Here is a 57671-nt window from a genome sequence, read left to right as displayed (position 1 = left end):
CGGGAATAAGTATTGAAGAATTAAAGCAGCTTGAAGATTAGAAATTTTTCAAGTTTAAAGTTTGGTTAGTTATTACGCCAAAAACCTTGACTTCAAAAGAATGTATTTAAGCTTTTTTCGATGGGAAACTATAATTTTCTGGAATAAATGGGTTAGTTATGAAAATTGTAGGCCAATTTCGAAAAAAGTAGTTTCATTTATTGAAGATTGGTGATAAAATAAAAAGGCAGTTTTGGCGATTTTTAAGATAATAATTATTAGGAGGTGTACCTAAGATGGCATATTTTATAACTGAAGCATGTATCAGTTGTGGCGCGTGTGAACCAGAGTGCCCTGTTTCCTGTATTTCAGCAGGTGATAGCAGTTATGTAATTGATGAAAGTGCTTGCATAGAATGCGGAGCTTGTGCAAATGTTTGTCCTGTAGATGCTCCTAAGCAAAAATAATATTAGTAAATGGGGAGTCTAGTGGGGTTTGGCCTTAAACTGGCTCCTTTTTTGCTGCGCATATCAATGCACTTAGCATTATTGATTTTTTAATATCGTTTTGGGTGGCTGATTTTGTTTTGAATATTAAATTAATGGAAAATGAAAATATAGATGACCTGCAATATAAGGGTTTGAAGATTATACAGAAAGATAAAGCCTTTCGTTTTGGGCTTGATGCAGTGCTGCTTGCAAATTTCGCTGATGTAAAAAAAGGAAATTCCGTTATTGATTTAGGTACCGGTACTGGAATTATTTCCATACTTCTAGCTGGGAAGACCGAGGCAAAATCTATAGTTGGTCTTGAGATTCAGGAAGACATTGCAGAAATGGCAGATAGAAGTGTAAAGATGAATTGCCTTGAAGATCGTGTCAAGATAGTATGCGGTGATATAAAAGAAAGTGTTGGACGCTTTGGAGCATCAAGTTTTGATGTTGTTGTATCAAATCCTCCGTACATGAATCAGGGTGGAGGCCTTATAAATATTAGAGATACCAAGGCTATAGCCAGACATGAAATATTGTGTTCTTTGGAGGATGTTGTAAAGTCTGCTTCAAAGCTTTTAGTATCAGGCGGACAGTTCGCAATGGTTCATAGGCCTGACAGACTTGCAGATATAATCTGGTTTATGAGGAAATATACAATTGAGCCGAAGTACATAAGATTTGTACATCCAACTCCTTACAAAAAGCCAAACCTCATTTTGATTAAAGGCTCGAGGCAGGGACGTCCTCAATTGAAAATGATGGATCCGCTCTATGTCTATGATGGAAACGGAAATTACTCAAAAGAAATTAATGAAATATATTGTAGAGAGGTAACCGAAATTGAATAACAAAGGAATGCTGTACCTTGTTGCAACCCCTATAGGAAATCTTGAAGATATAACATTTAGGGCCATAAGAACTCTTAGGGAAGTTGACTTTATTGCAGCAGAGGATACGAGGCAAACTATCAAGCTTTTAAATCATTTTGAAATTAAAAAAAGTCTTGTAAGCTATTATGAGCATAACAAGAAGGAAAAAGGAAATTACCTTATAAACCAGCTCCTGGAAGGAAAAAATATTGCACTGGTATCAGATGCAGGTACTCCTGGAATATCAGATCCCGGTGAAGACCTTGTAAAGCTTTGTATTGAAAACGATATCAAAGTTACAATGATACCTGGACCAGTTGCCGCAGTTACAGGTTTGGTGATTTCGGGACTTCCTGCAGGTCGGTTTGCGTTCGAAGGTTTTTTGCCAATGAACAAAAGAGCGAGGAAAGAGAGACTTGCTTCACTTAAAAATGAGGTAAGAACTATAGTCTTTTATGAAGCTCCTCATAAGCTGATACATACATTAAAGGATTTGTATGATGCGTTTGGTAACAGGAAGATAGTTTTTGCCCGTGAACTTACCAAAAGGTTTGAGGAAATTATAAGGTGCGACCTGGAAAGTGCAATAGAAAAATACGACAATGAATCTCCGAAAGGAGAATTTGTTCTGATGGTCGAAGGTATTAGTGAAGAGGTTGTGTTTGAAAGCCGGAAAAAAGACTGGAATACTATGAGTCTTGAAGAACATATGAAATTATACATAAGCGAAGGACTTGATAAGAAGGATGCCATGAAGAAAGTTGCGGAGGATAGAGGAATAAGCAAACGAGAAGTATATAATGGACTATTGTAAAATACTATTTAGGAATGATCAAAATATAACTTTAGCTATTTCGGAGCTTTTAAAAAATTAAATCATGTTTTTTTCGACAAAAATGAACAAAATAAAAGGAGTTTGTTCGTAAACAAACCCCGTTTATTTAAGAAATTATTATTTCTTTAATTCTCTCATGCAGTCAGGGCAGATGTTTTTGCCTTTGTAAACAGCAACATCCTTTGCATTGCCACAGAAAATACAAGCTGGTTCATACTTCTTAAGAATTATAGTAGCGCCGTCTACATAAATCTCAAGAGCGTCCTTTTCAGCAATGTCTAAAGTCCTTCTTAACTCGATAGGCAGTACAACCCTTCCTAATTCATCAACTTTTCTTACAATACCAGTAGATTTCATCATTGAATCCTCCTTCAAATATTACAGTATTCGACAAACTTTGCATTTTTATAGTACCATAAATGCCAATAATAGTCAACACGTAATTTAAAAAATTTCAAAAAAATGCAGTAATAATTTGTGGTTAAATTGTAATTTAATACTACATGTTTTAACATAAAACTGATACAATAGGCTTACGAGAAGGAAGATAGCAATCTGTAATTAATTCGATATAGACACTGTAAATTACATAGTATTACATTAACTACCGTTTCAATCCCAAGAATTAACTGGCAAAGCTAAATATCTATGGGTAATCAAACTGATTCCAAAAAAGGATTTTGAATTTAGGTTAACTTAAAATAGCAACAAAATGTTGCTGGGACGAAAAACCATAATGGTAAAGTATCTAACAAAATAGTTTATATTTGTGATAATATGAAAAAACTATATTTGATTTAACGGTCAGTATTATAGAATATAAATATTCGGAGCCTCATATAAATTATTTAGGGTATGTACTAAACAATATGGGGTTTTTGTTTTGCTTAATTATATTTGGTTTGGAATGCTGGTTTTTGGTATTATTGTTGGAATTATAAATGGAAGAGTTGATGCAGTTACACAGGCTGTAGTAGATTCTTCAAAAAATGCCATAGACCTTAGTATAGGTTTGCTGGGGATAATGTGCCTTTGGACAGGGTTAATGGGAGTGGCTGAAAAGAGCGGAATGATTAGAATACTTTCAAGAACTGTACGGCCTGTTCTAAAATTCTTATTTCCTGGTATCCCCAAAGACCATCCTGCATCAGGCGCTGTAGTTATGAATCTTGTTGCAAATTTTTTAGGGCTTGGTAATGCGGCTACTCCTTTAGGGTTAAAAGCTATGGGTGACTTACAAAAGCTTAATAAAAATAAAGAAACTGCAACAAATGAAATGAGCATGTTTCTTGTCTTGAATACGGCGTGTATACAATTTATTCCGGCCACGGTTATAGCAGTTCGTTCAGCAGCAGGTTCAAACAATCCGGCCGAAATAATAGGTACTATATGGGTTGCTACTATTTGTGCATCTATTGCAGGCATAATCACAGTAAAGGTTTTCTCTTTCTTCCGAAGAGAGAAAGTGAGGTAGTATATGGACATAATAACTAACCCTTCATCATATGCAATTCCGACAATTTTTCTTGTTATATTGGCAGCAGGCATGTATAAGGAAATTAAAGTTTACGATGTCTTTGTGGAAGGAGCAAAGGAAGGAATTAGTACTGTACTAAGAATTATCCCTCCACTTGTTGGCCTTATGGTGGCAATAGGAGTGTTTCGTGCATCAGGGGCACTGGACTTGATCGTGTTTGCTGTAAAGCCTGTTACCAACCTTCTGAGAATACCTTCGGAAACCGTTCCCCTCGTATTTTTAAGGCCCATATCAGGGAGTGCATCTTTGGCATTAGTTTCCGATCTCCTGAAAACTTATGGACCTGACTCGTTTATAGGAAGGCTTGCTTCAACACTTATGGGATCCACGGAGACTATTTTTTACACTCTGGCTGTGTATTTTGGCTCTGTAGGCATAAAAAATATAAGATTTACTCTTGTTGCTGCTCTGGTAGCTGATCTTGTTAGTGTTATCACAGCTGTTTGGATTTGTACTGTTGTGTTTGGAGGGTAGATACACGGGTCTATTTCGGTCAAATAAGGCTACATTGTGAAATTATAGCCGAAGTTATATTTTTAGCACTTCTAGTTTCAAATCTTCTATAATATTAATAATGCACTTCCTCTGTTTTAAGTCTTTTAACAGAATTTATCGTAAATTTCTTGAAAAATGGACAGTATATATGTATATTAGTATTAATGGAAACAATGGAGCAGTTTATCTTGCTAAGGAATAGCTGAAGTTGCATTTTCAGTATTCCTAATTATGATTTGGCCTTAAATTTAAACGGTTTACATAAGCTTAAGCCGTAAATAGTGTGAATATTATAAGGGAGGATATAGATGATGGGAAATAAAACTTATTACATTACAACGCCTATTTATTACCCAAGCGATAAATTACATATCGGACATTCATATACAACTGTTGCTGCTGATGCAGTGGCGAGGTACAAAAGGTTAAAGGGCTATGATGTAATGTTCCTTACAGGGACTGATGAGCATGGGCAGAAGATCCAACGAAAAGCAGAGGCTAAGGGAGTTACTCCAAAGCAATATGTGGATGAAATAGTTGATGGAATTAAAGATCTGTGGAAACTTATGAAGATAACCAACGACAGATTTATAAGGACTACGGATAAAAACCATGAGGAAGCTGTTCAGAAAATATTCAAAAAGCTTTATGACCAGGGCGATATTTACAAGAGCGAATACGAAGGATGGTATTGTACTCCTTGTGAATCGTTCTGGACAAAGACCCAGTTGGTTGATGGCAAGTGCCCGGACTGTGGAAGAGAAGTGGAGCTTACCAAAGAAGAAAGCTATTTCTTTCGGTTGTCGAAGTATCAGGACAGGTTAATAAAATTTATAGAGGAAAATCCTGAATTTATTCAGCCGGTTTCAAGGCAGAATGAGATGCTCAATAACTTTTTAAGACCCGGCCTTGAAGACTTATGTGTGTCGAGGACAACATTCAACTGGGGAGTGCCTGTTACATTTGATGAAAAACATGTTGTTTATGTGTGGATAGATGCGCTTTCAAATTATATCACTGCTTTGGGATTTATGTCTGAAGATGAGCAGGCGTATAAGAAATATTGGCCTGCTGATGTGCATCTGGTAGGTAAGGAAATTGTCAGGTTCCATACAATTATCTGGCCTGCAATGTTAATGGCTCTGGGTGAACCTCTTCCAAAGCAGATTTACGGTCATGGCTGGCTCCTTTTGGAAGGCGGCAAGATGTCAAAATCTAAGGGAAATGTTGTAGATCCTGTAGTTTTAGTTGAAAAATACGGACTTGATGCTATAAGATACTTCCTTTTAAGAGAAGTTCCTTTTGGATCGGATGGAGTATTCTCTAACGAGGCACTAATAAACAGAATTAATTCGGATCTTGCCAACGATTTGGGAAATTTGGTAAGCAGAACTGTTGCAATGATAGATAAGTATTTCGATGGTGTAATGCCAGATGAAAGACTAGAAGGCGACTTTGATCAGGATCTGAAAAAGGTTGTTATGGAGACTCCTCCTAAGGTTGAGCAGCTGTTGGATAAATTACAGTTCAGTTCGGCTCTGACTGAAATCTGGAAGGTTATATCCAGAACCAATAAATATATTGATGAGACAATGCCATGGGCGTTGGCTAAAGATGAGGCAAACAAGCCAAGACTTGCAGGTGTAATGTACAATCTTGCAGAGAGCTTAAGGATTGTATCTATTCTATTACAGCCGTTTATGCCTGAAACACCTGAAAAGATATGGAATCAATTGGGGCTTACCGATAAGAAGACTATCGATTGGGACAGTACACAAAATTGGGGAGTGTACCCGGCAGGAACGAAGGTAAATAAAGGTGATGTTATTTTCCCAAGAATAGATATCAAAAAGGAAATGGAAGAGCTTGAAAAGCTTACAGTTCAACAACCCGAAAAGAAAGATCAAAAGGATGCAGTAAAGCAAAAGGAAGAAAAGGCAAGTCCGGATGGATTTATTTCTATTGAGGATTTTGCAAAGATTGACTTAAGAGTGGCGAAGGTATTAGAAGCTGAGAAGGTCGAAGGTGCCGACAAGCTGCTTAAACTGAAGTTGGAGATGGGAGAAGAGATAAGACAGGTAGTGTCCGGAATTGCAAAGCACTACTCACCTGATGAATTGATAGGTAAATTTGTTATTCTTGTTGCAAACTTAAAGCCTGTCAAGTTAAAAGGTATAGAATCCCAGGGGATGATACTTGCAGCTTTAGATAAGGCAATTGAAAGTGGGGCAAAAGTCAGATAGTAAGGAAGAGAAAAATTATGCTTTTTGATACACATGCACATTATGATGATGAAAAATTTATAGAGGATAGGTTCGATGTTATAGAGAAGGCTCATAGCAGTGGGGTGTCATATATTATCAATGCCTCTACCGATATAAAATCGTGTAAGGAGAGTCTTGCATTTGCCCAAAAGTATGAATATGTTTATGCGGCAGTGGGCATACATCCGCATGAGCTTGATGGTGTTGATGACAGCACTTTGGCTAAGCTTTTGGAGTTTGCGAAAGAAGACAAGGTTGTTGCTATCGGAGAAATCGGACTTGACTATTATTATGACACAGCTCCCCGTGAAATACAGCAGCATTGGTTTTCACAGCAAATTGATCTTGCCAGAGAATTACGGCTACCAATAATAGTTCATGACAGGGATGCACATCAGGATTCTGTAGATATAATCAAGGCGCAAAAGGCAAGTGAGGTTGGAGGAGTTTTTCACTGTTACTCAGGAAGTGTAGAAATGGCAAAAGAATTGATTAACTGCAATTTTTACATATCCGTGGGCGGTTCACTGACGTTTAAAAATGCAAAGAAATTGGTTGAAGTGGTCAGGTGCATCCCTATGGAAAGGCTCTTGATTGAAACGGATTGTCCATATCTTACTCCTGAACCTCATAGGGGCAAAAGAAATGATTCGAGTTACGTAAGGTTTGTTGCAGAAAAAGTAGCTGAAATAAGGCAAATGGACTTTGAAGAAGTAGCAGAGGCTACACTTAGGAACGCCAAAGAGCTATTTAAAATAAAAGCTCCGGGGTATTGAGCGAAGCCGCTTTTGAACATTTCATTTCACTCCAGGATGCGAAATAAAGTAGTACAGCGTTTTACATAAATGATTATCACAAAATTATTTCCGGGTCATATACTGATAATGAACGTTATAGAAATCAGTACCGGAGGTAATTTTTTTATGGAAAAAAATAAAATTAAAAAAGAAATGGAAATGGCTGCACCTCAAAAAGTTGAAAACGTGGAGACAGGGCCAGTTAAACAAGTGCCGAATGTACAACAGGTACAGCCAGCACAGCAAGTACAGGCGACAAAGCAGGTACAGCCAATGCAGCAGATGCCGCAAATGATGCCCGAAATGAATCAAATGATGCAAATGCCACAAATGAATCAGATGCCACAGATGAACCAGATGCCACAGATGATGCAAATGCCGGAAATGAACCAGCAGATGCCGCAAATGATGCCAATGAACCAGATGCCACAGATGATGCAGATGCCGGAAATGAATCAGATGCCGCAAATGATGCCGGAAATGAACGCTGCACCTTATATGCCACAGGTTCAACCAATGCAATACATGCCACAAATGATGCAGGTGCCAGTAGTGTGCTGCCCGTACTTAATGAATATGCAATGCCCATTGATGCAGTGTACTGAATGTCCTGCAATGGCACAAGGAATGGCAAATACGTATAATATGTATGCTCCAATGAATAACACAAATATGGTGAGTCCATATAATATGAGTCCTAACAAGGGAAGTCAATATTAAGAAGACAGGCAGGTAAAGAGATTTACCTGCCTGAGTTTTTAAGTTGGGAAATGAATAAATAGTATTATATGTGTATAATATATTAACTATAGAGTTAAAAGATGGGCATTTAAGTTATAGTTTCCCAGTGAATTTGACAAAGAAACCAATTTAACTTAAAATATCCATAAGTCCCTTTAATATTTTGGACAGGAGGAGTCGGATGATATTACCACTTGCGAAAAATATTCAAAGGTATTTTTCAACAAAGAGAATAGCAGTTGCACTGTTGGCAATTGCAGCGACAGTATTATTGGGGGTATTTACTTTTTCAGCTTTTAGTACAAACGTAATAATCGATAACAATGGAACTCAAATTACTGTTAAAACAATGAGAAATACCGTGAAAGATGTGCTTACGCAAAGCGGCATAGAAGTCAGCGATTTTGATTATGTTAGTTTACCACTTGACATGAGATTGATCAGAAATAAAACAACTAGAATACATATAAAATCTGCAGTACCGATAAATGTTTTCGCTGATGGGAAAGAAACTACTGTAATGACAAGTAAGAATACTGTTAAGGAAGCTTTGCAAGCCAGTACTGTCGGATTAGGCGTTCAGGATAGGATAGAAGGCGTAAATCCTAATGACAAGGTTTATAAGAATATGAAAGTAAAAGTTGTCAGGGTAAGGCAGGAAAAGGTAAGTCAAAATGAAATCATACCTTATGGAGTTCAGAAGAAAGCTAACAGTTCGATGGACCGGGGTGTGGAAGAAGTAATAAGTAAGGGTAAGAATGGCGTATGTGAAAAGACATATATGGTAGTCTATGAAGACAACAAGGAAATTAAGAGACAACTTTTAACCAATACTATTGTTTCAGAGCCTGAAAAGGAAGTCGTTGAGTATGGGACTATAGCAACTTATACGGCATCAAGAGGAGATACAATCAGGTACAAAAAGATACTTGAAATGTCTGCGACAGCTTATACTGCATCTTATAGGGATACAAAGAAGCATCCGGGTGATGCTGGATTTGGAATTACTTATACAGGTTTAAGGGTAAAAAGAGGAATTGTAGCAGTTGATCCAAAGGTTATACCTTTAGGAACAAGGCTGTATATTGAAGGAATAGGAAATACTCCTGATTATGGATATGCAGTTGCCGCAGATATCGGAAGTGCAATAAAGGGAAACAAAATTGACCTGTACATGGACGGACAGAAAGTAGTTGATAATTGGGGACGCAAAAAGGTAAAGGTGTATATCCTTTACTAGAAGACTGATATCTCTAATTAACTTCTAAAGTTAGAGCAGGCATAGAATATTTAAAGTGTTTTTGGACATTAGAATTTTGTAATGGTAAAAAGCACTGGTAAATGAAGTATAGTTTGGTTATAATATTTGAAAGGGACTTATATTGAGCCGGGATTATTTGTCCCGGCTATTTTTATTTAGCTTCCTTAAGTGATTTTTATTTTGAATTTGGAGTTGTGACAATGGGATTAAATACAAAAGAGTTAATTAAAAAATATGGAATTAAATTGACAAAATCTCTAGGCCAAAACTTCCTTACTGATGATAAGGTAGTTACTCGTATTGTGGATACTGCTGAGATTACTTATGATGACCTTGTTATGGAAATAGGACCCGGAATAGGAAGTATGACCGGGGAGCTTGCGTCTAGAGCAGGAAAGGTTGTAGCTGTAGAAATAGATAAATACCTTATTCCGGCGCTAAAGGAGAATCTGAAAGAGTTTTCAAACCTTGAGATAATTAATGAAGATATTATGAAGGTCAATGTAAAAGATATAACCGTTAATGGGCAGAATATGAGAGTAAAAGTAGCGGCAAATTTGCCTTATTATATAACTACACCTATTATAATGAAGCTATTGGAAGAAGAAAACGACATTGAACTAATGGTCTTTATGGTGCAGAAAGAGGTTGCACAAAGAATGGTTGCAAAACCGGGTGGCAAAGATTATGGAGCCTTGTCTGTAGCAGTTCAGTATTATGCGCAACCTGAAAAGGTTTTTGATGTACCTCCCCACTGCTTTGTTCCGCAGCCGGAAGTTGATTCAACTATTGTAAAACTAAAAAAGAACAAAATGCCGCCAGTAGATTTAAAGGATAAAGATATGTTTTTCAAGGTTGTAAAGGCATCTTTTGGACAAAGAAGAAAAACGTTATTGAATGCACTAACCAATTTTGGGGGATTTAACAAGTCAAAAGAGGAAATACGGGAAATATTAATTAAGTTGAATATTAATGAAAATGCTAGAGGAGAGACTCTTTCAATAGAGCAGTTTGCAAGTTTGTCTAACCAATTTTGTTAAAGAAAATATTTATTGTAAAAACATGGGGAGTTTAGCTCCAGGGATTCCGGAACACTTACTATGTAAATTTCTTAGGTAGAATAAACCGCTTATATGCTTTTAAAAAGCATAAACGGTTTATTTTTTTGTGCATATCAACATATATATAGATAGATGAGTGCTAAAGGGCGTAAAAATATTTATTTTTAAAATTAATAAAATGAGTAGATCAAACATTGTGTAGAACTGGGGGGAAAGAAATGGATAACAAGTTTAGGTATCAAAAGAGTTTTTTAATATTTGATGAGGAAGATAGCGGTTTTGGTACAGAGCAAAGACCTTCGGGTCACGTAAAAGTTGAGATAAGGGATGGCAGAGGGAAACTTTTCTGCCAGGTGAGTAATCTTACCGAGGATAAGGGAAAAGTTGAGTATAAACTTTTCGTTATAATGTCTGATGATTCACTTGCAGTCCCTGTGCTTGCAGGAAATATTGAGTTGAAAAGAAACAAAGGTGAATTGGAGTGGGGCTTTGATCCTTATGATGTTGATAAAACAGGAATAGCATTCGATAGATTTAATGTAGTTGCTATACTGGCTGATTATGAAGATAGTCAGAATAATTCTGTAGTTTGTCCTCTCGCAGCATATAAGGGCAGTAAAGTTGAATGGAGGCGGAAATTAAATAAGGTTTTAAAAGAAGAAAAATCTGCAAAAGAAATCCTAAATCAAAACCCGAAGGATGACGATATAATTAATAAGGATAAATGTGTGAAAGCAGAAAATGAAAGTAATAAAAAGGAAGTAGACAATAAAATTAGTAAGCATGATGAATTGTGTCAAAATGTAGCTGAAAATGGTGAGATCAACAAGGAAAACGAGTTTGTAACTGCACAAGAACCTGTTGTCACAGTTGATAACGGGATTGTATCCAAAAAAGATAACGATATTAAGATTGAAAAACCTGCTGAGTCTGCAGAAAAGAATAAAAAGAGTAATGCCATAGAGCCAAAAGTGGACAAATTGATTCAAAATCAAGAAAACGCTAAAAGCTATTCTTCTTTTGACGGAAGTAAACTTTTTGGCATGTATTCAGGGGATGGTAAAGATAATAACAGCTTTAATACAAATTGCATGAACTGTATGTTTTTTAACAACAAGAGTACCCAAAAGCCTGATATAAAGGAGTTTGGTTATGAGGAATTATCCAAGCAATTTGATTTGACTTTTGAAAGATATTCTCCTTTTTCAGTTAAGAGAACAGATTACAATTGGTGGAAGGTTGCTAGCCCAGTTCATTTAAATAATATATTGTATACGTTTGGAATAAAAATTCCTGTTCTGTTTAATCCTTTGGTACTGATGGCTCACTATAAATACAAGCATTTAATAGTGGGGATATATCAAGATGAGAAAAGAGAAAGGGATTATGTTGTTTGTGGGATTCCCGGAGTGTATTGGGTGGACGAAAAACCTTTCGGAAATGCCTGTAGGTGGGCTCAGGTAGAAGGCAATACCCCAGTATATGGAGCATTTGGATATTGGATTGTTTATATAAACCCAAAGACTGGCAAAATTCTTGCAATAGAGGAATAGCTACTAATATAAACGAAAGACGAGGAGATAGTTTATGGCTATTGAATGGAGAAAAAGCTATGAAATAGGAGTGGAAAAGATAGACTCGCAGCATAAAGAATTGTTCATAAAAATTAATAACCTTCTTGAAGCATGCAGCACGCACAAAGGGAAGGAAGAGGTGTTGAGTACCATTGATTTTCTGGGAGATTATGTGATAACGCACTTTTCTGATGAGGAAAAGCTCCAGAAAGATAATGAGTATCCAGATTACAAAGACCATAAGTCAGCCCATGAACGATTTGTAAAGGATTATGAAAAACTCAAGGAAAAACTAGATGAAGAAGGTATAAGCTTAAATTTTGTTATGACAGTAAACAAGGTCGTGGTTGATTGGCTTGTTAAACATATAGCGAGCGCTGATAGAGCGTTTGGAACTTTCTTAAAGTCTAAAGTGTAGAGGATTTTGACATAAGACGTAGGAAGCAAATTGCTTCTTAAATTAAAGGAGGTTTCCCTATGAATGTTTGTAAGAACTGCGGAACTGAGTTTCATGATGCCTTTGAAAGGTGCCCCGACTGCAATGCAGGCATATGTGATTTACCTGAAGAAAAGTTGGTACATCTGACAAACGTTTCAAATGAGTTGGAATGTTCATTTGTATTGGGCTTATTGAAGCAGGCTGGTATTATGGCGGTTAAGAAAGCAGTGGGAATGGACGAGACTGTTGGATTTACTCTTGAGGGAATAGAAATACTGGTAGTCGAAGAAGATTTTGAAGTAGCCTACCAATTGCTTAATTCAGGGGTTGATGAAAAGGCTCTGGAAGATGAGGAGTTAGAAAGTGAAATTGAATTGACTGAACGTGAAACTGAAACATAAGTAGGACATTAATGAAGGGGTTGACTCATTCCTTGGTCAACTCCTTTTTAGTACAATTTTTTAGAATAAAACTATAGATAGCGACTTGACATGGGGAATATAAAAATATAGTATAGAGTTATCATAGAGTGTTACACTTAGTTATATAGATAGAAAGTATATGGGATATAGAGGTGAATAATTATGAATGCAAATCTGGACAAGAATGAGCTGATGAGGATTGTTAGTAAGGTTACCAGTAATGCTGATGAAGTTAAAATTGCTACATTAAGCGATGAACTTACAATTTCTCAGGTAGTTAAGTTTTTTGAGAAACAGGGAAAATCCTTTACAAAGACAATGATTCAAAACTATGTAAGGGTCGGAGTGCTGCCGCCACCAATAGGGAAGAGGTATTACACCAGAAATCACTTAATTCTTTTGACACTTATAGACAATTTAAAGAGTGTTTATTCTCTGGAAGAAATAAAAATGATATTAAGTCCTGTGCGCAATGATCCCGACATTTTTGAAGACGACGTGATAAAAACAATGGATATATACAAGGGTTATGTTGAAATGAGAAAAGAGGTTTTAGCACGTTGGGAGGACTCCGTTCCAAAACTTTTTGACAGGGTGGAAAAGCTTGTTAATGAGGAAGGCGTGAGGGAAGAGGATAAAAGTGCTGCCACCCAGTTTATGATAATTTTGACTGTTATGGCAGAATCCATAGCCATGAAGGATCTGGTCAATGAAGTGATTAAAGAGTATTACAACAAATAGACAGTACTTGGCACAGCAGGTATTGGATTAAATATAGGTGAAATATATTACCAAATAAATAAGTGTGATATAATTGTATAAAATAAGTAAAAAGGGGAGTGACAAATTTGCAAAATTATAATGACTATAATTATGACAATGCCATAGACAGAAAGAGTGCTCTTGCATCACAAATGGCAAGAGTATTTGGCTGGATGTTTATCGGGTTGATGGTTACTGGGTTAACTGCATTATTTACAGCTACGAGTCCAGCAATGCTAAGAATTATATATACAGGTAGATTTACTATTTTTGGTCTTATGATTCTTGAACTGGTTTTTGTATGGTTCATATCAAGTAGAGCTATGAAGATGGAATATGGAGTAGCAGCTGCCGCATTTATATTGTATTCGATACTTAATGGGTTAACGTTGTCTTCTATATTCTTTGCGTATACATTTAAATCAATAGCTTTGGCATTTTTTATGTCAGCAGGCTTTTTCGGATTTATGAGTGTATACGGTATGATAACAAAAACCGATTTAACTTCTTTAGGTTCTTTGTTTATCATGGGGTTGGTCGGGCTAATTATAGTTTCGATAGTTAATATTTTCCTTCATAATCCTACTTTATATTGGATAATATCTTTTGTTGGTGTAGCTATTTTTCTAGGACTTACAGCATATGATAGTCAGAAAATCAAGGACATCAGTATACGTTTTACCGGTACTGAGAAGGAAAGAAATGTAGCTATAGTTGGAGCACTTATCCTGTATCTCGATTTTATCAATTTGTTCCTATATATATTAAGGATATTGGGTAAAAGAAAGTAATAAATCTTATCATAAAATTTAAATGAACTGATTTTAAAACTAAAATCCGGCATATCTAAAAAGGTTACCGGATTTTTCCTAACTTATGAATTTGTAAACTATGATTGAGATTTATAAACTAGAATTGTAAAGCTTGTGGGGGGTATTTGTATGAATTATTTTAGGAAATTTTCATTTGGTGTTGCAGTTCTTTTACTGTCAGTAACAGTTTTTCAAAATCCAATAAAAACTTATGCTGCAACAACTGTTACTATTGATCCTAATACGACTTACCAAACTGTGGAAGGCTGGGGAGCAAGCATATGCTGGTGGGGAAACCAGATTGGCAGTTGGTCTGCTTCGAATAGAAACAATTTGATTGAGAAGATTGTTAGCCCGACTGATGGACTTGGTTATAATATATTCAGATACAATATTGGTGGTGGTGACGATCCCAGCCATAATCACATGAGAGATTATGGTGAAATAGAAGGATATCAAAATGCATCCGGTACGTGGAATTGGAATGCAGATGCTACCCAAAGAGCTGTGTTGAGTAGGTTGGTAGAAAGAGGAAAGTATTATGAATCTGATATGATCCTTGAAGCTTTTTCAAACTCTCCACCATATTGGATGACAAAAAGCGGATGTGCTTCCGGAAGTACTGATGGTAAAGATAACCTGAAAGATGACTATTATGATGATTTTGCTGAGTATCTTACTGGGGTTGTAAAACATTTCAAGGACGAATGGGGTATCACATTCAGAACATTAGAACCCATGAATGAACCTTATGTTAACTGGTGGAAGGCTAGTGGTTCACAGGAAGGTTGTTCCTTTTCCTATAGTAATCAGCAAAAACTTATAAAAGAAGTGGGTGCAAAATTAGTATCCAAGGGACTGACCGGAACAAAAGTGAGTGCTGCTGATGAAAACAGTATTGACACGGCGTATTTAGGACTCTCAACTTATGATGCAACTACACTTTCGTACATGTCTCAGGCAAATACACATTCTTATAGTGGAAGTAAAAGAACTCAATACAGAGACCTAGCAAAATCAAAGGGATTAAGGATCTGGCAGTCGGAATCAGGACCGTTAAGTTTTTCAGGAAACATGGATGATTCTTGTATCATGATGTCAAAGCGTATTGTTTCAGACTTGAAAGATATGCAGTGTGTTGCATGGCTTGACTGGCAGATAATAGATGGGGGAAATTGGGGAAGTATATATGTAGACAATTCTGCTCAGACGTTTACACTTACTGAAAAATTCTATATGCATTCAAATTATAGCAGATTTATCAGACCCGGTTATAAAATCATAGGTGCTGATAATGCAAATACAGTTGCTGCAATAAGTCCTGATAAAAAGAAGCTTGTTATAGTAGCTACAAATGACAGTACATCCTCAAGTAGCAGTTTTACATTTAACCTGTCCAAAATTGCAAATGTAAATAGTTCAGTTGAGGTGTACAGAACATCTTCGAGTCTGAGCTTGGCAAAAAGCAACATTACAGCATCAAACAATAGTATTTCAGATACATTGCCAGCCTATTCGATAAATACATACGTTATAACTCTTGGTGACAGTGCTACTCCTACCCCTTCACCTACAGGGCTTAGTAATTATGTATATGGGGATTTGAATGGCGATACACTTGTCAATTCAATTGATTTTGCTTGGTTGAGAAACTACTTGCTGGGCTATACCAGTGTATTTTCATATGAAAACGGTAAAAAGGCAGCTGATGTAAACAATAACGGCACTGTTGATTCAATTGACTTTGCTATTTTAAGAAGCTATTTATTGGGTATTATAAAATCTCTTCCTTTAGCAAATTAAAGGTATTAGAGAATGTGGGGGGGCATTTGTATGAAAAGAAGAGTTTCCTTATCTTTGATTTCAGCAGTTTTGTGTTTAACAATTGGTTTGAATTTTTATTTTAACGTATCTTGCCAGCTTTCAACCAAAGCTGCTTCGTTTGCAAATGGTGCCGATGTAAGCTGGTTACGGCAGATGGAGGCTCAAGGTTATAAGTTTTATGACGATAATGGTGTACAAAAGGATTGCCTTCAGATTTTAAAGGAGCATGGAATCAATTCAATCCGGCTGAGAGTATGGGTAAATCCATCCAATGATCCTTACAGTGGTCATTGCAGTAAATCTGAAGTAGTTGAAATGGCTAAACGGTGTAAAAATATGGGGTTTAGAATCATGATCGATTTTCACTATAGCGATACATGGGCAGATCCTGCAAACCAGAAAAAACCCTCAGAATGGTCAAGTCATGGCACTGAGCAATTACTCAGCGACATATACAGTCATACATATGATGTCTTGAATACTTTGAAATCCAGTGGAGTGACACCTGAGTGGGTACAGGTGGGAAACGAAACTAATAACGGAATGTTATGGGAGGATGGAAAAGCATCATATAACATGAAAAACTTTGCACAGATGATAAGCAGTGGGTATGATGCTGTTAAGGCTGTATTTCCTAATACAAAGGTTATTGTGCATTTATCAAATGCATATGATAACAGTTTGTTTAGATGGATGTTTGATGGGCTTAAAAATAATAATGCAAAATATGATGTTATTGGTATGTCCCTCTATCCTAACACTGATAACTGGTCTGCTTTGAGCAGCCAGTGCCTTTCAAATATGAACGACATGGTATCTAGATACGGCAAAGAAGTTATGATCTGTGAAGTTGGATTGGATTATGCTGCCGAAAGTGTTGCCAAGGAATTGATTATAGACTTGCTGAATAAAGTCAACTCTGTTTCAGGTGGAAAAGGACTTGGGGTATTTTATTGGGAGCCTGAATGCTATAATTGGGCTGGCTATATGAAAGGTGCATGGAATAGCAATGGAAGGCCTTCAATTGCAATGGATGCATTTTTAAGCAATAACTGCGGTTTGCCAACGGGAACACCAACACCGACTAGATCAACACCGACACCAACACCTGTGATTTCTACTCCTACGCCTTCAACCACCGGGCCTAATAATTATGTATATGGGGATTTAAATGGTGACACACTTGTCAATTCAATTGATTTCGCTTTGTTGAGAAACTACTTACTTGGCTATACCAGTGTGTTTTCATATGAAAACGGTAAAAGGGCAGCTGACGTAAACAATAATGGAAATGTTGATTCCATTGACTTTGCTATATTAAGAAGTTATTTATTGGGCATTATAAAATCTCTTCCTGTACCAAGGTAAATGATGATGTGCTTCAACGTAACGATAGTTTCAACAATTTAATTTAACTAAATACAAATTTAAGTTGATTTATATTTCCAGCATTGCTAAACCAGCAGCTGGATTTCTTTGTTAAGGAGTTATTATTTGTATTAGACAAAAAAATGAGCTTTGATATAATTGTATTATCAGATCTTTGGAGGAAAGGGTTAAAAGTCATGGAAAGAGCGCTGCAAACACTTCGTAGATACTTTGGATATTCGTCATTTCGTCAAGGTCAGGAGAAAATCATTGAAAGCATTATGAATGGTTTCGACTCACTGGGGATAATGCCTACCGGCGGGGGAAAATCCCTTTGCTATCAGATACCTGCGCTGCTGATGGATGGAACTACTATTGTTATATCTCCTCTCATTTCGCTTATGAAAGATCAGGTTGAAGCATTGAATAATCTTGGGATTTCTTCGGCATTTATCAACAGCTCTCTGGAGTGGAGGGAGTTGGAGCATCAATTGCGGCTTGCCCGTAAGGGTGAGTTTAAGCTTTTATATGTTGCACCGGAAAGGCTTGAATCCGAAAGGTTTATAAATATGCTGGAAAGTATAACTGTATCTATGGTTGCTATTGATGAGGCGCACTGTGTATCCCAATGGGGACATGATTTCCGGCCCAGCTATCTGAAACTGGCTCAGTTTTTGAAACAGTTGCCGAATAGACCTGTTGTAACTGCATTTACAGCAACAGCTACCGAGCGGGTAAAACAGGATATTATAAAGCTATTGGAGCTTAAAACGCCAAAGGTCTTTGTTACGGGATTTGACCGCAGCAATTTGTTTTTCTCGGTGAGAAAAGGCGCCAATAAATTGGATTATGTAGTAAAATATCTTGAATCTCATAATAATGAGGCGGGAATTATATATGCAGCTACCCGAAAAGAAGTGGACAGGCTGTATGAGGTTCTGCATAGGAGAGGTATACCAGTAGGGAAATATCATGCTGGTATGACGGATGAGGAAAGAAACAGAAACCAGGATGACTTTACCTATGACAGGATACGTGTAATAGTTGCAACCAACGCTTTTGGAATGGGTATCGATAAGTCTAATGTCAGGTTTGTAATTCATTTCAATATGCCGAAAAACATGGAGTCGTACTATCAGGAAGTGGGACGTGCAGGCAGAGATGGCGATGAGGCAGAATGTGTACTTTTATATGGTGCACAGGATACGCATATTCAAAGGTTCCTTTTGGATGATAGTCAGCTGCCGCCGGAAAGGAAGCGGCATGAGTATGCAAAATTGCAAATGATGGTGGATTACTGCCATACTACAAAGTGTCTTAGAAAGTACATTTTAGAATACTTTGGAGAAACGGTAGCTTCAGATAATTGTGGTAAATGCGAAAGTTGCATTAGTGACAGTAATCTTTCAGATGTTACTCTAGAGGCACAAAAGATATTTTCATGTATTAAGCGAATGGGTGAACAGTACGGAGCGCAACTGGTTTCGAGTGTGCTGAAAGGGTCAAACTTAAAAAAAATCAGGCAGCTAAAGTTTGATAAGCTTTCGACCTATGGAATAATGAGGGAGTACACTGTTGAAATGTTGACAGATATGATGAACAGGCTGGCAGCAGATGGGTATCTTTTTGTTACGAAAGGTCAATATCCCGTTGTTAAGCTTAATCAAAAGGCTTATGATGTTTTGCAGGGTAATGAAAAGGTATTTCTTAAAGTGGATGGAATTCAGAAGACTTTATCAGTTGCTAAGAATGAAGGATTTGAAGTTGTGGATAAAGACGAAAAATATGAAAAGTATCCACAGGCAGAAAAGACTTTACGAGGAGAAAAAGCTGCAAAAACTGAAAAGATTGAGGAAAAGATAGATCAGGAACTTTTTGATAAGTTACGAAACCTTCGCAGGATGCTGGCTGAAAAACAGAATTTGCCCCCCTATATTATCTTTCACGATACCACACTTAAGGAAATGTGCAGGCATCTTCCCCAAGACAGGGATACTATGCTTGATATAAGTGGCGTTGGTGAAACCAAGTTCGATATGTATGGAGAGATATTTATTGAGGCAATACAAAAATACATTGCTGAGAGGAATTACAGCAATTCAACCGATGTAGAGGTAGAGAATCAAAAAAAAATGCACGAACGCAAGATTGCAGGGGTTTTGCTTCGAGATGAGCAATGGAGCGTACCTAAGGTAGTTGTTAATGGCATTGAGTATTCGTGGAATGAATTTGGGCAGAAACTCCTTGAGTGGGAAGGGTTGAAGTTTATAATTGAGGTGATTGGAGAGCGGGAAGGGGACTAACGATTGGGCAATTTAACTAGTCCACGCTCACCTATAAACCCTTCAATATTCCTTAATAAAAGTAAATTCGTTAAGTTGCTATTTAGCTGTTTTCACATAGGTTGCTTTTTGATACCTGCCACTTTTTTGGGGCAGTGCAATGGGAGATATCAAAATTGTTGTTTTGGTTCAAAAAAACTTATATAAAAGATAAAATTTTTACTTGTGAGCTTCAAATTATACAAGCATAGAAATAATATTTGAACTATTCCTAAGTTAAATAGCAATTGTATTTTGTGGATTAATATACTATATTAATAGTAAGTAAATTATAATAATTAGGAAAAATAATTTTTAGGGGAGAATATCATGAGGAGACAATTTAGAAATATACTTTGTATTTTAGTAAGCACAATTGTTTGTATTCTTTCAGGTTGTTCAGTGACTGAGAAACCCGACACACCTGACACTGAAAAAAAAGTACCTCAAGGTGCAATTGAGTTAAAGCTTATGATAGGAAATGATAAACAATGGATATTTGATGAGGTTCAGAAAATTCTTGATCAAAAGGCTGTAAAAGTAAACGGTAAATCAATTTATATATCAACAGAAAAAGCAGGGACCGGCGAAGCGATGGAGAAAGTAATAACCAAGGGAGCGGATTATGTCGGTTGGATGCCTGCTTCAAGTACTCACATATTATGGGCTAATGAACGTTGGTATGCTAATGGAAATACCAAACCTATTGTTGACGAAGACTATACAACTGTTTTTTTGTCACCTACCGTTATTGCAATGCAGGAATCATTAGCTAAAATTATGGGCTATCCCAACAAAAAAATCGGATGGCAGGACATATATGCCTTGTCCACGGCAGCTGACGGATGGGGAATGTATGGGAAGGCGATTTTAAACCCTGTTAGATTTGCTCATACACATCCTGCAAAATCTAATTCCGGGTTAAATGCTCTGATAGCTGCAGAATACGCCTTCAGCGGCAAGAAGAAAGGCCTTTCCATAGACGATGTAAAAACTAACAGCAGCAAACTCAAGCAATTGGAGCAGACAATTGTTCATTATGGTGAAAGTACATCCCTTTTGCAGAAAAAGATTGTGGAAAAGGGTCCGTCATTTATCCAGTATGCAGTTTTGTACGAGTATATGGTGGCAAGTATGAACGTTAATTCTCCAGGGAAGGATAAACTCGTTGCCATTTACCCAAGTGAAGGTACAATATGGGGAGATGTTTGCTTTACAAAAGTTTTATCTGATAATATTACAGAAGATCAGAGCAAAGCGCTTGATGAAGTGAAAAAGATACTTCTTTCTAAAGATCTGCAGACAAAAGGAATGAATGAGTACTTCTTCAGACCTGCAGATTCTAGCATTCCGCTCTCAAACGCCATATCTGTGCAAAATGGGGTTAATCCGAGTGAGCCTCAGACTACGCTTGAGTTACCGGGTATTGATGTAATAAACGGAATACTCAATGACTGGCAGACAAATATGAAGAAGAGAGCAAATGTGCTTTTTGTAATAGATACCTCAGGAAGTATGTCCGGCGAGCCTATTGATAATGCCAGATCGGCAATCCAGAACCTTTTCAACAAGGAAGCACAGGAAAAGAATTATACAAGTATTGATGATGAGGATACTATAAGCTTGATGACTTTTAATACCGATGTAAGTGATGTCTATACAGTTAAAGGTAAGGATATAAGTGAAATGAGCGTAGTTATCGACAGCCTTTCTGCAAGTGGGAATACTCACCTGTACGATGCAGTTGATAAGGCGATTACCGAGCATCAGGCACTTAAACAGTCGGAGAGTGAAAAGAAAATTGATATAATAGTAGTGTTGTCAGATGGCGCAGATACCAACAGTCAAATTCAGTTTAGTCAGCTGGAGAGTATGCTTAAACAAAAAGAAGGAAATCTTCCGGTAATAATTACAATTGGCTATGGGAATGTTGATAAAGATGTTTTAGAGTCGATATCCGATAAAACCGGAGGAAAGTATTACGAAGGCAACCCAGATACTATTAAAAAGGTTTTTGAAGAAATAAAGACATTTTTCTAATAAAAGCTTCAGGGCGTAATAAAAATAATTGTAGAGGTATGAAACGATGGATAAAAGAAATATAAACCGATTTTCAAGGGCAATATTCAGCACTCCTAACGCGGTAATTATTGGCGCTACAGTTATATTATCGGCTATTTTCTCTAAAGCGGGGAGATTAGCTATTCCAGTTATAGTAATGGGTGTGATTTTACTGTTTTTTTCAGTTTTATATAGCCTTATTTTTAAAAGTAGCTCAGATTTTGATGAAAACAGCATGGATCTGAAGGAACTTAGTAAGGTTAGGGATAATTTGACACCGGTTATTAGAAATATTGTTCAGGTATTAACAAGCCTGAAGAAAAAATCACAGGATAATGTTAAATTTGTGATTATATCAAGGTTTATGGAAGAGATTGTGAACTTCGAAGAGATAATACCTGAAATTGTAAAGAGCTATAGAAAGGGTGCGGAGTTTCTACATGGCAGAGATGGCAGAATAAACTCAGAAATAAGGACTCTTCAGGATAAATTGAGGAATGCTACAGGAGATAACGCAAAAGCTATGTACCAAAAAGCCCTTGATGAGAAGCAGCAGACTTTAGACGAAATGATGGGCATTAAAGGCAATTTGGATGAATGTGAATCCAAGCTTCATTTTATCTTAAGCGCACTGCAGAGAATAGAGACTATTATTGAGTCGTCGGAATTGAAAGAGAAAATGAGTGAAGAAGATACTCAAGACCTCAATCAGAATGTAGAAGCATTTTCCGAAAGCATAAAAGATATATCAAAATTAATGGAGTTGTGAGGATAAAATTTGGGGGTGAGCTGAATTGAAAAATAAAATTATATTCTTTGCTATTGCGATTGTTTCTATTGCTGTAGCAGCGTTTATCCTCTTCTCGGGAGGCGGAAAGGCTGGAATAGATGTAGTCAGTGACAAGAAAATTACTTTAAATATTATAGGTATGACGGGAACCGGAACTGAATTTTTAAATAATGCCCGGGATGAGTTCATTGCAAAGAACCCGAATATAGAGATTAATTATATCGGGCTCGGAACTTTTGAAGCTGTTGATTATGTTGTTGAAGGAAAAAATGATGTTGATGCATGGATAAGTGCCGATGAAACGGGTACTGAAATGCTTAAATACAATTACTCCAATGAACATAACGGAGAAGACATAGTGTTGGAATCTACTCCTATTGTTGCATCACCTCTTGTTATTGTTGGGTGGGAGGAAAGAATGAATAAACTGGGGAATGTATCTATATCTTCCCTATATGATATTGTTTCACAGGGTAAGACGTGGGAAGCAGTTGGAGGAAAACCGGATTGGGGGTTTGTGAAATTTTCCCATACAGATCCCATTGAATCTAACTCTGGTGCACAGTTTGTTACACTGCTGATTCATGATTATTATAGCAGAAATGGTGGGACAAAGAAAAATTTAGCTGTTGAAGATGTAGCAAATGAAAGCCTTAAACAATATATGAAGGTATTTGAAAAGAATACCGAGAAGCAGGAAGATGGTTCGGGTAAATTTATGCAATCTCTTGTTACCTACGGACCAAGCAGGTATGATATGGGTGCAATTTATGAATACTATGCGCTTGCCAATATTAAAAATGCGCAAGGGCGATGGGGAAACCTCAAAATTGTATACCCACAACCTACGATATGGAGTAACAGACCATTTATAGTCTTGAAAGGCAAAAATGCAACTGATGAAAAGATTAGTGCATGTAAAAATTCAAGGAATATTTGTTGAGTAAGGAAGTTCAGGAGAAAGCTATGTTGGAAGGTTTCAGACCTGCCAATATGGAAGTGTCAGATATATCTGCACTCGAAAATGAGTATGGAAAATATGGATTTAAGAAGGATATTTCGACAGCTGTACCAGCTCCTGATGTAAAAGTAATTGAAGCTATTCAGTCAATGATTAAAAGGATACAATAAAAAGAATCAGCGGATGTAACACCGATCGATGTAGGACATTTGCATAGTAAATTCCTTAAAAAGAAGAAGCTGATACCAGCATAAGTGTATCAGCTTCCTTTTTAATGCCTAAGAAAGTGTATTTCTTTCTGGCATCAAAAAAGTCCACCGAAAGGCTGTTTGCTGAAGAGAAATACCCTAGCTATAAATCGGGGACTTTTTTATAATTTCAGAGCAGATTTTAAAATCTGCCCAGTATTTTCTTAATGGCACAATTAGTGCCATAATTAAAGTGTAAAGGGAGGTTGGAGAATTCAGTGATTACCAGTCTTTGGAATAGGGCTTTTTGGGTATTACAAAGCAGCAAATAATGTATGCAATTACTCCAGCTCCTGATGTTAAAAATGCAAGAAGTACAGTTATAAGCCTTACAAGAGTTGAATCAAGACCAAAATATTCGCCCATTCCACCACATACACCTGCTATTTTTTTATCTGTATCAGAAAGATATAATTTTTTCGCCATTGTTAAAACACCTCTTAATTTATTTTATTTATTAATATATACGTCATTGATTGTAGTATTGTCTGATTAAAATTGAGAGGGCTAACTAAAAATTAATTAGAAAAATTTTTTGCATGTACATAAAAACAATAATTAGCCTCGAATATCTAGATGAGAAAATTGAAGTTATGTTATTTTTGCTTGTAATAAAGTTTACATACAAAATTTATAGGGAGGAGGGCATGCATTATTGGCCTGAGGATTGGCTTGCGTATTTTTACAGAAAAAAGTTTTATTATGGAGGGTGAGTAAATGAAAGGAAAAGTATGGAGTTTGCTTAAGCTTGCAACTTGTGCGGTACTTATTATAAGCACAACGGTATTGGGTACAGTTTCTGCGGAACCACAAAGTGTGCCATATGAATGGGGTAATGTTAAAATTAGCGGCGGTGGCGGATATGTTTGCGGAATTGTTTATAACCCTGGTGAGAAGGGTCTTGTTTATGCCCGTACCGACATGGGCGGGGCATATATAAGAAATAAGCAAACATTAGAGTGGGAGCCTATTACTGACTGGGTATCGCCGGATGAATGGAATCTGCTCGGATGTGAAAGTATAGCTACTGATCCAGTCGATACAAAAAGAGTTTATATTGCAGCAGGTACATATACAAATAGCTGGACATCAATGAATGGCTATATTCTACGCTCCAGCGATTACGGAAAAACATGGGAGAGAACAGAATTACCTTTCAAAATGGGTGGAAATATGCCGGGACGTTCGGTTGGTGAACGTTTGATGGTTGATCCTAACAGTAATAACATACTGTATTTTGCAGCAAGAAGCGGTAAAGGCTTGTGGAAAAGTACCGATTATGGTAAAACATGGGCGCAGGTTAGCAGCTTCACAAATGTCGGAAATTATGTTGAAGATCCGAATTATGAATATTCATCTGATAATTTGGGATTGTGTTTTGTAACTTTTGATTCAGCAAAGGGTACTAAAGGTATACCAACAAAGGACATTTATGTAGGTGTTGCTGATAAAAAGAATCCTCTGTATGTCAGCCATGATGCAGGTGCAACGTGGAAGCCGGTTGATGGACAGCCTACAGAAAGTACTTTTACACAGCACAATAGTAAAGCCTTGAAGATTGGTATACCTCACCATGGGGTTATAAGCAGTAAAGGAATTTTATACGTCACATATTGTGACAGAGGTGGTCCTTATCAGTCTGATGACGGTGCAGTCTATAAATATGATACAAATACAGGTGTATGGACAGATATAACGCCTCCTTCAGACTATAACTGGGATGGTTCACCAAAACATGAAAACTGGTACGGATATTCCGGATTAAGTATTGATGCACAAAATCCTGACACACTTTTAGTTACATCACTTCAGTCATGGTGGCCGGATAACTATATTTTCCGTTCAACTGATGCAGGCGCAACATGGGATCCAATATGGAAATGGGGCGATTCGTATCCATCAAGAAATATGAAATATACTATGGATATTTCAAAAGCACCCTGGCTTACATTTGGGAAAAAGATAAATGCTGCAAGCGGCGGCATGGTAACAGGCAGCGATATAGTTGATAATCCCGCACCAAAACTTGGTTGGATGATGAATGCTATTGCGATTGATCCATTTAATTCCAATGAAATGATGTATGGTACAGGTGCTACTATTTACGGTACAAAAAATTTGACAGATTGGGATAATGGTAAATTTGTAAATATTGAAGTTATGGCAACAGGAATTGAAGAAACTGCAGTCTTAAGTCTAATATGTCCACCAATTGAAGGTGTAGAGCTAATAAGTGGCGTTGGTGATATCTGTGGATTCGTACATAAAGATTTAAAAGCAGGTCCGGAGATGATGATGACAACTCCTAGATTTACAAGCACTACAGGTCTGGATTACGCAGAGCTAAATCCTAAAATCATGGTAAGGGTTGGTAATACCGATAAAGAACAATACGAAATGGTCAAAAAGAGTGTTGCTGTTTCAGAAGATGGTGGTGCAACATGGTCGGAAGCTCAGCCCAATATTAGCTATACATTCCCTGCAACTAATGCTGATGACATTGTACAGGGGGGGACTGTAGCAGTGTCTGCTGATGGTTCTACATTTGTCTGGTCACCGAGCACAAGCCAGGGAGTTGTTTGTTATGTAAATGGTGGATGGAAAGCTGTCAGTACACTTCCGGCAGGTGCAAATATTTGTTCAGACAGAGTTAATCCCAAAGTATTCTATGCATATGCAAAAAATACTTTCTATGTAAGTAATGATGGTGGTCAAACATTTGAAGCTGTAAAGACGGACCTAAAGCCATATTCTGCTAAAATCAAAGCTGTTCCTGGTAAGGAAGGTCATGTTTGGATTCCAGGTCCTTCGGAAGGTCTTTTTTGCACAACTGACGGCGGTAAAACGATAGAGAAGGTTGATGGCATCACAAGATCTGACGTAGTTGGATTTGGTAAAGCCAAAGCTGGAGAAGATTATCTTGCTATTTATATCTGCGGTGAAACAGATGGTCTATATGCTGTCTACCGTTCTGACGATATGGCAAAAAGTTGGGTGAGAGTAAATGACGACCAGCACCAATATGGTTCTATAAACTACTCAATTACAGGAGATCTAAGAGTTTATGGGCGTGTTTTTGTTGCAACAAACGGGAGAGGTATTGTATATGGAGAACCAACATCAGGCTCTATAATACAAACACCAACGCCAACTAGAACTTCTGTTGTTACACCAACACCTACAACTACATCAAATTATATTGTTGGTGATGTCAACGGCGACGGAGCGTTTAATTCACTTGATTTTGGTATTATGAGACAATATTTACTTGGAAGTGTAAAAAATATACCTGCAACTGGTGATGTTAACGGCGATGGTTCTATAAATTCAATAGACTTTGGATATATGAAGCAGAAATTACTTGGGTTTATAACTGTGTTTCCAAAATAATGGATACTTTGATTAGGTTTAACCTAATTTAATATCATACATTTATGTGACTCCGCCCTGTAAGGATGATGCTTGCAGGGCAATTTTCTTATGTAGAGGATAAGTATTATAGGGATTGCTTTTGCAGTCTGATTACCATAGAATTATTCAGGGGTTTTGTGTAATATTGAAGTAGACGATATATATTTATAAGTGTTGAAAATATTGCTTATGTAAATTTATTTTATTGTGATATCTCAATGCACACTAAATTAATTATTTTTTCGAATTTTATATTGTGAAGGGAGAATGATGTAGTTGGATGTCCGAAATCTTTTAAACTTTAACAAAAATAAAGTTATGGATAAAACTTCTAACGACGAGTTCATTTCCACATTAAAACAGATCAAGGAAGGCGACAGACTATTAAGAGAAGACTTTTTATCCAGATACACTCCTTTCATGTTGAAAGCTGCATCAAAAGTTGCAGGTAGATATGTAGATATAAAAAATAGTGATGAGTACAGTATTGCACTATCGGCATTTAATGAAGCAATAGATTGCTATGACATGACAAAAAACTATAACTTCCTTTTGTTTAGTGAACATGTTATAAGAAAACGGCTTATTGACCATATGAGAAAGAATAAGAGAAACAAGGAACTTCCGTTTTCATACTTTGAGAACGACGATGAGATACTTGAAAATTATACAATCTTTGGTTCGAATATCGGTTTTGAAGATGTTGAGGTAAGAGAAGATATTATTGAGTATAAGGAAGCTTTGGCAGATTTTGATATAACTTTTATGGACTTGATAGCTAATGCGCCAAAGCATGAAGATTCAAGAAAACTGTGTATAAGAATTGCAAAAGTTCTTGCAGATGACGAAGAGTTATTTCGGTTATTGCAAAAGTACAAGAATATTCCGAGATCTGAGCTGAAGAAGAAGGCCAAGGTGCACAGCAGAACAATAGGAAATCATAGAAAGTATATTATTGCTCTGTGCTTGATTTTAAGAAGTAATCTTGAACTTTCCAAGAGTTACTTAAGTCTTACAGAGAAAGGAGGAAGCTGATTATGAATAATCTTGGAGTTATATATGAAATAAAGAATGATAAGGCAATTATTTTAACCCGCAATAGCAATTTTATAATGCTAAACAGACGCGAAGATATGTTTTTAGGCCAGCAGATAGCATTTGACGAAAAAGATATTTACAGGCCAGTAAAGAACATTTATAAATATGTTTCCATTGCTGCAAGCATAGCTGCTGTATTTGTTTTGCTTTTTACGTTCTTCCGCTTTGCGCCTGTGAGCACTGCTGTATTTGGGTATGTGACTGTTGACATTAATCCAAGTTTGGAGTTTTGCATTGATAAGAATTATGTAGTGTTGAAGGCAATTGCTCTTAATGATGATGCAGCAAAGCTGATTGAAGGTCTTGAAGTTAAGAACAAGACAATCGACAGCGCTTTAATAGAAATTATTAAACAGTCAAAGAATTATGGCTATATCAAGACAGGTGAAAAAACTGACGTGCTGATCTCTGCTGCGTTAAATAATGCAAAGAGGGATAATACTGATTCGGATACTAATAAGTCAAAACTGGATAGATTATTGGATGAAATCGGGAAAGAGATATACGGGTATGATAGTAATATTACCGGCATAATGCTTCGAGGGACCTCTTTTGAAAGAAAGACGGCTCAAAAGTATGATGTCTCAATGGGAAAATACTGCCTGCTTCTTAAAGCCAGGGAACAGGGAATAGATATATCGATAGATGAATTAAACGCTATGAAAGTTTCAGATTTAATTAAAGAAATTGATATGGAAAGTGAAGAGTCAAAAACTCCAATTATTACGGCAGAACCGCGAAATACAATGCTGCCTGAGGATACACGATCGACTTTGATCAATAAACAAACATTCTTACCAGCAGCGACACCAAAGTCTGGGGTTACGCCAGCAGCACTGTTATCAACCAAACCTGCGTTACCGGGAAAGACAGCTAAATCTGGCGTGGAAAAGACATTTATACCTCAAGCATTGCCGACCTCAACACCTTCAAACACTGTGCCCGTTCAAAGCATAAAGGGTGGCAACACAAAAAGTCTAAAAATCAAACATTACAGTGATGATCACAATGCTTCTACCCAAGGGATTCGTTGGGATTTTGTAATTGAGAATACAGGTCATGAGACAATTGATCTGAGAGATGTTAAAGTAAGATACTATTTTAAAGAAGAAACCGATAAAACTATAAACTTTGGAGCTTACTTCTATAGCTTGGGGGATGAAAAGTCTGATGTCCATGGCAATGTTTATAAGCTTGCAGGAATGGATAATGCAAATAGATACCTTGAAGTAACATTTGATAAAGGAAGTATTTTATCAGGCGAAACAGCATGGGTTTTTGGGGTGATAACACGAGAAGATTGGAGCAAATTTAGCCAGAATGATGATTATTCGTTTAACCCCGAAGCCAAGACATTTTGTGATTGGAATAAGATGACTGCGTTTATTTCCGATAAGCTTGTATGGGGAATTGAGCCTAAATGATATGTTCACTGTTATTTAAAACGTATTGGAGATTGAATCATTAATACTTATATCGCGGCGGAATTTCTGCCGTGATATAAGGTGATAAATTTATTAAGATAATGTACTTATTTGGTAAGAGAAAAAATATTGGAACAAGTCTTTAAAATATTATCTTGAAAAATTGAAAAGTAAGTGCTATTATAGTAATATAAATAGACAATGGTATTTATTTCTCGTGCTTATAGACTATATTAACACATATATTTGTTGCATATTGGATAAAAGCTTGAAAATTTTTTCGTTTTTTAGCTTTTTAGCCCCCCAAAAGTTAATAATACTTACGAATTAATTTTATATAGTAAGAAAACTATACATATTTATTACTAATATTGTTAGCGTATACAGGCTTTACTTAGTCTGGACTTGAATATAATTTTTATGATAAAATTTTCTTTTGGAGGTGCTATAGTAAAATAAAAAAAATTGATTTTGTTTGTAATAGTTGTTGTATTTGATTATGGGGTTATGAGGATTTAATTTAAAGCATTTTGTTTTATATGTTGCTTATAGTATATCTTTAGAAATTCATTTCACAAACATCTTACCCATTCTTTGCTGTATCTGATGTAACTTCCTACTATTACCCATTGTGATACAAACACAATTAAGTTGTGTTTTGGTTAAGTTAACCCGTTAGCTTAGCTCTATAGATTTAAAGTTTTTTAGCAAGTTATTTTATCCTAGGAGGTGAAGATAGTTTTATAAACTAGCAATAGTTTACACTTCAATTCGCTTAATGGAGATGGCAGAATGTAAGAAACCGGCTATTAACCGGTGCACCGTGCGCCTTTAAGACTGTTAAGGTTACAAGGCTTTATCCGGGTTTATTAATTAGTGTTCAATTTCTGAAGGGAGGATATTTATAACATGAAAAAAACGGCTATATTTTTATTGGTTTTTTCATTATTAACGGCATCTATGCCAGCTGCTTCAGTTAGTGCAGCTACTGAAAGTTACAAAGACAGATTTAATGCGATGTATGAGGACATACATGATTCATCAAATGGATACTTTGATTCAGAGGGTATACCTTACCACTCTGTTGAAACAATGTGTGTTGAAGCTCCTGACTACGGTCATGAATCAACATCTGAAGCTGCAAGTTACTATGCTTGGCTTGAAGCTATGAACGGTAACCTCAATGGTAAATGGGATGGATTGACTGAAGCATGGAGAGTAGTAGATAAATACTTTATTCCATCAGAAACAACTCAGACAGGTATGGATAAATATAAACCATCAGCACCTGGAGGTTTTGCTAATGAGTATGATCTTCCAGACAACTATCCAGCTATGACAGATAACACAGCTGTTGGATCAGACCCTATACATCAGGAACTTGTTTCAGCGTATAATACTTATGCAATGTATGGTATGCACTGGTTGGTAGACGCTGATAACTGGTATGGTTACGGCGGAACTGGTCAAAATTGTACATTTATAAACACTTATCAAAGAGGACCACAAGAATCATGTTTCGAAACAGTGCCTCATCCATCAATTGAGAACTTTACATATGGTGGAACACAGGGATATGCAGACCTCTTTATTGGAGGAAGTACAGTTCCAAAGTGGGCGTTCACTATCGCATCTGATGCTGACGGACGTTTAATACAGGTACAGTACTGGGCAGATAAATGGGCAGATAAACAAGGTACTAGCTTAAGCACTCTTAATGCAAAAGCTGCTAAATTGGGTGACTACTTAAGATATTCAATGTTTGACAAATACTTCATGAAAATCGGAGCACAAGGCAAGACTCCTGGATCAGGATATAGTTCATGTCACTACCTCATGGCTTGGTACTATGCTTGGGGTGGCGGTGCAAAGGGTGACTGGTCATGGAAGATAGGATGTAGCCATTCTCACTGGGGTTATCAAGCTCCTTTGGCAGCATACGCTTTGGCTAATGTATCAGATTTCAAACCAAAATCAACAAATGGTGCTAAAGACTGGGCATCAAGTTATCAGAGACAGTTGGAACTTTATACATACCTACAATCAAATCAAGGTGCTATAGCAGGTGGTGTTACAAATTCATTACGTGGACAATATAAGACTTATCCAGCTGGATCGTCAACATTCTACGATATGATTTATACTGAAGCTCCTGTTTATGAGGATCCACCAAGTAATCAATGGTTCGGTATGCAAGCTTGGTCAATGCAACGTATGTGTGAAGTTTATTACGAAACAGGAAATGAAATGGCTAAAGCACTTTGTGACAAGTGGATAGCATGGGCTGAGCCTGAATGTAAAGTATCAGGAGATACATGGCAAGTACCTTCAACATTGAAATGGTCAGGTCAACCTGATAAATGGACAGGAACAAGATCAAATAACACAAACCTCAATGTTGAGATATTGAATTATGGTAATGATATAGGTGTTACAGGTTCAACTGCAAATGCATTCTTGTTCTATGATCAAGCTACTCAGAAGTGGAACGGTGATACTGCATTAGGTAAGAAAGCAGCAGATAAGGCGCTTTCAATGTTGAATGTGGTTTGGGATACTTGCCGTGATGATAAAGGTGTTGGCCATGAAGAAACAAATGGTTCACTCAGCCGTATATTTACACAGACAGTATACATTCCATCAGGTTGGACTGGAAAGATGCCTAATGGTGATGTAATTAAGTCAGGCATTAAGTTCATAGACATTCGTTCAAAATACAAACAGGATCCATGGTATGAAGGAATTAAGGCTCAGGATCCTAATGATGAGAGCACTTTCTATAAATTTACTCTCCACAGATTCTGGCATGAAGTTGACTACTCAGTCGCTTTAGGTGTAGCTGCAATGTTTGGTTACGACAGTCCTACCCCTACTGGATTGAAGGGTGACGTAGATCTTGACGGAGCTGCTAATTCAATCGACTTTGGTAAAATGAGATTGTGTTTACTTGGAAAGTCACCAGCTTTCACAGGTCAAGCTTTAGATAATGCTGATCTTAATGATGATGGTGCTTTCAACTCAATCGACTTTGGTTATATGAGAAAGAAATTACTCTCACAAAATTAAACTTTATAATAATAAAATTAAGTTATTTGTAATTACGGCAGGAGTTTAAGTATTTAACTTGAACTCCTGCTTTTTATATAAATATAGCAAAACACTCAAAAATTTATAGAATAATATTATTTTTAATTGGAAAGTATCATAAATAAATACTTATAAATATTGTCTGAAATAATAAATCTGGGCATACTAATAATAAAAGAGAAATTATTGAAAAAATTTTGTATAAAAGTATTAGTATTATGATAAAATTATATGATTTTATGACGAAATATAGTATAATATAAAAAAATGTGTCTGTGCCTATAAAATAGGAGTGAATTTTGAAGGAGCTGATACTTGTGGCGGAGAGAAACAAGGTGGAGGTCAGAATTGGCGGAAAAGACTACACTTTGGTGGGTGTCGAGTCTGAGGAATATATGCAGAAGGTTGCTCTGTATATTGACAAAAAAATGAATGAGATAATGCGGATTAACAACAAGCTCAGCACTTCTATGGCTTCTGTTCTTTCTGCAATTAATGTTGCAGATGATTACTTCAAGGCTTATGAGAATGTAATTAACTTGAACAAGGATCTCAAAGCTGCAAATGAGGAGATTGAAAGATTAAAGGAAGAAAACCGAAGGTTGACCAATGAAAATGCAATTGTTAGCAATAAAAACACAAACTTTCAGTTAGAGCTTGCTAAAAGAGAAGCAGAGCTGAGTGAGGTAAGGAATTCGTTGGATAAGATTACAAATGCCCGGCTTTAATAAGCTAATAGTTGTAAATTATTAATAAGCGCCTTATGCGCTTTTTTTATGTTAATATATTATTATGCAAGATATAGAAAGGCTGCTCAGTGTATATTAAGATAAAGATTGTCAAACCAACCTTTTTAAAGGTCAAGTGAAAAGTGAATGATGTTACCTGAGAAAAATAAATGTTGAGGGTGATAAGGTTGAAGATGATATTTATATTTATAGATGGATTCGGCATGGGAGAGGCAGATAGCGATAAAAATCCGATTTACAGAGCAAATACACCTGCACTGGATTATATTTTAAAAGTCGGAAAGGTGATGGCTACTGATGCATGCCTAGGCATACCGGGGCTTCCCCAGAGTGCAACAGGGCAGACTAGCATTTTTACAGGGATTAATGCGCCTGAGATTTTAGGAAGGCATCTGCATGGACAGCCTACAGTTTCCTTGAAGAGGCTTATAAATAAAAATAATTTATTTATGGAGCTTCTAAGAAGGGGCTTAAAGGTCACAAATGCCAATGCATATAGAGCTGAATACCTTAATAAGATGCTTGATCCTAAAGAAAGGAAATTCAGGCCATCAGTAACTACAGTTATGACACTTGCCAGTGGTTTAAACTGTAGAACGGTGGAAGAATATAAATTGGGGAAAGGCGTGTACCATGACATAACCAGTAAAATTCTGGTGGAAGGGGGCTATGTTGAAAACACCATTTCACCTGAGAAAGCAGCTCAAAGACTTTTTAATATAAGCAGGGAATATGATTTTACCATGTTTGAACATTTCATGACAGATATCATAGGGCATAAAATGGATATGGAAGAGGCGGTTTTGGAGATTGAGCTTCTTGACACCTTTTTGGGGGCTTTAATAAGATTTGTCAATCTGGATGAAGATGTTATTTTTATTACCAGTGATCATGGTAATATTGAGGATATTACAGTAAAAACGCATACATTTAATAAGGTTCCAACGGTGATACTAGGTAGAGCAGATAGAATTGCTTCAGTAAAAGTTGAAACGTTGGTAGATGTGATGCCGGCAGTATTAAAGATTTTTGAAACGTCAATATAGGAGATAAAATATGAGTTTAGATAGAGTAGAGCTTTTAGCGCCTTCGGGAGATTGGGAGGCATTTTTAGCAGCGGTAGAAAATGGAGCTGATGCAGTTTACCTTGGAGGGAAGTTATTTAATGCAAGGCAATTTGCTTCAAACTTTGATGGTGAGAGGCTGAGAGAAGCGATAAGATACGCTCATGTCAGGGGCGTAAGTGTATACCTTACCATGAATACGCTTATGTCTGATGAGGAACTATCAGAAGGTGTGCTGTTTTTGAAGGAAGCATACCTTGCAGGTGTTGATGGATTAATTGTGCAGGATTTAGGCTTTGTAAGGCTTGTTAGAAGTCTTTTTCCAGACCTTCCGTTGCATGCCAGCACTCAAATGACAATTTACAACATAGATGGAGTTAAAATACTTGAACGAATTGGCTTTGAACGTGTTGTACTGGCAAGGGAACTTTCTTTGGAAGAAATAAGGGATATTACCCAAAATACCTCGGCTGAAATAGAGGTTTTTGTACATGGAGCTTTGTGTATATCGTATTCAGGCCAGTGCCTTATGAGCAGCATAATTGGCGGAAGGAGCGGCAACAGGGGAAAGTGTGCACAACCTTGCAGACTGCCTTTTGAACTTGTGGAAAAAGAATCAGGTAAGGTTAAAAATATTGGATATAAAGGCTCATATATTATGAGCCCTAAGGATTTGTGCAGTATTCAAATACTAGACAGACTTGTTGAAGCCGGAGTTAAATCGTTAAAGATTGAAGGAAGAATGAAAGGCCCGGAGTATGTTGGGATTGTTTCAAGGACATATAGAAAATATCTGGACAGGCTTATTTCAGAGCATAAAAAGTCAGGCAGGCAATATTCCGTGGAAGATAAGGATATAAAGGAACTGACCCAGGTGTTCAATCGGGGAGGTTTTTCAAAAGGATATCTTGAGGGTAAAACCGGCAGCAGCATGATGAGCTATGAAAAGCCAAAAAACTGGGGTATATATTTGGGAAATATTATTTCTTATGACAGGGCTTCAATGGCTTTGAAGTTGGTGCTTAAAACTGATATATCAATGGGCGATGGAATAGAAGTCTGGAATGGAGAGGAGCAAAGCCCTGGCACTGTAGTAACCGGGCTTGAGGTAAATGGCAGAAGGGTTGAGAATGCAAAAGCCGGAGAAATGGTATCAATAAGAAGCGTTAAGGGAAATATATCAAAGGATAACAAGGTATACAAGACCTCGGACAAAAGGCTTAATAGTGATGCACTTGAGACTATTTCCGGAAAGTTTTACAGAAAGGTTCCTATAAATGGAACTCTTTATGTTAAGAAAAATGAACTTGCAGTTTTAACAGTCAAAGATATGATGGGAAATTATATTACCGTAAATGGCACGGTTATACCTGAAGAAGCTGTAAATAGGCCGCTTACAAAAGAAAGAATATTGGAACAGCTCAATAAGACCGGACAGACGCCCTTTGAATTTACAGATGTGGAGATTGTGCTGGACGAAAACCTGTCCATGCCCATAAGTGAGATTAATAATATCAGGCGAAGTGCTTTAGAACAGCTTGAGACAAAAAGGATTACACCATACTCCAGAAAATTGTCGGATGATTTTGATGAAAAACAAAAAAGTCTGATGTATTTCCCGGGAAATAGTCGAAATAAAGATAGGAAATTGTCAATTTCGGCATGCATATATAAATTCAATGATAAAATAAATTATTGGAACCTTGGGGTTGATAGAATTTACTTGCCTTTTGGAGCACTGTTAACTCAAAAAGGGAGAGAAATAGTTCCGAATTTAAAAGGTAAGGGCATGGAAGTTTACATTTACATACCTTCAATAACAAGGGGAAATTATGATAATCTGATCAAATCAGAGCTGGATGAAATGCTGGATGCAGGAATAGATGGTTTACTGGTGGGAAATATGGGGCTCCTGGGGCAGGAAAAATATATGTCCCAATTTAATATTGTAGGAGATTACTCTTTAAACTGTTTTAATAGTTCTTCCATAAAGCAATTAGCTGAATTAGGCTTAAATGGCATTACCTTGTCTCTGGAATTGACACTGAGCCAGATAAAGAATCTTGCCGATATTCCTGAAATTGCAAAAGAGGTAGTAGTTTACGGAAGAATACCTCTAATGACAAGTGAGTATTGCCCTGTAGGCAGTATAGCCGGTGGATTTGACTCAAAGACAAAGTGTAGTGGTGCATGCCAGAAGAGTGAGTATTATTTGAAAGATAGAATGGGTGCACAATTTCCGGTCGTGTGTGATAGGATTGATTGCAGAAGCACAATTTTTAATACCAATGTTTTACTTTTGGAAGAAGGTATTGATAAAATAAAGAAAGCAGGCGTGGATATGATCCGGCTTAATTTCACTGATGAAACTTCTGATGAGATGACCGAGATTGTTAATATGCACAGAGCTTTGGCAGACTTGGGAAATGAAGCGTTAAACCCCTATAGAGGATTAGTTGAGAGAATAAAGAAACATGGGTTTACCAAAGGCCATTATTTTAGAGGAGTATAAAATTTTAATAAAATGAAAAATAGCTTGGGAATAGCCGAAGTTATATTTTCAGCATTCCTTGGTTTACATTTTGGAGGTGTCTTGATGGCAGAAAATGTTGAGGTTTTTTTGGAAGTGTGCAGAGAAGGTGCTGTTATACCGGCATATGCTAGAGAAGGTGATGCAGGTATGGATGTGTGTGCAGCAGAAGAGGTTTCTATAGCGCCAGGGGAAACAGTAATTATACCAACCGGGCTCAAATTGGCAATTCCTGATGGTTATGAAGTACAGGTTAGACCAAGGAGTGGGATTTCATATAAGACTCCGCTGAGGCTTTCAAATTCTCCGGGTACCATTGACAGCGGATACAGGGATGAACTTGGGATAATAATGACAAATACTTCAGAGAGTGCTTTTAATGACAATATATATGGTATTGATTCGAAGGGGAACAGCAAAGGTACATACAGGATAAGAAAAGGTGACAGAATAGCTCAGATAGTATTGCAGGTTGTACCCAAAATGAGGTTTACAGTGGTAGATTCGGTTAAAAGTATCGGTACCAACCGTGGAGGTGGTTTTGGCTCCACTGGAGTAAGATAAGGTTTTATTAATGGGAAGTGTTGATGAAAGATCTGGAAGGGCATTATGTCCTGCTCGGTTTTGTGACATTGCCCGTCAAATTCCTGAAATGATAGAGAGTGTATATCAACAGATACACACTCTCTATCATTGGGGAATATATTTATTTTGCACTGTCTTATGAAATCATAAAGACAGTAAAGGTAAAAGCTTTGCTACTCGTTATTTTCGCCTACGACGACCTTATCACCCGTATCGGCAGTTTTCGCATCTTCAGTATCAGACTCATCAGCATTTTCAGCATCAGCGTCTTCATCATTGTCACTTTCTTCATCTATTACTACTGCACCTGTTTCAGAATCGTATCCAATGTTCTGGTCAAAGGTTTCTGCTATAAATCTTAAAGGTACCATAGTCCTATTGCTTACCATTTGAGCAGGTACATCAATTTTAACTTCTTTACCGTTTACCAATACAATGTCACAATCCAGATTAATAGTAATAACAGTAGTAATCTCTCCGTAAACAGAATCATAAACAGCTTTAGTTACTGTAACGGTTTTAGTTTCGGCATACCATGCAACATCTGCTCCAAGAGCATTGGTAATAGCTCTGACAGGGATAAGTGTTCTGCCGCCTTTGATTACAGGAGGAACATCAAATTTTACTTCTTTGTTTTTAACAAACACTGGAACTGAATGATCGTTATTTTTCCTTTTTTCTGCTATAATCTTTTTCATTTCATCATTTACAACGGGTCCTTTTTTATGTAATTTTTTATGATCTTTAACCTGTTTATCTTCGTCCTGGACATCTGTAGTTTGTACAACATCATTAGTGTCGGCTGATTCGTCGGCTTCTTGTTCAACATTTACGTCAGGTCTTCCCTCGGGTCTACCCTTGCCGATTTCATTACCTTTAGCAAAAACTGCAAAGGAACTGGATACAACAACCAAAAGTACTGAAATGCAACAACACAAAAACCTTTTCATTAAAAAAGCCTCCTTCAATATTATATTGGTAAAGTAATAAAAGCGGAAAAAAACTTATATATATTTAATATAATTATTAAGTTTTCTTCTCGTTATAATTATTCGGAATGAATTTAAGTTTTTTTAAGGTATTTTTATGGTAATATAGTACTATTTTATATAGGAGTGTTTTCTTATATGCTTTGGAAGCACCTTGGAGGGTAACGAATGGATTCTTCAAACGTAAGTCTGGCTGATTTTTTGAATATACCAAGTGTTGATATTATGGGAAGAGCTCAAAAATTTTATCAATTTGCAACAGACTTAAAAAGTGTGGGACCCAAGCAATTTAAACGGGTTGCCCTTGAGGGGTCAGGACCTGTAAGAAAGGTTGTTGACAGCTATACAGGGGAAATCAGGGAAATGATTTATCTATCATCGAATGATTATCTGAATCTTACAAGACATCCGAAAGTAGTTAAGGCAGGAATGGAAGCCCTCCAGAAGTATGGAACCGGTGCAGGGAGTGTTCCGCTTCTTGGTGGAACTTTGGATATTCATGTTGAGCTTGAAAAAAGGGTTGCGAGATTTTTACGCTGTGAGGATGCCATTATTTTCCCATCAGGGTTTGCCTCAAATGTAGGGGCGTTGATGGCTCTGATGCAAGAAGAAGATGTGGTAATAACTGATATGTTGGTTCATGCGAGTGTTATTGATGGGTGTAAAAATACAAATATAAAGTACTTCAAGCATAATGACGTAAAATACCTTGAAAATGTCTTAAAAAGAGTAAAAGGCAGATATAGGACCAAACTTATTGTAGTAGATGGAGTTTATTCAATGGATGGTGATATAGCTCCTTTGAATAAAATAATTGAAATTGCAAAGTACTATGGTGCATATGTTATGCTGGATGAGGCACATGCAACAGGTGTGATTGGAAAGAATGGCAGAGGCACACCGGAACACTTTAATATGGAAGGAAAAGTAGATATAATTTCAGGAACATTTTCAAAATCTTTAGGCGGAGAGGGCGGATTTATTGCTTCGAATAAAGAGCTAGTTGAATTATTGAATTTCTATTCGAGGACTTATATGTTTTCGGCAGCTATTACTCCACAGGCTGCTGCATCTACTATAGCAGCAATTGATGTTGTTGAAAATGAGCCTGAGCATAGGAAAAAACTCTGGGAGAATATAAGATATTTCAGAAAAGGCCTTCAAAGTCTGAAATTCTATCTTGGTCATTCAGAAGCTGCAATTTTCCCGATAATAATCGGAGATGAGCTAAGGGTGGGGGAAATGTGCAGAAAGCTTCACGAAAGGAACATTTATGTTAATCCTGTCTTGTATCCGGCGGTTCCTAAAAAACTTTCCAGGATTAGGATCAGCATGATGTCTTCTCTTTCAAAAGAACATCTCGATTGCACTTTGAATTCTTTAGAGGACGTAGGAAGAGACCTTGGAATTATAGGGCATAGGAGAAAATTTATAAAAATATCGTAATTATCGTGGTAAGTGAAAGTTAAGGAATAAAATATTAATTGCCGTTTTACACCTGGATATTTTGAACAAATAGGTTTTATGTGGAATTTATCCCTGACTTATTCAACGGTAGCCACCTATTATTAGTCAACCCATTTTACTATCCACATTTTTATCCATATTCTCTTTATAGAGGCTAAAAGCCCGAAATTCTAACAGTTCACTGCTTTTAATAATTAATTTTATTACATCAGAGAACATTCGGTAAATATCATTAGGAAATAAAAAATGATACTTTACAATGGAACTAGTTTGTCATATAATGTATATATCGAACACATGTTCGATATATCGAAGGTGCCTTTTGAATAATTAAAATAAGTAGAATGAAAATTTAACCAAGTTTACTAGTAGAATGAAAATTTAACCCAAACTTAAACCTTTATACTTTAACTCCGATCTTTAAGGGCAACTTAATAAATAATACTTATTTATATTCTTAATTTGCCGATAAGGCTTATAGAGTAATTATAAAAGTGATTAGGGTCTCTAAGTGTTAAGATCGCAGATTTTACTCGTCATGCTGCCATTATTTAGGGATGCGAATAAGAGGCAGGGGTTTAGGATTATATGATAAAGATTTAGGCACTACTTGGTTCAAAGGGGATAATGCTAAAATGAAAGATTTAGATTTAAATCCAGAAGAAGAGAACAAATTTCGGTTTCATATTTCAGATAGGAGGTTTTCTTTTATGGGTAAGCTTTTTGTAGATGTACTTATACAATTTACTACTGAAGGAGGGAAAGTACCTCTGGGTATAAGGTGGGATGATGGACGTATGTCCAGTATTGATAGAGTTATTGATGTAAGGAAAAACGATTCGTTAAAAGCAGGGAGCAAAGGTGTAAGGTATACTTGCAGGATTAAAGGTAAACAGATGTATTTATATTCGGAAGATGACAAATGGTATGTAGAAACTACTCAATAACGAAGTAAGAATAGCATAATATTATATTTGCATATCGAACATAAGATTGACTAACGTGGAATGTTTTTTGCAATTTAAAGTTCCACATTTGGCCTTCTTATGTTTTTAGTTTGCCAATTTATTTATATAGTATTACATAAAAAATAAATATCCATAGCTCCAATTGGATACAATTGTTTCAACCTAGGCTTAGTTTTATTAGCGTATGAGCATGTGCTATGATATTGTTTCTTTATTTAAAGTGATACTCGTGGTATAATAAATATATAAAGAATAATATATTATGGATATTATGCCTAATATAAGACCTGTATCTGACCTGAGCAATTGCAATAAAGTTTTAAAAGGAGATTGCAATTGATGAATCTATATTCTTGACAAAGAATGGAATATGTCGGATTAAAAACTATTTTGATTAAAATTTTAATTTTTCAAGACTCATTTCATTTGCCAATTGATAAAGTTTAACTATAAATCTTATATTACATTCCTCAAAGGGGGAAAGATTAATGTTAAAAAAATGTTTGACCAAAATGTGTTCAGCATTTCTTGTTTCAACACTTTTGGTTGTGCTAGCTTTTTTTCAAGCATCGGCTGCTAATTTAGTAACTCCAGACTTTGAAGCGAACTTTTCAAATTATGACTCTAGTTTATGGGAATCACCAAGTTGGTCAAATGGTTCTCCATTCAATTGTGTATGGAATCCAACCCAGGTAACATTCTCCAATGGCAAAGTGGTTCTTAACCTTGACAAGGACAATGGCTCTTCATATACTTACAAAAGTGGTGAATATCGTACAACCTCATTTTTCGGCTTTGGTTACTATGAAGTAAAAATGAAAGCAACAAAAAATATAGGTGTTGTCTCTTCGTTTTTTACTTATACCGGACCATCAGATGGCAATCCCTGGGATGAAATTGATATAGAATTTCTTGGAAAAGATACAACAAAGGTACAGTTCAACTGGTTTAAGAATGGTACAGGTAACAATGAGTACTTTTACGACCTTGGATTTGATGCTTCCCAAGCCTTTCATACATATGGATTTGAGTGGAGACAAACCTATATAAGCTACTATGTAGACGGTGTAAAAGTATATACAGGTACAAGAAATATACCTCAATCTGCAAGCAAAATTATGATGAATTTATGGCCGGGAATAGGAGTAGATGGATGGTTAGGAGCTTTTGATGGCAAAACACCGTTGACAGCTGAGTATGAGTATGTTAAATATTATTTTGACGGTGCTCCTTACACTACTAATCCAACCCCAACTTCCACATTTATAAATACACCTACGTCTACCCAAACGTTTCTACTTGTTGGTGACTTGAACGGAGATGGAAGTTTTAACTCAATTGACTTTGGTTACTTAAGATTGTATCTGTTGGGCTATATAAGGGAATTTCCTGTTGAAAACGGCTTAAAAGCTGCTGATTTAAATGGAGACGGAAGCGTAAATTCTATAGATTTTGGATATATGGGCAAGTATTTGCTTGGCTCTATAAACAAATTCCCCGTAGGGTAAAGATGAGTATCTTGACGAAAATAATATACACATTAACATTACATAATGCAAGTTTAGCTAACATGCTCACTTTACTATACTGTAAAGAGAGGGTGTTTTTTTATGATTTTATAAAGCTTACTTTGGATATTATTAGAACACAAATTTAATCTTCCAAAAGGAGGATAAGCAGAGAAAAAAGCGAATAAGTTATGTTGAAGAAATCGAATAGTAGTCTTATATGGGTTTAGTATGAGCATAATGACTGTTTGAAATTAATTATAATAATGGGGGAGAGAGATGAAGAGATTATTAAGTTTAAGTCTGGCAATAATTTTTGCACTAGTATTTTTAAATGTTCCTGTATTTGCAAAGGATACGCAAAAGGAAATTTGTGTCTTTATAGATGGGGTGGCTGTCGAATTTGACGTGTTACCTGTAAATCTTAACGGACGTGTTTTGATTCCCTTTCGTGCTATTGCAGAGGCCTTAAATGTAGAAGTAGGCTGGGATGGTTTAACTAAAACGGTAAAGGCTTCGGATGCCGATACATCAATAAGCCTTCAAATTGGAAACAAAACAGCTTATAAAAATAAAGAAGCAATTAGCCTTGATGTTCCACCTACGATAATAAACGGAAGGACGCTTATTCCTATAAGATTTTTTAGTGAAGCTTTTGGATGTGAAGTTCTATGGGATGCAAAAACAAGTAGTGTGCTTATAACTTCACCGAAAAAAGCTATGGAGGTCATTGGTTTTTATGCTTTAAGTAATAATTGGGCGAATCTTTTTGGAAAGTCTTATCCTCAAACAGGTATTGGAAATACGGACCTTGTAAGTGAACTGGCTGTTGGCTGGTATGGAATGGACGAGAAAGGAAATCTTATTCAAGACAATAAAATGGGATGGAAGAAGCCGGATGGATGGGAAAAGGCGCTGGAGGCTGCAAAAGCATATAATCTTAAGACAGAAATGTGTATTTATATGGGGGATGGTGATAATTCCCTTACAAAGTTGATAGAGAATACCGAATCGGTTTCAAATGCTGTGTATAATATTGCTGCTGAGGCATCCAGTTATAACGGAGTAAACCTTGATTTCGAAGGCCTGGGGCTAAGCCAGACGGGGCAGGATCTGGAAAGGGTAAAGAGTAATTTCAATTACCTTGTAAAGCTCCTATCGGAGAGGCTTAAAAAAGAAGGTTTGAGTCTTACCCTGACATTGCATGCGCCAAACAGTTCTTATAAGGGTTATGACTATAAAACATTGGGTCAGCTGGCTGACAAGATAATAATTATGGCACATGATTACGGTGTGAAGCCGGAGCCTATAAATCTTGTAATAGAAGCGGTAGAGGAAGCTAAAAAAGAAGTCCCCGCAGAAAAGCTCTATCTTGCCATTTCAGCTGCAAGCGAAAATGAAGAGAGCATAAAATCCAAGGTGGGAATAGCAAAAAGATACGGACTAAAAGGAATATCCCTGTGGACAATAGGGCTGGCATCCGATGAAATGTGGAATTCCTTAAAGCAGGTTATTGAGTTAAGACAGGTTAAGTAAGGTTAATAATATCGTTTTTGATCTGATTTAGTTTTTTTAAACACTCCAGCTGTTCACTGTAGGGTATGGTGTTTAACCCGCTGGGATTTGAACATACGAAATCTATAATTCCATCGATAAGACTTTTTTCTTGAATTCCTGATTGCACTTTGAGCGTGCTTTCAGGAATTTTCATAATATATGAGGCAAAAGCCTTGTAAACGCCTATTCCAACAAAACATACTATTTTAGGTTTTATTCGATATATTAATTCTTTTAAAATTATGGAGCCTTCTTTGAATTCAGTAGTTGTAATGTCTTTTGCAGATTTAGTGGTTCTAGATACAATATTGGTAGAACCGTAGCCAAATTCTAAAAGCCTGCTATCCTCATCCGGGTCAAGTTTATATGGAGTCAACCCGGATTCATAGAGGAGTTTCCAGAAACGGTTGCTCTTATTTGCATAGTGATGTCCTGTTGCTGCTGACAGTGTACCAGGATTGTAGCCTACAAAAAGTATACTTAGATTGTCTGAAATTATGTCCGGTAGAAAGCCTTCATTATTCTGATTAATCATTTTATCACCTCTAAATTAAAAATAATTTCCTTTTTCAAAATGTTATTGCAGAATTTCGGAAAATGTTTGATAATACTTATTATGTACATACAATACTTGGAATACAAGAGGTGAGAATAATTAGCGTAAATGGAAATCTTGATTCTCTAAAAAAGTCTGTAATTGAAGAATTGGAAGCAGTTTGCCAAATGCAGATAGACAAAAATGATTTTGTTCCCCCGGAATTGACAGATGCCATCTCCGACATTAGCGGCAGAATTAACCGTGAAATTTCTGTATTTATTGACAGGAAGGGCAATATAGTAGATTTAAGCGTTGGGGATAGTAGTACTGTAGCACTTCCTGAAGTAGAAGGCAGAAGGGATAAATCAAGGCTTTCGGGCGTCAGATGCATCCATACTCATCCAAACGGTGCCGGAATGGTTTCACTTGTTGATATAAATTCCATGCTCAAATTGAGGCTTGATGCTATGGTAGCAGTTGGGGTTATGGATGGAAAGATTACAGAGATTTTTGTCGCTATACCCCAAAAATCTGATGGAGGCGAATTTAACAAATCACAGGTCTATGGTCCTTTTAAAGCGCATGATAATCGTTTTGTAGAGCTTTGGAATCTTATAGAAGAGCTTGACAGAACGGCTGGTGATACATTATACGCTAATAAGGCAGATGCTGAAAGAGCTATTCTTGTTGCTTTGGAGACTTCAACCGGTAATATTGTAAATGGCAAAAGTATTGGCGAAAGATCCTTGGATGAACTGGAAGAGCTTGTTTGGACAGCTGGTGCAAAGGTAGTAAAGAAAATACTTCAAAGAAGGCAGGGAATAGATTCTGCTTATTATATAGGCAGGGGTAAATTGGAAGAGCTGTGTCTTATCAGGCAGGCTTTAGATATTGATCTGATTGTTTTTGATGATGAGCTTTCAGGAGCTCAATTGAGGAATATTGAAGAGCTCGTAGGAATAAAAGTTATTGATAGAACAACGCTGATTTTAGATATTTTTGCCCAGCGGGCGAGGTCAAAAGAGGGAAAGCTCCAGGTAGAGCTTGCGCAGTTAAAGTACAGGGTATCGAGGCTTATAGGTCTTGGAAATCAACTATCGAGATTGGGTGGAGGTATTGGGACAAGGGGACCGGGAGAGAAGAAGCTGGAGGTTGACAGGCGGCACATAAGGAGAAGGATAAGCTATCTTGAATCAGAACTCTCTGAAGTTGAAAAGCGTAGAGGGTTTATGCGTAAAAGCAGAGATAGGGATTCTTTGCCGGTTGTGGCTTTAGTTGGCTATACAAATGCGGGCAAGTCAACTCTAATGAATACTCTCTGCAAATCGGATGTGCTTGCAGAGGACAAGCTTTTTGCAACTTTGGACCCTACAGCTAGAAACCTTAAACTTCCAAACGGAAGAGAAGCCCTTCTTATTGATACCGTTGGATTTATAAGAAAACTGCCGCATGAACTGATAGAGTCCTTTAAATCCACATTGGAAGAGGCAGTATACGCAGACGTATTGATTCATGTTGTTGATGTTACGAGTTATGAGGCTCAGGAGCAGATTGAGGTGGTAGACAATATTTTGAACGCTTTGGGCGCTTCAAGCAAACCTATTGTAATGGCTCTAAACAAAGTCGACATGCTTGAGGAGAGAAAAAGAGCTCCGATACTTAATCCTATGGGTAAGGTTATAGAAATTTCGGCAGTTACAAAAGAAGGCTTTGAGGACTTGCTAAAGGCTATTACCGACGTACTTGGGCAGGATGAAGAGGAACTTGAATTGTTAATACCGTATCATGAAGGTTGGGCAATATCTTATATTTATAAAAATGGAAAAATAATCAGTCAGAGTCATGAGGAATCAGGCACCTTTTTAAAGGTTTCAATGTTGAAATCAAAGGTGGATTCTTTAAAGAAATTCAAGGTTTGAAAAATAATTTTTTAATATATTTCCAATACAATTGAATAAAATTTACCAGTATAGTATTATAATATTATATAGGGAATATGAACTAATGTATTCCTTATCATTTCTCCTAATGAAGGTAAATTTAATATGAAAGGGGTTTTTGCTATGTTGGTAAAGAGCTTTACAGGTGGCGTTGTGTTCTCTGGAGATAAGGTTCTCCTTCTCAAAAACGGGGATGACTGGGTGCTTCCACGAGAAGTATTGCATAATGGAGAATTGCCAAATGAAGTTGCCCTTGAAAAGATAACCCGAGAGTCCGGAGTCCAAGCTGAAATAGTTTCAACAGTAGGTCAAACAAGTTATGAATGCTTTTCTACTTCACGTCAAACACCATTCCTAAATAAAATTACCTGGTATATTATGAAATCCCAAAATGATAAAGTTATTGAAGAAAAGGGCAATCAAGATAGTGTATTTGTTAATATCGATGAAGCAATGAACATGATGAAGTACAGTCAGGATAAGTCATTGGTGAATTTGTCATTTACAAAGTTTAGAGAAGGAACAATATAGTTATAAAAATAAAAGGACCATGAGTCCAGTAGTCTGGCGCTTATGGTCCTTTATTTATGAATAATAACAATAAAATAATTTAGAATTTAAAAGCATACTTTCCTATAATGTGATCAAGAGGAACACAGCCTATAATTCTGCTATCGCAGCTGGAATTTCTGTTGTCCCCCATAACAAATACATTTCCTTCAGGAACGACAACCTTTTTGTCACCGAAATAGTTCATTGGCTCTTTTATATATGGTTCTTCAATGACTTTTCCATTTCTATATAATTTGCCATCAATATATTCCAATGTGTCACCAGCTTTGCCGATAACTCTTTTAATCCACAAAATATCTTGTTTTTCTTTTGTAATCATACTTGTAATTGCATTGTATTTAAGACTGTCTGTTAAGTCATCTGTAAGTGTTCTTGATCTATTAACACGGCTGTCAATAATGACAACATCCCCATATTCCGGAACAGAACCAAAAGTGTGTATAAGTTTGTTCACCATAATTTTATCATTCTCATAAAATGTAGACTCCATAGAACATCCGATGATTTGAGTGGGCTGAAAAACAAATGTATTTATAGCTAAACCGATTAAGACGGCTGAAACAATATACGCTGCCCAACTTGCAAGTTCTTTGACAACACGCTGCATAAATAATCCCTCCTGAAATAAAATCTCTACTAATATTATACACCATTATGCACTAAATTCTATGAACTTTTTGTTAATTATAAGTTTTTATATTTTATTGGTAGTGATCAGCTTTATGGGTTATAATTATAGAATACAAATATTAACGAATGAAACAGAACTTACAAATTTTTGCGTGGCTTTTTGAAATCAAATAAGTAGGGGCAAAAATTGTAGCTTAAGTTATTTTCTTCATTACTAAAGGTGGTTAATTTGGATAAGGAATACAAAACAGTTTTTAATTCTGCAGTTTGTGAAATAGAAGAAAAGAAGTCCAGGTTTATAGCTTCTGTAAAGCCTGTATCAAATGAGGAAGAGGCGTTGTCGTTTATAAACGGTTTAAAGTCTAAATACTGGGATGCTACGCACAATGTTTACGCCTATTCAATTGGTGGTAACAATATTATACAGAGGTTTAGCGATGCTGGAGAACCTTCGGGTACAGCAGGTCTTCCAATGCTTGAAGTAATAAAGCGGATGGAGGTCCAGAACCTTGCAGTTGTAGTTACCAGATATTTTGGAGGGACTTTGCTCGGTGCTGCAGGACTTATTCGTGCATATGGAAAAAGTGCTGCTTTAGGTGTAGAAGCTGCAGGAGTTGTTGTTAAAAAACTTTGCAGGGAAATGAGCGTTATTGTTGAATATACTTTATTCGGAAAGATACAAAGTTTACTTATCTCTGAAGGCTATACAATAAAAGATATTGTATATGAACAGGATGTAGAATTAATCGTTTTTGTATTTGTGGATGAAGTCGACAAATTTATTAATATTATGATTGAAGCGACAAATGCCAGAGCAATTATTGAACCAGGCGACGATACATACATAACTTTGGATTTGCAAGGAAAGCTAATTCTATAGGAATGATGAAATATCGAAATTAATACTTCTGTCCTGCAGGAAGGAGAGCGGATAAAATGATGGAAGAGGAAATGCTTGAAAAGAAAGTATGGGCTGTAATAGGAGTTAATGACAATCCGGAAAAGTATGGGAATATGATTTATAAAAAGCTTAAATCTCATGGATATACGGTGTATCCTGTTAATCCGAATTATGAGGAGATTGAAGGAGATAAGTGCTATAAGGATTTATCTTCATTACCGGAGGTTCCTGAAGTAATTGACATGGTTGTATCACCAAAAAGGGGAATTGAAGTAATTGAAGAAGCAGCAAAAGTTGGAGTAAGTAATATATGGTTTCAACCGGGAACTTATAATAATAGCATAATGGATTTAATTGATGAAAAGGGGCTAAACGCCGTACAGGCATGTGTACTTGTAGCCCTAAGGTAAGGAATAGCTTAATTAAGAGGCTATATGATAGATTTCCGAAAACTCAATATTTATAGCCTCTATTATCCTCATCTGATTATCATGCCCAGTAGTTGAATGGTTGCTGTCAGATGATTCAATATGTTTTATCGGTAGATCAATGTGGAATTCACTGCCAACGTTCGGCTCGCTCTTTACTTTTATATTTCCATCATGAAGCTCAACAAAAGACTTTACTATAGAAAGCCCCAAACCACTTCCTTCAATTCCTTTTGTCAAAGAGCTGTCAACCTGCTGGTAACGCTCAAATACATTATGGAGCATATCTTTTGGTATTCCGATACCTGTATCCTTTACGCTAATATGCACTTTATCATTTTTGGCTGATACAGTTATTGAAATTTTGCCTCCTGGATTTGTAAACTTAATAGCATTTGATAAGAGGTTTAGTATAATCCTTTCAATTTTATCAATGTCGACTGCAGAAATTATTTCCTCTGACGTAGTATCAAATTCAATAGTCAGTGATTTTTGTTCAGCATACGGTATAACTGACAGTGAGATTTCTTCAACAAGGTAAACAATATTGCAGTTAATCATATTGGATTTTATGTAACCGGATTCAATGCGGCTTAAATCCAGCATATTGTTAATTAATCGCAGGAGCCTATAACAGTTTTGTTTTATAGTTGTTATGTGTTTACTGGATTTTCTTCTGTCAACTTCTATAACGGAGTTTTTTTGCTCGATAAGCTGAATTGCACCTAATATAACAGTTAAAGGAGTTTTCAATTCGTGGGACATATTGTAAAAGAACTCAGATTTTTCATTGGTGCATTTAACGGTAGTATCGTAAAGTGAAGCAATTTTTTCTAATACTTTATATTGAACATCAATTTCCTTCTGGTATTTGTTTAATTCTTCACCTTCTTGCTTTTCATCTTTTTTGGTGTTTGAAGACTGATTTTTTAGCATTATTATATTTGTTAAGAAAAGTACACCAAGCAGAACCCCTTCTAAAACTACATTATACTTAAACTGTATGAGGAAAATACTTGGGGAAAGACCTATGCCAACTTCTTTATATGCAATAAAGGAGCTCAAATTTAAAATTAAGAGCAATGCAATTATCAAAATATTAATAATTCTTATGATTACATTTGAAGCTTGTTTTATGGCCAATTAACATCAATCCTTATAGTGTTATTATTTTACAAAACGATTAATGTACATAAAGAATAGCATAATAATGGTACAAATACATAAAATACCATACATATTTTATATAAAAATTCCATATCTGTAAATACATTTTTTAAAAAAGTAATTGAAATTGCAATATATATTTTAAAAAAACTTTATAAATTGCGTTTTTAATATTATAATTTTATAGGGATATGTTTTAAAGATAACCAAAAGTAACATTAGATAAATTTTGGGGGTGCGTATCTGGCATCATATAACCAAAGTGAGGTATAATTTATCTTAAAAGTTGTTATCCAATTATAAGTTTTTATGGAGGTGTTTTATGTCAGGGCATTCAAAGTGGGCCAATATAAAACGTAAAAAGGAAAAGACCGATTCTCAGAAAGGTAAAATATTTACCAAGCTTGGCAGGGAAATTACCATTGTTGTGAGACAGGGAGGACCTGAGCCTGAGTCTAATTCAAAGCTGAAGGATGTTATTGCGAAAGCAAAGGCTGCAAATATGCCTAATGATAATATTATCAGATGTATAAAAAAAGCTGCCGGTGACGTAGATAGCGCGAGTTATGAGGAAATAGTATATGAAGGTTATGGACCTGGAGGTGTGGCAGTTATAGTTGAAGCGATGACCGATAACAGAAACAGGACGGCTGGGGATGTAAGGCATTTCTTTGACAAATTTGGCGGCAATTTGGGGACAACCGGTTGCGTGTCGTTTATGTTCGACAAAAAAGGAGTAATCCTTATTGAGAAAGACGGCAAAATTAAAGAGGACGACCTTATGATGGAAGCTCTCGAGGTTGGTGCAGAAGATTTTACTGCAGACGAGGATGTTTATGAGATTACTACTTCTCCGGATGAATTCTCAGCTGTTAGAGAAGCCCTAGAAAAGAAGGGCTACGATTTTGTTGAAGCTGATGTAGAAATGGTACCTCAGACAATGACCAAGCTTACAGACCCAAAACAAATTGAGTTTATGGACAGGCTTATTGAGCATCTGGAAGACTTGGATGACGTGCAGAACGTTTACCACAATTGGGATGAAGAGTAAGTTGTAAAAGGAAGCTAAAGAACTTTAGGAATGCTGAAAATATAATTTCAGCTATTCCTTAGTGAAAGTTCTTTAGCTCATCCTCTGTTATGACGTCTACGAAAAGTTTTGGAAGTTCATTTTCATTTGAACACCCTTGAGCATAGTACCAGTCGAATACTTTTTTCTCTATTTCTTCTTGACTTCCTTCAATGCTGTGTGGAAATACTGCAACCAATTTGTTTGTAACTTTATCTTTTAATCCTACATTTACAGGTTGTTTATTACTCATATCTCAATCTACCTTTCAAAAGTTTTTTGTAAGTACATATGCTATTAGATTTTCTTGATATTGATAGATTTATTCATGCTAACCCCATTTAATGGCTGCTAATAATTTCCCACATCTATTAACAATTTCAAAAAAGTTTGGTATAGTAAATTTACTGCAACAAAAAGGAGTGGTTTGATGGATAATACGGTTTATGATATTCTTGAAACTAGAATTAGGAGTGAGATAAACAAGAATATAGAGAAGCTGGGAGTTAGAACTCAAAGTATATCTATTGATGCAGACGAAGATTTAAATATCAAAATCGTCCTTGTATCTGATGATCAGGAGATCGAAGGATTAGCAAGTACTTTTTAAAAATGTTTTTGCAAGAGTTTTAACTTATATTATTTTTGCGTATTACATATTGCGCGCACATAGGAAAAAGGGTTGTTCAAAAATCAAACAACCCTTTTTTCTTTATTTGCAATTACTTGTTAGTATAGTTGTTTCCTGTATAAGCCTCGAAAACCTTTTTAACGATGTTTCCGCCGATCTTACCTGCATCTCTTGCTGCAAGGTCACCATTGTATCCCTGTTTTAAGTTAACGCCAACTTCAGAAGCTACTTCATATTTCATTTTATCAAATTTGGTTTTGCTGTTATTGTTAGCCATATTTATAGCCTCCTTAAATTTTTTTAATCACTATCAATTTGATAGTGTACTAATATAATGTGCATTAATCATTAATTTATAAGGTGAAAATGATGTCAAATGAAGTCTGCTTTTCCATGCTGAAAGCTTTTTTAAAAGGATTTTGCCCTTATTACTATTGCAGTAACTCTATTATCGAAAAGTATATTTGAAATAACAAGAAGGGAGTTATCGCACAAGCAGTTGAGCAATTAGTGCGACACTCCCTTCTACCTTACCTTAACTAACTTATACCTTGTCTCTTACAGTAGGTGCTTCTCTAAAGAGTAAGCTTATACTATACAAACCTGCAAGACCTACTATTGAATAAATCGTTCTTGATAAAAATGTTCCTGTTCCACCAAATAAACCTGCTACAAGGTCGTATTGAAAAAGTCCAACCAGCAACCAGTTTAATGCTCCGATAACTACTAGTACCAGAGCAAGTCTATCCAAAGGCGTTCTACTCATAATTCAACTTCCTTTCTTTTTTTTATATGTGTAGTATTTCACAGAATTCTTTAATAATGTATAGAAAAATATGTGCTATTTACTATTGAGAACAATTTTGGTAAGATTATTCCGAGTCTAAAATTCAAAAATAATTGGAGGGATTGTTATGGCTGGCTTTTGGGACAATGAAGAATTAGTTGGAAAAATTGAAAAGAATAATCGTGAGGAAATACAAATTAAAAAAGTTGAAAAAAAGGGTAAGAAATATATAGATATAAGGGTTTTTTGGTCCGATGGCGAAAGTGATGAGTTTAAACCAAGCCAAAAGGGAGTAACTGTGCCTTATGATAGCTTGGATCAATTAAAGGAATTAATAAGCAGTATTGAGTAAAAAGTACAGACTGCGTATTGAACTTTACTTTCCTAGATAATCTATAACGGTTTGCGAGAATATTTCCATACCTGTTGCAATGCAGCTTTCATCAACATTAAATTTGCAGCTGTGAAGGTTTTCAAAGTGGTCGGAGGATGGGCTTGTACTGCCTAAATTGAACAAGGCACCAGGTGTGCTATTTAAGTAGTATGAAAAATCTTCAGCTAGCATGGAAGCTTGCTCGTTTAATATGATATTTTCGCTATTTATAACTTTTGAGGAAGCATCAACAACCATATCCACCACTTTTTTGCTGTTTATAACAGGAGGGTAACCCAGTTTATAGTCAAAAGAATACTCTGCTCCAACTCCGCCTGTCACCGAGGAAACGATTGCAAGCATTCTTCTGGAAATCTCCTTATCTAATAAAGGGTCGAATGTTCTGACAGTACCTTTGATAATTGCTCTTGATGGAATAATGTTAAAAGCTTTGCCCGCCTGAAAGCTTGTTACAGATAATACGGTACTTTTTAGGGGATTTATATTTCTTGACACAATAGTTTGAAAAAGGTTTATTATATTTGTACCTAAAACAATCGGATCAATGGTTTTTTGTGGCTCGGCTGCATGACCGCCCTTGCCGATTATTTCGATTTCAAATTCACTAGGTGATGCCATTACTGGGCCTGGGCTTATGGAGATTTGTCCGGATTTTATGCCGGGTGATACGTGCAGTGCAATTATGGCATCTACTTTTGGATTTGTAAGAACGCCTTCGTCTATCATCACTTTAGCTCCGCCAAGACCCTCTTCCGCAGGCTGAAATATGAATTTTACATTGCCTTTTATATGATCCCTGAATTTACTAAGGATATGTGCGGTGCCAAGCGCAATAGCAGTATGTACATCATGACCGCAAGCATGCATAATTCCTTGGTTGGAGGAGGCATATTGAATATCGTTTTCTTCCAGAATTGGCAATGCATCCATGTCGGCCCTTATTGCAATAGTCATTCCGGGGGATCTTCCCTCTAAAAGCCCTGTGACTCCAGTGCCAGCAAAACCTTTCGATACCTTTAAGCCAAGGCCTTCCAAGTACGCGGATATAAGCGATGAGGTTTTGAATTCTTCAAAACCTAATTCCGGATATTGATGAATTGTTCTCCTAATTAATACTATTTCATTTAATATATCTGATGAAATCTTTTTTATTTCTTTGGTAAGCATGATTATCACCTTAATCTTTTAATAGAAAATCGCTTAAGGCCATTATAGCATTTCAATTATAATTTAGAAAGGAGCAATTCCTATTCCTGGTTCTTTTTTTTAGTTTTTTCTTCATAAAATACACAGTCGGTAGTAATTAGTGCAGAATTCATTGTGACATTATCCAGAGAACACTTACCATCCTTTTGGTGTATGCAATTGGATGAGCAGTTGATAGTTGTCATAATATCACTCCTAATAGAAAGTTTCAATAATATCGATAACGTTCCATATTATATTGTACCCGTAATTGATTTAAATATTTATGTAGCAAATTTTTTTTAATATAGAAAGATTGGGCAGTTTTCAAAATGATGCCATACATGCAAAAGCCGCACCTTTAGAAAAGGTGCGGTTTTATTTGAATAACTGCCGGTTACCCGGGTAACCTACAGCTAGTAGCTGACTAAATAGCACATTATTAGGTTGATATGCATATTCTAAATGGATGAAAAACTTGTAAAACCCTGTTTTTTTTAATAAGCTTTTATAAACACAAACTGTCCATACTATATTTATGTAACTGCATAAATAATAATTAATGATTTTTAGTAAAATTTACTGTATAAGTTCACTAAAAATGTCGTTTATCTAATGTATAATATGAATTCATAATAGAAAATGTGATAATATTTATCTTATGTACAATCAGAATAATTTATTATTACAATATAAATATATTTTTGGAATGAAAAGTAAAGTAAATATGTAAAAATAACTTGTTACTGGAGCAGATAATGAACTATATAAGTATTCCTAATATACCTGAAAATAAAGTTACACTGGCTATTGTTGATGGCAGAATAAGCACCAGTCTTGAAAAGGGACTTGCAGATAATGAAATTCAAATAATTAAAACTAAAGCGCATGCATCTTTGTATGCGTCCGTAGCATATCATCCGGATATGTTTTTCCATCATTTGGGTGGGAGAGCCATAATTTATGCACCCGGCACTTGTGAAGATACAATTAGAGAGCTTGAAGGGCACGGTTTTGATATGATAAAGGGGGAGACAGAATTGGTATCTAAGTACCCCGGCAATATTTCTTACAATGTGGCAAGAATTGGGGGACATGCATTTCATAATACAAGATATACCGATAAGGTTTTAAGGGATTGGCTGTTTAAAATGGATATTGAGTTGATACATGTAAACCAGGGATACGCAAAGTGTGCAATTTCTGTTGTAGATTCAAATTCTCTTATAACTATGGACAGAGGGATTGCAAAGATCGCTGAGAGAAAAGGTTTTGATGTTCTGGTTATTGAAGAGAAAAATATTTTGCTTCCGGGGCTTGATAATGGTTTCATCGGTGGTAGTTCAGGTTTGATAGACAGGAGTAAGTGGGCTGTAACGGGTAATTTTGAGGAACTGACATCTTTCGGTGAAATAAACAGTTTCTTAAGCAGCAAGGGAATTGAAATCATTTCTTTATCAAATCAGCAGGTTACTGATATCGGATCTCTGATTCCTATTCAGGTTCATCAAATTTAAAATCCAGGCGGCCAAAGAATAATAAAATTATTTGTAAAATTTGGGGTTGAGTAGCTTATACGGAGGTGGAAATTAATTATTTATAGCTGTTGAAGATGATATGCACTTGTAACTTACTATATTTATTTGCATATAATGTACTAAGAAAATTTAAAAATATAGAACATAAGGTTTATATGTTTAGAATTTTTGAAAACAACTTGCAAATGGTAATAATTGCATATATAGCTTACTGCATACAACAAATTACTAAGACATATACTACGTTTGAAGGGATGTGAAGTTGATGCAGTGTCTTTGTATTGGGGTTAATAACTGTGCAGAAAGTGTAAAAGGCTATATAACAAATGAATTGGAAAAGCTGAATAAATTGAACATAAATTATTCTGTAAATGATAATGTTGATTTAGATGGCTCGACTTCTGTAATATGCACACTTAACCAGGAAGAAAAGGCCACACCCGAATATGGCGAATTGATATTTGGTATATCAAATGGTCTGGCAGACTATATAATTGAAGAATATGAAGAAAAACTTATTCTCAGAATAATCAATAGCAATTACTGCTATTTTAATTCCATAGAAAAGAAAGAAATATTGAGATTAGCTCTTATGATTATTAAAAATGATGATAAAAACTTTTTAAACAGTTTATATCAGATCAGAAGAAGAAATATAATCATTAGAAAGCTGGTCGATTATTTTGAGAGTTCAGATAAAGTAATACTGGACGGTTTTGTGAACTTTAGGTTGAAAGATTACATGAAAGACCTGGAAGAGATTGTTGACAAAGCTGTAGATGACTTCCTTACAGAGAGGGAGTACAAGGAATTTATACATCTCTTAAGGTACTTTGTTGATATACAGGAGCCTAAATTCAATGTAATCCATGTTTTAATAGGCTACGATAGCAAATATATCCTTCTTGACGAAAACAAGAGGGAAATAACAAATGAATGCGTTCAGGAATTTATGAATGATATACCTGAAGGTGAAATCAATTATGATGATCTGCTGGTTAGCTCCCTTATAACCATGGCACCAAAGAAAGTAGTCATCCATAGTGCTAAGAACTTTAGAAACAAGGAGCTACTAGAGACAATAAAGAATGTCTTTTGGGGTAAGGCTATAATATGCCCTGAATGCGAACTTTGCCTGGTAAGAGTAGCTAGAAGTGAGAATAAAAATTAAGGAATTGCTGAAGTTATATTTTCAACATTTCTAAAGCTTAACATAGGTTTAAACCTTTTAAAAGTAGGATTACTGCTATTTGAAAAGCGGTAATCCTACTTTTATTGACGACCTTCTAGAGATATATGTCATGAAGTGTGTGAGGACTCTCATTATCTTTCAAAATATTACTTTTTGAAACAAATAGTACTAATTTCCTACATGATTTTTCTTAATATATATTGACAATATAATATCAAATGATAAAATATATCGTGTAATACAATATGATGTATAATATTAAATCAAATGACACATAATATAGCTAGAGAAATTAAATATTGCTCAATCCTTCAGAATTTATATATTTTTTGTTGTTATTTTTTAT

General features: G+C 36.1%; 55 protein-coding genes (1 of these 55 cut by a window edge). 44 read left to right on the top strand and 11 right to left on the bottom strand.

Annotation, left to right across the window (positions count from 1 at the left end; genetic code table 11):
* The 4 genes from ACECE_RS0210090 to rsmI all read left to right on the top strand — a co-directional run.
* Nucleotides 1-41, top strand: the 3' end of a protein-coding gene (locus tag ACECE_RS0210090) for a PSP1 domain-containing protein (RefSeq protein WP_010681087.1). 835 nt of this gene lie to the left of the window's left edge; the window shows 41 of its 876 coding nt (coding positions 836-876); its start codon lies off the left edge, out of view; its stop codon occupies nt 39-41.
* Nucleotides 42-275: 234 nt separating this feature from the next.
* Nucleotides 276-446 carry a 4Fe-4S binding protein gene (locus tag ACECE_RS0210085; protein WP_010681086.1) on the top strand — a complete coding sequence of 57 codons (171 nt, stop codon included), beginning with the start codon at nt 276-278 and terminating at the stop codon, nt 444-446.
* A gap of 134 nt (nt 447-580) precedes the next feature.
* Complete coding sequence (locus ACECE_RS0210080) at nt 581-1321, top strand: tRNA1(Val) (adenine(37)-N6)-methyltransferase (RefSeq protein ID WP_040428318.1); 741 nt, start codon at nt 581-583, stop codon at nt 1319-1321.
* Nucleotides 1314-2156 (top strand): 16S rRNA (cytidine(1402)-2'-O)-methyltransferase, encoded by an 843-nt coding sequence (gene rsmI, locus ACECE_RS0210075; protein ID WP_010681084.1) that lies wholly within the window; start codon nt 1314-1316, stop codon nt 2154-2156. Before ACECE_RS0210080 ends, rsmI begins: the two co-directional genes overlap by 8 nt.
* A gap of 138 nt (nt 2157-2294) precedes the next feature.
* On the opposite strand, the gene ACECE_RS0210070 is transcribed toward rsmI, so the two are convergent.
* Nucleotides 2295-2534 carry an AbrB/MazE/SpoVT family DNA-binding domain-containing protein gene (locus ACECE_RS0210070; protein WP_010681083.1) on the bottom strand — a complete coding sequence of 80 codons (240 nt, stop codon included), beginning with the start codon at nt 2532-2534 and terminating at the stop codon, nt 2295-2297.
* Nucleotides 2535-3060: 526 nt separating this feature from the next.
* Between ACECE_RS0210070 and ACECE_RS0210065 the strand changes: the two genes are divergently transcribed.
* From ACECE_RS0210065 to ACECE_RS31040, 19 genes are all read left to right on the top strand, one after another.
* Entirely contained in the window at nt 3061-3651 is a 591-nt protein-coding gene (locus ACECE_RS0210065; RefSeq protein ID WP_010681082.1) for a nucleoside recognition domain-containing protein, read from the top strand.
* Nucleotides 3652-3654: 3 nt separating this feature from the next.
* Nucleotides 3655-4188: a spore maturation protein gene (locus tag ACECE_RS0210060; protein WP_010681081.1), complete on the top strand. Its 534-nt coding sequence runs from the start codon at nt 3655-3657 to the stop codon at nt 4186-4188.
* A 332-nt stretch (nt 4189-4520) separates the two neighbouring features.
* A complete protein-coding gene (metG, locus tag ACECE_RS0210055; RefSeq protein WP_010681080.1) occupies nt 4521-6452 on the top strand; it encodes a methionine--tRNA ligase in 1932 nt (643 codons plus the stop codon).
* 17 nt (nt 6453-6469) lie between these two features.
* Entirely contained in the window at nt 6470-7249 is a 780-nt protein-coding gene (locus ACECE_RS0210050) for a TatD family hydrolase (RefSeq protein ID WP_010681079.1), read from the top strand.
* 147 nt (nt 7250-7396) lie between these two features.
* A complete protein-coding gene (locus ACECE_RS31480; RefSeq protein WP_010681078.1) occupies nt 7397-7990 on the top strand; it encodes a hypothetical protein in 594 nt (197 codons plus the stop codon).
* Between the two features lie 202 nt (nt 7991-8192).
* Complete coding sequence (locus tag ACECE_RS0210040; RefSeq protein WP_010681077.1) at nt 8193-9251, top strand: 3D domain-containing protein; 1059 nt, start codon at nt 8193-8195, stop codon at nt 9249-9251.
* A gap of 221 nt (nt 9252-9472) precedes the next feature.
* On the top strand, nt 9473-10312 hold the full coding sequence (gene rsmA, locus ACECE_RS0210035; RefSeq protein WP_010681076.1) for a 16S rRNA (adenine(1518)-N(6)/adenine(1519)-N(6))-dimethyltransferase RsmA: 840 nt from the start codon (nt 9473-9475) through the stop codon (nt 10310-10312).
* 239 nt (nt 10313-10551) lie between these two features.
* Complete coding sequence (locus ACECE_RS0210030) at nt 10552-11886, top strand: DUF7922 domain-containing protein (protein WP_010681075.1); 1335 nt, start codon at nt 10552-10554, stop codon at nt 11884-11886.
* A 34-nt stretch (nt 11887-11920) separates the two neighbouring features.
* Nucleotides 11921-12325 (top strand): bacteriohemerythrin, encoded by a 405-nt coding sequence (locus tag ACECE_RS0210025; RefSeq protein ID WP_010681074.1) that lies wholly within the window; start codon nt 11921-11923, stop codon nt 12323-12325.
* A 59-nt stretch (nt 12326-12384) separates the two neighbouring features.
* Nucleotides 12385-12747, top strand: a complete 363-nt coding sequence (locus ACECE_RS0210020) for a putative signal transducing protein (protein WP_010681073.1) — start codon at nt 12385-12387, stop codon at nt 12745-12747.
* Between the two features lie 183 nt (nt 12748-12930).
* Entirely contained in the window at nt 12931-13509 is a 579-nt protein-coding gene (locus ACECE_RS0210015; RefSeq protein WP_010681072.1) for a DUF1836 domain-containing protein, read from the top strand.
* Nucleotides 13510-13616: 107 nt separating this feature from the next.
* On the top strand, nt 13617-14321 hold the full coding sequence (locus ACECE_RS0210010) for a Bax inhibitor-1/YccA family protein (protein ID WP_010681071.1): 705 nt from the start codon (nt 13617-13619) through the stop codon (nt 14319-14321).
* A 150-nt stretch (nt 14322-14471) separates the two neighbouring features.
* The gene (locus ACECE_RS31475; RefSeq protein ID WP_010681070.1) at nt 14472-16145 is read left to right on the top strand and encodes a glycoside hydrolase; all 1674 of its coding nucleotides are present in this window, start codon (nt 14472-14474) and stop codon (nt 16143-16145) included.
* 30 nt (nt 16146-16175) lie between these two features.
* Complete coding sequence (locus tag ACECE_RS31470) at nt 16176-17534, top strand: glycosyl hydrolase 53 family protein (RefSeq protein WP_010681069.1); 1359 nt, start codon at nt 16176-16178, stop codon at nt 17532-17534.
* A 143-nt stretch (nt 17535-17677) separates the two neighbouring features.
* Entirely contained in the window at nt 17678-19837 is a 2160-nt protein-coding gene (gene recQ / locus ACECE_RS27145; protein WP_117385742.1) for a DNA helicase RecQ, read from the top strand.
* Between the two features lie 348 nt (nt 19838-20185).
* A complete protein-coding gene (locus tag ACECE_RS0209990; RefSeq protein WP_010681067.1) occupies nt 20186-21895 on the top strand; it encodes a vWA domain-containing protein in 1710 nt (569 codons plus the stop codon).
* A 46-nt stretch (nt 21896-21941) separates the two neighbouring features.
* Nucleotides 21942-22685: a hypothetical protein gene (locus ACECE_RS0209985; protein WP_010681066.1), complete on the top strand. Its 744-nt coding sequence runs from the start codon at nt 21942-21944 to the stop codon at nt 22683-22685.
* Nucleotides 22686-22710: 25 nt separating this feature from the next.
* The gene (locus ACECE_RS0209980; RefSeq protein ID WP_010681065.1) at nt 22711-23649 is read left to right on the top strand and encodes a substrate-binding domain-containing protein; all 939 of its coding nucleotides are present in this window, start codon (nt 22711-22713) and stop codon (nt 23647-23649) included.
* The gene (locus ACECE_RS31040; protein WP_010681064.1) at nt 23646-23837 is read left to right on the top strand and encodes a hypothetical protein; all 192 of its coding nucleotides are present in this window, start codon (nt 23646-23648) and stop codon (nt 23835-23837) included. The genes ACECE_RS0209980 and ACECE_RS31040 overlap by 4 nt, the downstream gene beginning before the upstream one ends.
* A gap of 300 nt (nt 23838-24137) precedes the next feature.
* On the opposite strand, the gene ACECE_RS0209970 is transcribed toward ACECE_RS31040, so the two are convergent.
* Nucleotides 24138-24341, bottom strand: a complete 204-nt coding sequence (locus ACECE_RS0209970; protein WP_010681063.1) for a PspC domain-containing protein — start codon at nt 24339-24341, stop codon at nt 24138-24140.
* A 291-nt stretch (nt 24342-24632) separates the two neighbouring features.
* Here ACECE_RS0209970 and ACECE_RS0209960 point away from each other — a divergent pair, with 291 nt between their 5' ends.
* The 8 genes from ACECE_RS0209960 (at nt 24633) to dut (ending at nt 37842) form a co-directional block, all read left to right on the top strand.
* Nucleotides 24633-27305: a dockerin type I domain-containing protein gene (locus ACECE_RS0209960; RefSeq protein ID WP_010681062.1), complete on the top strand. Its 2673-nt coding sequence runs from the start codon at nt 24633-24635 to the stop codon at nt 27303-27305.
* Between the two features lie 297 nt (nt 27306-27602).
* Nucleotides 27603-28361, top strand: coding sequence for an RNA polymerase sigma-I factor (sigI, locus tag ACECE_RS0209955; RefSeq protein WP_010681061.1), 759 nt, complete (start codon nt 27603-27605; stop codon nt 28359-28361).
* Nucleotides 28362-28363: 2 nt separating this feature from the next.
* On the top strand, nt 28364-29848 hold the full coding sequence (locus ACECE_RS0209950) for an anti-sigma-I factor RsgI family protein (protein WP_010681060.1): 1485 nt from the start codon (nt 28364-28366) through the stop codon (nt 29846-29848).
* Nucleotides 29849-30757: 909 nt separating this feature from the next.
* On the top strand, nt 30758-32914 hold the full coding sequence (locus ACECE_RS0209945; protein WP_010681059.1) for a glycoside hydrolase family 48 protein: 2157 nt from the start codon (nt 30758-30760) through the stop codon (nt 32912-32914).
* Nucleotides 32915-33252: 338 nt separating this feature from the next.
* Nucleotides 33253-33663 (top strand): cell division protein ZapA, encoded by a 411-nt coding sequence (locus tag ACECE_RS0209940; protein WP_026073782.1) that lies wholly within the window; start codon nt 33253-33255, stop codon nt 33661-33663.
* A 188-nt stretch (nt 33664-33851) separates the two neighbouring features.
* Nucleotides 33852-34730 (top strand): alkaline phosphatase family protein, encoded by an 879-nt coding sequence (locus ACECE_RS0209935; protein ID WP_026073781.1) that lies wholly within the window; start codon nt 33852-33854, stop codon nt 34728-34730.
* Nucleotides 34731-34740: 10 nt separating this feature from the next.
* On the top strand, nt 34741-37260 hold the full coding sequence (locus ACECE_RS0209930) for a DUF3656 domain-containing U32 family peptidase (protein WP_010681056.1): 2520 nt from the start codon (nt 34741-34743) through the stop codon (nt 37258-37260).
* Between the two features lie 84 nt (nt 37261-37344).
* Nucleotides 37345-37842, top strand: coding sequence for a dUTP diphosphatase (gene dut, locus ACECE_RS0209925; RefSeq protein WP_026073780.1), 498 nt, complete (start codon nt 37345-37347; stop codon nt 37840-37842).
* Between the two features lie 194 nt (nt 37843-38036).
* On the opposite strand, the gene ACECE_RS29280 is transcribed toward dut, so the two are convergent.
* Complete coding sequence (locus tag ACECE_RS29280; protein ID WP_010681054.1) at nt 38037-38813, bottom strand: copper amine oxidase N-terminal domain-containing protein; 777 nt, start codon at nt 38811-38813, stop codon at nt 38037-38039.
* Between the two features lie 207 nt (nt 38814-39020).
* Between ACECE_RS29280 and ACECE_RS0209915 the strand changes: the two genes are divergently transcribed.
* The 4 genes from ACECE_RS0209915 (at nt 39021) to ACECE_RS0209900 (ending at nt 44331) form a co-directional block, all read left to right on the top strand.
* Complete coding sequence (locus ACECE_RS0209915; RefSeq protein ID WP_010681053.1) at nt 39021-40298, top strand: aminotransferase class I/II-fold pyridoxal phosphate-dependent enzyme; 1278 nt, start codon at nt 39021-39023, stop codon at nt 40296-40298.
* A gap of 731 nt (nt 40299-41029) precedes the next feature.
* Nucleotides 41030-41266 carry a hypothetical protein gene (locus ACECE_RS0209910; protein WP_026073779.1) on the top strand — a complete coding sequence of 79 codons (237 nt, stop codon included), beginning with the start codon at nt 41030-41032 and terminating at the stop codon, nt 41264-41266.
* A 509-nt stretch (nt 41267-41775) separates the two neighbouring features.
* The gene (bglS, locus tag ACECE_RS0209905; RefSeq protein WP_010681051.1) at nt 41776-42795 is read left to right on the top strand and encodes a beta-glucanase; all 1020 of its coding nucleotides are present in this window, start codon (nt 41776-41778) and stop codon (nt 42793-42795) included.
* Nucleotides 42796-43074: 279 nt separating this feature from the next.
* Complete coding sequence (locus ACECE_RS0209900; RefSeq protein WP_010681050.1) at nt 43075-44331, top strand: stalk domain-containing protein; 1257 nt, start codon at nt 43075-43077, stop codon at nt 44329-44331.
* On the opposite strand, the gene ACECE_RS0209895 is transcribed toward ACECE_RS0209900, so the two are convergent.
* On the bottom strand, nt 44324-44887 hold the full coding sequence (locus tag ACECE_RS0209895; RefSeq protein WP_010681049.1) for a mismatch-specific DNA-glycosylase: 564 nt from the start codon (nt 44885-44887) through the stop codon (nt 44324-44326). The two genes, ACECE_RS0209900 and ACECE_RS0209895, sit on opposite strands and share 8 nt — an antisense overlap.
* 62 nt (nt 44888-44949) lie before the next feature.
* On the opposite strand from ACECE_RS0209895, the gene hflX reads away from it, so the two are divergent.
* Together hflX and ACECE_RS0209885 are read left to right on the top strand one after the other, a co-directional pair.
* Nucleotides 44950-46809 (top strand): GTPase HflX, encoded by a 1860-nt coding sequence (gene hflX / locus ACECE_RS0209890; protein ID WP_010681048.1) that lies wholly within the window; start codon nt 44950-44952, stop codon nt 46807-46809.
* 126 nt (nt 46810-46935) lie between these two features.
* On the top strand, nt 46936-47361 hold the full coding sequence (locus ACECE_RS0209885) for an NUDIX domain-containing protein (RefSeq protein WP_010681047.1): 426 nt from the start codon (nt 46936-46938) through the stop codon (nt 47359-47361).
* A gap of 79 nt (nt 47362-47440) precedes the next feature.
* On the opposite strand, the gene lepB is transcribed toward ACECE_RS0209885, so the two are convergent.
* The gene (gene lepB, locus ACECE_RS0209880) at nt 47441-48010 is read right to left on the bottom strand and encodes a signal peptidase I (RefSeq protein ID WP_010681046.1); all 570 of its coding nucleotides are present in this window, start codon (nt 48008-48010) and stop codon (nt 47441-47443) included.
* Nucleotides 48011-48262: 252 nt separating this feature from the next.
* On the opposite strand from lepB, the gene ACECE_RS0209875 reads away from it, so the two are divergent.
* Both ACECE_RS0209875 and ACECE_RS0209870 read left to right on the top strand, forming a co-directional pair.
* Complete coding sequence (locus tag ACECE_RS0209875) at nt 48263-48913, top strand: YigZ family protein (RefSeq protein WP_010681045.1); 651 nt, start codon at nt 48263-48265, stop codon at nt 48911-48913.
* A gap of 56 nt (nt 48914-48969) precedes the next feature.
* Nucleotides 48970-49344: a CoA-binding protein gene (locus ACECE_RS0209870; RefSeq protein ID WP_010681044.1), complete on the top strand. Its 375-nt coding sequence runs from the start codon at nt 48970-48972 to the stop codon at nt 49342-49344.
* A gap of 12 nt (nt 49345-49356) precedes the next feature.
* On the opposite strand, the gene ACECE_RS0209865 is transcribed toward ACECE_RS0209870, so the two are convergent.
* On the bottom strand, nt 49357-50445 hold the full coding sequence (locus ACECE_RS0209865; RefSeq protein ID WP_456049007.1) for a sensor histidine kinase: 1089 nt from the start codon (nt 50443-50445) through the stop codon (nt 49357-49359).
* Nucleotides 50446-50851: 406 nt separating this feature from the next.
* Here ACECE_RS0209865 and ACECE_RS0209860 point away from each other — a divergent pair, with 406 nt between their 5' ends.
* Nucleotides 50852-51580 carry a YebC/PmpR family DNA-binding transcriptional regulator gene (locus tag ACECE_RS0209860; protein WP_010681042.1) on the top strand — a complete coding sequence of 243 codons (729 nt, stop codon included), beginning with the start codon at nt 50852-50854 and terminating at the stop codon, nt 51578-51580.
* Between the two features lie 58 nt (nt 51581-51638).
* On the opposite strand, the gene ACECE_RS0209855 is transcribed toward ACECE_RS0209860, so the two are convergent.
* Entirely contained in the window at nt 51639-51851 is a 213-nt protein-coding gene (locus tag ACECE_RS0209855) for a hypothetical protein (RefSeq protein ID WP_010681041.1), read from the bottom strand.
* A gap of 177 nt (nt 51852-52028) precedes the next feature.
* On the opposite strand from ACECE_RS0209855, the gene ACECE_RS0209850 reads away from it, so the two are divergent.
* Complete coding sequence (locus ACECE_RS0209850; protein WP_010681040.1) at nt 52029-52208, top strand: hypothetical protein; 180 nt, start codon at nt 52029-52031, stop codon at nt 52206-52208.
* 112 nt (nt 52209-52320) lie between these two features.
* Here the strand turns inward: ACECE_RS0209850 and ACECE_RS0209845 are convergent, their stop codons facing one another.
* The gene (locus ACECE_RS0209845) at nt 52321-52506 is read right to left on the bottom strand and encodes an alpha/beta-type small acid-soluble spore protein (protein ID WP_010681039.1); all 186 of its coding nucleotides are present in this window, start codon (nt 52504-52506) and stop codon (nt 52321-52323) included.
* Nucleotides 52507-52773: 267 nt separating this feature from the next.
* Nucleotides 52774-52995, bottom strand: coding sequence for a DUF378 domain-containing protein (locus ACECE_RS0209840; RefSeq protein ID WP_010681038.1), 222 nt, complete (start codon nt 52993-52995; stop codon nt 52774-52776).
* Between the two features lie 148 nt (nt 52996-53143).
* On the opposite strand from ACECE_RS0209840, the gene ACECE_RS0209835 reads away from it, so the two are divergent.
* Nucleotides 53144-53368, top strand: a complete 225-nt coding sequence (locus ACECE_RS0209835; RefSeq protein ID WP_010681037.1) for a PC4/YdbC family ssDNA-binding protein — start codon at nt 53144-53146, stop codon at nt 53366-53368.
* Nucleotides 53369-53392: 24 nt separating this feature from the next.
* On the opposite strand, the gene ACECE_RS0209830 is transcribed toward ACECE_RS0209835, so the two are convergent.
* Entirely contained in the window at nt 53393-54577 is a 1185-nt protein-coding gene (locus tag ACECE_RS0209830) for a M20 metallopeptidase family protein (RefSeq protein WP_010681036.1), read from the bottom strand.
* An 80-nt stretch (nt 54578-54657) separates the two neighbouring features.
* The gene (locus tag ACECE_RS30470; protein ID WP_085946249.1) at nt 54658-54801 is read right to left on the bottom strand and encodes a hydroxymyristoyl-ACP dehydratase; all 144 of its coding nucleotides are present in this window, start codon (nt 54799-54801) and stop codon (nt 54658-54660) included.
* Nucleotides 54802-55353: 552 nt separating this feature from the next.
* Here ACECE_RS30470 and ACECE_RS0209820 point away from each other — a divergent pair.
* Nucleotides 55354-56112: a DUF6873 family GME fold protein gene (locus ACECE_RS0209820; protein WP_010681035.1), complete on the top strand. Its 759-nt coding sequence runs from the start codon at nt 55354-55356 to the stop codon at nt 56110-56112.
* A 286-nt stretch (nt 56113-56398) separates the two neighbouring features.
* The gene (gene ytxC, locus ACECE_RS0209810) at nt 56399-57304 is read left to right on the top strand and encodes a putative sporulation protein YtxC (RefSeq protein WP_010681034.1); all 906 of its coding nucleotides are present in this window, start codon (nt 56399-56401) and stop codon (nt 57302-57304) included.
* Nucleotides 57305-57671 lie beyond the last annotated feature (367 nt).

The sequence above is a fragment of the Acetivibrio cellulolyticus CD2 genome, assembly GCF_000179595.2.
GTDB lineage: Bacteria > Bacillota > Clostridia > Acetivibrionales > Acetivibrionaceae > Acetivibrio > Acetivibrio cellulolyticus.
Note: the sequence above shows the minus strand (reverse complement) of the source record. Positions and strands in the feature narration are given on the sequence as shown.

What these genes read in the sequence shown, in the direction of transcription:
- ACECE_RS0209885 (WP_010681047.1), top strand. Translation starts at nt 46,936, where the DNA reads ATGAAAGGGGTTTTTGCTATGTTGGTAAAGAGCTTTACAGGTGGCGTT.
- ACECE_RS0210040 (WP_010681077.1), top strand. Translation starts at nt 8,193, where the DNA reads ATGATATTACCACTTGCGAAAAATATTCAAAGGTATTTTTCAACAAAG.
- ACECE_RS0209895 (WP_010681049.1), bottom strand. Translation starts at nt 44,887, where the DNA reads ATGATTAATCAGAATAATGAAGGCTTTCTACCGGACATAATTTCAGAC.
- ACECE_RS0209970 (WP_010681063.1), bottom strand. Translation starts at nt 24,341, where the DNA reads ATGGCGAAAAAATTATATCTTTCTGATACAGATAAAAAAATAGCAGGT.
- ACECE_RS0209900 (WP_010681050.1), top strand. Translation starts at nt 43,075, where the DNA reads ATGAAGAGATTATTAAGTTTAAGTCTGGCAATAATTTTTGCACTAGTA.
- ACECE_RS0209910 (WP_026073779.1), top strand. Translation starts at nt 41,030, where the DNA reads ATGGGTAAGCTTTTTGTAGATGTACTTATACAATTTACTACTGAAGGA.
- ACECE_RS31470 (WP_010681069.1), top strand. Translation starts at nt 16,176, where the DNA reads ATGAAAAGAAGAGTTTCCTTATCTTTGATTTCAGCAGTTTTGTGTTTA.
- dut (WP_026073780.1), top strand. Translation starts at nt 37,345, where the DNA reads ATGGCAGAAAATGTTGAGGTTTTTTTGGAAGTGTGCAGAGAAGGTGCT.
- ACECE_RS0210070 (WP_010681083.1), bottom strand. Translation starts at nt 2,534, where the DNA reads ATGAAATCTACTGGTATTGTAAGAAAAGTTGATGAATTAGGAAGGGTT.
- ACECE_RS0210030 (WP_010681075.1), top strand. Translation starts at nt 10,552, where the DNA reads ATGGATAACAAGTTTAGGTATCAAAAGAGTTTTTTAATATTTGATGAG.
- ACECE_RS0209930 (WP_010681056.1), top strand. Translation starts at nt 34,741, where the DNA reads ATGAGTTTAGATAGAGTAGAGCTTTTAGCGCCTTCGGGAGATTGGGAG.
- ACECE_RS0209840 (WP_010681038.1), bottom strand. Translation starts at nt 52,995, where the DNA reads ATGAGTAGAACGCCTTTGGATAGACTTGCTCTGGTACTAGTAGTTATC.
- ACECE_RS0209855 (WP_010681041.1), bottom strand. Translation starts at nt 51,851, where the DNA reads ATGAGTAATAAACAACCTGTAAATGTAGGATTAAAAGATAAAGTTACA.
- ACECE_RS0209850 (WP_010681040.1), top strand. Translation starts at nt 52,029, where the DNA reads ATGGATAATACGGTTTATGATATTCTTGAAACTAGAATTAGGAGTGAG.
- ACECE_RS0210025 (WP_010681074.1), top strand. Translation starts at nt 11,921, where the DNA reads ATGGCTATTGAATGGAGAAAAAGCTATGAAATAGGAGTGGAAAAGATA.
- ACECE_RS0210050 (WP_010681079.1), top strand. Translation starts at nt 6,470, where the DNA reads ATGCTTTTTGATACACATGCACATTATGATGATGAAAAATTTATAGAG.
- ACECE_RS0209830 (WP_010681036.1), bottom strand. Translation starts at nt 54,577, where the DNA reads ATGCTTACCAAAGAAATAAAAAAGATTTCATCAGATATATTAAATGAA.
- ACECE_RS0210020 (WP_010681073.1), top strand. Translation starts at nt 12,385, where the DNA reads ATGAATGTTTGTAAGAACTGCGGAACTGAGTTTCATGATGCCTTTGAA.
- ACECE_RS31475 (WP_010681070.1), top strand. Translation starts at nt 14,472, where the DNA reads ATGAATTATTTTAGGAAATTTTCATTTGGTGTTGCAGTTCTTTTACTG.
- ACECE_RS0209860 (WP_010681042.1), top strand. Translation starts at nt 50,852, where the DNA reads ATGTCAGGGCATTCAAAGTGGGCCAATATAAAACGTAAAAAGGAAAAG.
- ACECE_RS0209945 (WP_010681059.1), top strand. Translation starts at nt 30,758, where the DNA reads ATGAAAAAAACGGCTATATTTTTATTGGTTTTTTCATTATTAACGGCA.
- ACECE_RS0209915 (WP_010681053.1), top strand. Translation starts at nt 39,021, where the DNA reads ATGGATTCTTCAAACGTAAGTCTGGCTGATTTTTTGAATATACCAAGT.
- ACECE_RS0210080 (WP_040428318.1), top strand. Translation starts at nt 581, where the DNA reads ATGGAAAATGAAAATATAGATGACCTGCAATATAAGGGTTTGAAGATT.
- metG (WP_010681080.1), top strand. Translation starts at nt 4,521, where the DNA reads ATGGGAAATAAAACTTATTACATTACAACGCCTATTTATTACCCAAGC.
- ACECE_RS0209870 (WP_010681044.1), top strand. Translation starts at nt 48,970, where the DNA reads ATGATGGAAGAGGAAATGCTTGAAAAGAAAGTATGGGCTGTAATAGGA.
- ACECE_RS0209985 (WP_010681066.1), top strand. Translation starts at nt 21,942, where the DNA reads ATGGATAAAAGAAATATAAACCGATTTTCAAGGGCAATATTCAGCACT.
- bglS (WP_010681051.1), top strand. Translation starts at nt 41,776, where the DNA reads ATGTTAAAAAAATGTTTGACCAAAATGTGTTCAGCATTTCTTGTTTCA.
- recQ (WP_117385742.1), top strand. Translation starts at nt 17,678, where the DNA reads ATGAGCTTTGATATAATTGTATTATCAGATCTTTGGAGGAAAGGGTTA.
- lepB (WP_010681046.1), bottom strand. Translation starts at nt 48,010, where the DNA reads ATGCAGCGTGTTGTCAAAGAACTTGCAAGTTGGGCAGCGTATATTGTT.
- ACECE_RS0209950 (WP_010681060.1), top strand. Translation starts at nt 28,364, where the DNA reads ATGAATAATCTTGGAGTTATATATGAAATAAAGAATGATAAGGCAATT.
- ACECE_RS30470 (WP_085946249.1), bottom strand. Translation starts at nt 54,801, where the DNA reads ATGACAACTATCAACTGCTCATCCAATTGCATACACCAAAAGGATGGT.
- ACECE_RS0209820 (WP_010681035.1), top strand. Translation starts at nt 55,354, where the DNA reads ATGAACTATATAAGTATTCCTAATATACCTGAAAATAAAGTTACACTG.
- hflX (WP_010681048.1), top strand. Translation starts at nt 44,950, where the DNA reads ATGTTTGATAATACTTATTATGTACATACAATACTTGGAATACAAGAG.
- ACECE_RS0209990 (WP_010681067.1), top strand. Translation starts at nt 20,186, where the DNA reads ATGAGGAGACAATTTAGAAATATACTTTGTATTTTAGTAAGCACAATT.
- ACECE_RS0209845 (WP_010681039.1), bottom strand. Translation starts at nt 52,506, where the DNA reads ATGGCTAACAATAACAGCAAAACCAAATTTGATAAAATGAAATATGAA.
- ACECE_RS0210060 (WP_010681081.1), top strand. Translation starts at nt 3,655, where the DNA reads ATGGACATAATAACTAACCCTTCATCATATGCAATTCCGACAATTTTT.
- ACECE_RS31480 (WP_010681078.1), top strand. Translation starts at nt 7,397, where the DNA reads ATGGAAAAAAATAAAATTAAAAAAGAAATGGAAATGGCTGCACCTCAA.
- ACECE_RS0210015 (WP_010681072.1), top strand. Translation starts at nt 12,931, where the DNA reads ATGAATGCAAATCTGGACAAGAATGAGCTGATGAGGATTGTTAGTAAG.
- rsmA (WP_010681076.1), top strand. Translation starts at nt 9,473, where the DNA reads ATGGGATTAAATACAAAAGAGTTAATTAAAAAATATGGAATTAAATTG.
- ACECE_RS0210085 (WP_010681086.1), top strand. Translation starts at nt 276, where the DNA reads ATGGCATATTTTATAACTGAAGCATGTATCAGTTGTGGCGCGTGTGAA.
- ACECE_RS0209835 (WP_010681037.1), top strand. Translation starts at nt 53,144, where the DNA reads ATGGCTGGCTTTTGGGACAATGAAGAATTAGTTGGAAAAATTGAAAAG.
- ACECE_RS29280 (WP_010681054.1), bottom strand. Translation starts at nt 38,813, where the DNA reads ATGAAAAGGTTTTTGTGTTGTTGCATTTCAGTACTTTTGGTTGTTGTA.
- ytxC (WP_010681034.1), top strand. Translation starts at nt 56,399, where the DNA reads ATGCAGTGTCTTTGTATTGGGGTTAATAACTGTGCAGAAAGTGTAAAA.
- ACECE_RS0209960 (WP_010681062.1), top strand. Translation starts at nt 24,633, where the DNA reads ATGAAAGGAAAAGTATGGAGTTTGCTTAAGCTTGCAACTTGTGCGGTA.